We start from the raw sequence: 57,147 nt of genomic DNA, 5'->3' as shown, positions 1-57,147 counted from the left end.
CCAGTGCAACACCGAGCGCTTCCGCCACCGGTTCCGGCACATAAGGATCATAAGCGATCACCCGGAGGCCGAGCGGCTTCACCTTCTCTGCCAATCTTTGCGGAATTTTGCCAAAGCCCACCAGGCCGAGCGTCCGGTTCTGCAGGCGGTAAACAGGCTGGGTCACCTTGAAATCCCACTTTCCTTGTTTCACACATGCGTCGGCCAGAGAGATTTTACGGGCTTTGTCTAAAATGAGGGCCAGCGTATGATCCGACACCTCGTCCACGCAGTAATCCGGCACATTGGCGACGCAAATGCCTCTCTCCGTTGCCGCATCGAGATCAATCGTGTTCACACCGACGCCGTAGCGGACAATCACTCTGCAGCGTTGAAGCTCACGAATCACTTTTCCGCTGATCGGCGCATATTGATTTAAGATCCCGTCGGCCTCCCGGCAAGCCCGAATCACCTCCTCCTCCGTTTTGCATTGGGCAGGAATCAATTCGATCTGTTCATGATCCAGCACTTTTTCTTCATAGCGCAGATCCTGATACTCCCAATCAGAAACGACCACTTTCCATTTGGGCAAATTCTCCACCCCATTCCGTCGTCAACGAGGATTTCTGCATTTGTTTTAGATTGTAAAACCCTGTTCTGATCCTTTCCTAAACAAAAGGGACATGACGCAATTCCTCACAATGTCCCAAAAACCCCTCATTCCCGCCTGGTTTTTACCAATAAAAAATACTTTCACCAAATTATAATATTCTATAAATTCATGTTATTATCTTTTATGATAATTATCAATTAATTATGCGTGTCAACGCTTGCTTTTTCCTGTTGTCTGCTTTCTTTCCCCGGATCAATCGGTTCGATCTTACGGAGGCCAAACAGGTACGTGAGCGCACCGGCCATCGTAGCGGCCCCGGACACGAGCAGTGCAGGGATAAAAGAATGGGTGATCGCAACAATCCATCCCGTAATGACTGGTCCCAAAATTCCTCCGAGATTGGACACGCAGTTTTGCAAGCCGCCAACGACCGATGTCATATTTCTCGGGGCAACATCCCCCGGCAGGGACCAGATGGCACAGGCGGCAAAAACCAGCCCGGCGTAGGAAACGGACAGCAACACAATGCACCAGACGGCGGAATCGACCAATCCGGCAAAAGCGATTGAGGTCGCCAGCAGCATTCCTCCAACGAGGTTGATTTTGCGGGCAACCGTGAGCGATACCCCTTTGGTATAAAGGTAGTCGGAAAACCATCCGCCGACCAGCTCGGCGACTAACCCCGTCAAAGGCGGAATCATCGCCACAAACCCCATCGTCAGCAATTTCATGTGACGCGCTTCGACCAGATACGTCGGAAACCAGGTAATAAAAAAATAGATCGCATAATTGAGCATGAAAAATCCGACGCACATCGCCCAGATATTGCGGTAGCGGAACAGTTGGTACCATTTGAGGGGTTGAACGCGGTCAATCCCTTCCTTTTTCACCTGTCCCTCGCGAATATAGGTGAGTTCCGCTTCGTTCACATACTTGTGCTTTTCCGGATCACGATAGTAAACCCACCAGATCGCCACCCAAACGAGCCCGATCAACCCGGATACAATGAAAGGAACTTCCCAGCCGAATTTGCTGAGCAACCATACAACCACCGGCATGGCCAGCGCCGTCCCCACTTTGGAACCGCTGTCAAAAATGGCCGAAACCCTTGCCCTTTCTTTATCCGGAAACCACTTGGCCGTAACCCCGGCATTACTCGGATAGGCACCGGCTTCACCGATTCCCATCAAAACCCTTGTCGTGATGAGCGACGCTGCGCCGCGTGTCAAAACCGTAGCCGCCGTGGCCAGCGACCACCAGGCAACCGCAACGGCCAGACTGATTCGTTGCCCCACCTTATCGGCAAACCATCCGGCCGGAATTTGAAAAAGTGCGTAAGTCCAAAAAAAGGATGACATGACAAGTCCCATCGTCTCCGCAGAAAGATGAAATTCCTTCATTAAGGTCGGCGCAGCGGCAGAGATATTGGTCCGATCCAAATAATTGATCGCAATCGCAGCCCACATCAGAATGGCTATATTCCAGCGAACCTTCGTCCTCTTCTGATTCTTGATGTTTTTCAAAGGTAAACCTCCTTGCACAAGCAGGGTTTCGGAAAGCGTTTTCCTCCGGGGCGATGTACCGACGCCACCGCGGGCGCCGCCTGACCACCTCCTTTCCTTCCGGAATCAAAATACTGAAAACCTCTATATTTCCTGCTTCATGTAATTGGTGAGCCGGCCCAGTTTGTCAATCTCGATGACCACTTCATCCCCATCTTTTAACCAAACCTGTTTTTCTTTTGGATAACCGAGAATCACTCCCTCTGGCGTACCGGTGAAAATAATGTCCCCCGGGCTCAGCGTCATATGTTGCGAGATATAGCTGACAATTTCGCGGCAGGAAAAAATCATGTCTGAGGTATTGGAGTTTTGACGGAGCTCGCCGTTTACATAAGTGCGAATTCCCAGGTTATCGGGATCTCCCACCTCGTCAGCGGTAACGAGATAGGGGCCGATGGGGCTGAATCCGTCACAACATTTGCCGAGCAGCCATTGATTTGTGCGAAATTGCAGATCGCGTGCCGAGACATCGTTGGCGGTGCAGTAACCGAAAACATAATCGAGTGCCTCCTCTTCGCTGACCCGTTTCGCCGTCTTGCCGATCACGATCGCCAGTTCAGCCTCATAATCCACCTGTTTGGAGTTGTGAGGAATGAGAATTTCATCCCGATCCGCAGCCAAGGTATTGGGGAATTTGTTAAACAAAATCGGCGTCTCCGGGATCGGCGAACCGGTTTCATCAGCATGTTTGCGGTAGTTGAGACCGACGCAAATCATTTTGCCCGGCTTCGGCAGACAAGGCCCCAAAGTTAATTCCTCTTCCTTCAGCCATTTGTCTTCCATTTCGCTTTTGGCCAATCGGTTCAGTTCCGCAAGAATAGCCTGTCCGCCGCTCACGATTTCCTCCACCGAATGCGGAACGGGAACAACGCCTTTATCCGTAACAATTCCGGTACGCAAACCTGTGCTCGTGCGGTATGTCAGCAGTTTCATCGCGCTCTCTCCTTTAGGTTTGTCCTTGAATGGATTCTGTCGGATTACGCCATTTTGCCGAAGACGACGCCGCCATCGACGTAGAGCGGTGAACCCATGATGAACCTCGATTCGTCGGAGGCGAGGAACAGAGCGGCTCTGGCCACATCTTCCGGTCTGCCCAATTCGCTGTTCAGCTGTCGCTTTTTAATTCCCTCCAACGCCTCTTCCGGATTTTCATACGAATGTTTCAAATAATCCTCGACGAACGGGGTGAGAATCGTTCCCGGCAACAGGGCATTGACACGGATCCCGTAAGGAGCGTAGTCGACTTGCATCGATTTGGTCAAAGCGAGAACCGCCCCTTTTGTTGCCGAATAAACCGCCCTTTTCATCAGACCGATCTCCGCGATGCAGGACGACATGTTGATAATGCAACCCTCTTTTCTTTGCATCATGTGCGGAATAACCGACTTGCTCGGCAGAAAAACGCCTTTGAGGTTTACATTGACAACCCGATCCCACATCTCTTCACTGGTCTCATGAACGGCTCCGACACCCGAGATCCCGGCATTGTTAAATAAAACATCGATTTGTCCATAGCGGTCAAGCGCTTTTTCCACCATCGTCTCCACTTCTGCCGCTTTGGTTACATCCGCCTGAAGAAATATCGCTTCCCCTCCCTGCCGCTGAATTTCCTCCACCGTCTTCCGGCCCTGCACGGAAATATCGTTGACAATGACCTTGGCCCCTTCCCCGGCAAACAGAAGCGCAGTCGCTTTGCCGATGCCTGAACCGGAACCGGTGATGAGCACGACCTTTCCTTTTAGCCTCAACTCAGTTTCCTCCTTCAGAAAAAATGAGAAACCGGCATGCAGCGATAACCGCCTGGCCAGACGGATAATTTCCGCCCTGGCCCTCTCCCTTTTTTCCTCCCAGCTCGCCTCACCCATCGCGAAGCTGACGGCTGCCTCGATCCGCCCCAGCTGATTGTAAATCGGGGCCGCAACACAATAAATTCCAATGACGGCTTCCTGCTCATCACAGGCACAGCCATCTTTTTGCACCTGGCGGGTTTGCTTCCACAGCAGCTCTGAATCAATGATCGTATACGGAGTAACCGATTTCAGGCTGGCGGACGGAAACAGACGGCAAAACTGTTCACGGTTCAACCGGGATAACATCGCTTTGCCCAAAGCAGTCGCATGAGCGGGAAAACGCATTCCCGGACTTGTCACCAACTGCACCGGAGAACGCGATTCCTCTTTCGCCAGATACAGAATATGGTCATCATCCAAAACGGCGAGCTGGACCGTTTCTTTGACCCGCTCAACCGCGGCGGCCGCCTCCCGGTAAAAGACTTGCACGAGATCAAATTGCTGAAAATAAGCGGCGGCCAGCGCTCCCAGGGCAGGGCCGAGCGCATACGTCTCCTTTTTGTCTTTTTGTACCCAACCCAGCTGTTCCATCGTTCGGAGAAGCACAAACATCGAACTCTTATTCACGTGAAAACGGTTCGCCAAGTCAATCAGACGGTACTTCGACGGCTCACGGGCAAGCACTTCCAAGACGGCATGTGCCCGTTCAATGGCCGGAACCCGATACTTTGTCATTAGTTCACTCTTCTTCGTAAACAGGATTAATTGATTTATAATCCTTCATCTTAAATTTGTAAACAGTCTTGGTTTATTATATTAAACTATGTTTATATTTCATTATATAGAATATAACAAATATTTTGTACAAATACAATGATGATTCATGAGCATTCATTCACATTAACCATATAATCACTTATCATTTTAAACAAAATGTTCATTAAATAATAAATCTTCATTGATTTATGAAATAGATTCATTATATAGTAATACAAAACGAAAGAATCATGAAATCATCCCTTACCATATGAACAAACTAGGGGAGGCTGAAACGTGAAAAAAGCATGGTTGATCGCATTCATTTTGCTGCTGGGCAGTTCTCTGCTTCTCGGGGGCTGCAACGGCCAACAGGCAGGAACAGACCGGGATGAAGATACGATCAATATCTCGCTGAATGCCGATCCGCCGAAGCTGGACCCGGCCTATTCCAGCGCTTTAGTCGACAGAATGGTGTTTCAAAGCATTTTTGACAAGCTGGTTGATCTGGATCAACACGGAAATATCGTGCCGATGCTGGCAGAAAAGTGGGAAATTTCGCCTGATGACAAAACCTTTATCTTTCATCTGCGAAAGGGAGTCAAATTTCAGGATGGCACGGACTTTAATGCCGAGGCGGTAAAATTCAACTTTGCGCGTTACATGCAACCGGATTCCGTACGCAGAAACGAACTGAAACTGGTCGATCATGTCACCGCACTCGACCCGTATACGGTGAAAGTACAGCTCAAGCAGCCTTTCGCGCCATTTTTGGCAGTGTTGACGGATCGCGCCGGCATGATGGTCTCCCCCGCTGCCGTGCAAAAAGAGGGGAAAAACTTCATGAATCATCCCGTGGGAACCGGCCCGTTTCTCTATAAAAGCCGCATCAAAGGCTCGACCATCGTTTTGGAAAAGAATCCCCATTACTGGCGAAAAGGCCTGCCGAAGGTAAACAGAGTGGTCTACAAGGTGATTGTCGATCCGAATGTCGCCTTGATGAACCTCCGCAGCGGAGATGTGGACATCACCAACAAATTTCCTCCCAGGGAAATCGGCCGGATCATCAACGATGCCCAAGTAAGGGTGATAAATCATGAGTCGGAGGGATATCAGGGATTTCACTTGAACATGGCGAAACCTCCCTTCAATAAAAAGGAACTCCGGCAAGCGGTCGATCTCCTGATAAATCGCGAGGCCATCGCCAAAGTCGTATTCGGGCCCGCCGGTTCTCCCGCCTACTCACCGTTCGTTCCAAGCCACTTTGCCTATAACCCCGATGACCGACCGGAAACGCCCAATGTAAAAAAAGCAAAGGAACTGCTGGAGAAGGCGGGAATGAAAAACGGATTTACCTTTACCTTGAAGATTCCGACCACCCCCGCCGGCCAACAGGTGGGGCAAATGATCCAAAATATGTTGAGACCGGCTGGTATTCATGTCCAGCTGGAAAAGGTGGAATTCGGAACCATGATCGAGCAGGCGGAGACCGGAAATATGCAGGCTGTCGCACTCGGCTGGAGCGGACGCCCCGACCCGGATTTAAATATTTACGATTTCCTCGCTTCAACCGGTTCGCAAAACTATTCGCATTACAGCAATCCGCAAGTGGACAGGCTGCTCAGCGACGCACGCCGTGAGATGGATCAATCAAAGCGGAAAGCGATATATGACCGGATCATGAAAATCGTGCATGAAGATGTTCCCTATGTTTATCTCTACAACGAACATGACGTGTTCGGCCTGTCGAAGAATGTGCAAGGCTTTCAATATATTCCCGACGGTCTGATCCGTACGGCGGAACTCAGCAAAAAATAAAGGAGGAAAAACATGGCCATCATCATCAGGCGCCTGTTGCTCGCCATCCCTGTCGTTTTCCTCGTCACCCTCATGGTCTTCTCCTTGATGCACATGCTCCCCGGTGATCCGGCAACCGTCATTCTCGGCCAGGAAGCCACCCCGGAAGCAGTGGCCGCTCTCCGGGCTGAACTGGGTTTGAACAAGCCCCTCCCGGTTCAGTACTTCGATTGGTTGTCCGGAGTCCTGCACGGCAATCTGGGCAACTCTCTCGTCGACCATACCCCGGTTGCCCAGTTGATCATGGAGCGGTTGCCCGCCACGATCGAACTGACGCTCGGCACCTTTATCGTCGCGACCCTGATCGCCGTTCCGGCCGGAATCCTGTCCGCAGTGCGTCCGCGCAGCCTGACCGATTATTCGGGCACTTTGTTTGCCCTGTGCGGCATGTCGGTTCCCCATTTCTGGCTCGGCATGATGCTGATTATTTTGTTCGCCGTCAAGTTGGGCTGGGTGCCTGCATCCGGTTACGTTCCATTTTTTGATGATCCCCTGGGAAATCTCTCCGCGATGATCCTGCCCATCATCGCCACCGGCCTGCGTGAATCGGCCGTTCTCATGCGGATGATGCGCAGCAGTCTGCTGGAAGCGCTTCAAGCCGACTACATTCGCACCGCTTATGCGAAGGGATTGAAAGAAAGGTTGGTCATTCTCCGCCATGCGCTGAAAAACGCCCTGGTTCCCGTCGTCACGACGAGCGGCTTGGTTGTCGCCGGGCTCCTCGGGGGCCTGGTCATTACGGAATCGATCTTCTCGATCCCCGGCTTCGGCAAGCTGATCGTCGATTCGATATTCAACCGCGATTTTGTCACGGTGCAAGGAGCGGTTCTCGTTTCAGCCTTGCTGATTGTGCTGATCAATCTGTTGGTCGACATTCTCCATTTCATCATCGACCCGCGGATAAAGTCGGGAAAGGAGGTTGGATAAGATGAGCCGGACAGCTGCCGATTCGGTGCCAACACCCGATCAGACCCAAACGCGCCGGGAAAGTCAGTGGGAAGACTTTTTTCGCCGCTTTGCCCGAAACAAACTGGCCGTTGCGGGAGCGGTCATTTTTGTCTTCCTGATCCTTACGGCCGTCTTTGCCCCGTGGATCTCCACCCACGATCCGATTTATGACCAGGATTACTCCGCCATTCTGCAAAGTCCGGGGCACAATCATCTCCTCGGCACGGATGATCTCGGCCGTGACACCTTCTCCAGACTCGTCTACGGGGCCCGCCTTTCGCTGGAAGCCGCCGTTGTCTCCGTGGGAATCGCTCTGGTGATCGGAGTTCCGATCGGTCTGGTATGCGGATATTTCCGCGGTTTTTGGGATGAATGGATTGTCATGCGCATTGTCGATGCAATGCAGGCATTTCCGTCCCTCATCCTCGCCTTGGCCATGGCCGCTGTGCTTGGAGGCGGATTTGGCAATGCCATCATCGCGATCGGGATCGGTTTTATCCCTTCATTTGTCCGCATCACCCGTTCCCAGGTCATGTCCGTGACCAACCAGGAATTCGTCCAGGCCGCCCGGGCCGTCGGGGCAAACGATTGGCGCATCATGTTTCTGCACGTATTGCCCAATTCCCTGGCACCGATTCTGGTACAAACCACTTTGGCAATGGCTTCGGCCATTATCGCGGAAGCAGGTTTGTCCTATCTGGGGCTTGGCGCCAAACCGGAAGAGCCCAGCTGGGGGTCCATGCTCAATGTCGCCCAAGGGTACTTGACGATCGATCCGTTGCTGGCTTTTTGGCCGGGGCTGGCCATTTTCCTGGTGGTGCTCGGCTTCAATCTGCTCGGCGACGGCATCCGCGAAGTATTGGACCCCAAATTGGATCGTTAACGAAAAGCCGGGAGGGATAAGGTTGGCACAGCAAAACGGGGATGAAAATCAGTTTCCTCCGATGAAAATCGACGAGACAGACAGGAAAATCCTGGAGTTATTGCTGCAAAACAGCCGGATTTCCTACACGGATCTGGGAAAACAGATCAATCTTTCCCGCGTGGCTGTTCAGTCCCGCATTCAGGCCTTGATCGAATCCGGGGTAATCGAACGCTTTACCGCGGTAATCAATCCCGTTAAAGTGGGCATCACCGTCTCGGCATTTTTTAATATCGATGTGAAGCCCGATGATCTGGAAAAGGTAGCCGAAGACCTGGCAAAGGAACCAGCTGTCACCAGCCTCTATCATATGACCGGGCCGAGCACACTTCACATGCACGGGATTTTTTCCGATCACCGGGAAATGGAAAAATTTCTGCTGGAAACCTTGTACAAAATGCCCGGAATCTTGCGGGTTGAAACTCAGATGCTGTTAAAACGATACAAAAGCAGGATGGGGATGAAATTGTGAGAGATGAAGATGTCAAGGCCCTCGCTCCCGCCGATACGCAGTCCGGCCCGATCGGAATTTGAAGATCCATCGCTTTTCCCTGCAGCTTCATCGCGCTGTCCCATCCCCTGACATGAGAGGAGAATAAAAATGAATTACGATTCGCTCCACCATCCATATCCGTCACGGCGGTCAACGGTCTATGCCAAAAACGGAATGGTTGCCACATCACAGCCCCTTGCTGCCCAAGCCGGACTCTCGATTCTCAGGCAAGGGGGAAATGCTGTTGATGCGGCCATTGCCACAGCCGCCACCCTCACCGTGGTCGAACCCACATCCAATGGAATCGGCGGAGACGCCTTTGCCCTCGTCTGGACAAAAGGAAAACTTCACGGTTTGAATGCCAGCGGTCCGGCGCCGCAACTCCTTTCGGGCGAAAGACTCAAAAAGGCGGGAATCAAAGAGATTCCGAAATACGGATTTATTCCGGTCACCGTTCCCGGAGCACCAGCCGCCTGGGCGGAACTCTCTGCCAGATTCGGGAAACTCCCCTTTGCCGAAGTGCTGCGTCCGGCCATCGACTATGCCGAAACAGGCTATCCGTTAAGTCCGGTTCTGCAAAGTTACTGGTCTCGCGCCTTCCAAACCTATAAGAAACAACTGAGGGGCGAAGAATTTGCCGCCTGGTTTGATACGTTCGCACCGGAAGGAAGAGCTCCGGAGGTCGGGGAGATCTGGCGCTCTGCCGACCACGCGAAAACACTGCAATCAATCGCCGAATCCAAAGCAGAATCTTTTTATCGCGGCGATCTCGCCGAAAAAATCGACCTCTTTTCCCGACAATACGGCGGCTACCTGCGCGCAGAAGACCTCGCCGCCTACAAACCGGAGTGGGTCGAACCGATCCATGTCCGATATCGCGGCTATGAGGTATGGGAAATTCCGCCCAACGGCCAGGGTCTGGTCACCCTGATCGCTTTGAACATCTTAAAAGGCTTCGACTTTGCGGAGCGGGATACGGTCGACACTTTCCATAAACAGATCGAAGCGCTCAAACTGGCATTTGCCGATGGCAAAAAGTATATCGCCGATCCCCGACATATGCGCGTAAAACTGGAAGAGTTATTATCCGACGCCTATGCCGAAGAACGGCGACGCCTGATCGGCAGGGAAGCATTGCTGCCGGAAGCGGGAAAACCGCACCGGGGTGGAACGGTCTATTTATGTACGGCAGACGGCGAAGGGAACATGGTCTCATTTATCCAGAGCAATTATATGGGATTCGGTTCCGGACTGGTCGTCCCCGGCACCGGAATCGCCCTGCATAACCGCGGCCATAATTTCACCTTGGATGAAACGCATGCCAACTGGTTGCAACCCGGAAAAAAACCTTACCATACGATTATTCCCGGTTTCCTGACAAAAGGAAATAAGCCTGTCGGCCCGTTTGGCGTGATGGGCGGTTTCATGCAACCGCAAGGACATCTGCAAGTAATCATGAATTCCATTGATTTCGGGCTCAATCCTCAGGCCGCCCTGGATGCGCCAAGATGGCAGTGGATCGATGGGAAAACGGTAGAGGTGGAACATTCCACCCCGGCCCATCTGGTCGAAGCTCTGGCCCGGCGCGGTCACGATGTGAGATGGTCGCTGGGCTCCGGCAGTTTTGGACGGGGACAGATCATCTGGCGACAAGAAAACGGCGTGTTGGCAGGAGGAACCGAACCGCGTACCGACGGGCAGATTGCCGCTTGGTAAACCGGTTTCCAGGATATAAAAAAGCTGGTCAACCAATTTTTGTGAAAGGTTGGCCAGCTTTTTCCGGTTTGTCCTATTCATCGTGACAATGCAGAAAAACACGCTGTCCCGGCTGAACGAGCAGCAGAAGAGGCAAATCTTCCGGGAAGACGGAACCGACGACATTGACGCGCGGATCAGCCGGCAGATCACGGAGAACGATCTGGACTTCTCCGCGGTACCGCCCGTACTTGTCGTTATCCATCGTTACCGTTCCCCGGGGACGGGCCGTGGTATTGGCCGGCGGAACGGGACCGGGGCTGCGCGTATCCATCAAGCGCAACACATCACGGGCAAAATCGGGACGCAACTGATATTCCCCGCCGGCGAGGGAGGAAGTCCGAATCCGCAGCGGAATGACCCGGTCAAAAGCATAGGCAACAAGTTGTTCCAGCAAGCCTTCGCCTGCATCGGGATCACCCACATACACCTCGTCAACACCATCGCGAAAAAGCTCCACCGCCGCCACAAACGGGTCGAGCTCCCGATGCTTTTCCAGCGTCGGCAAACCTTCAAACAGCGGTCCGCGTTTCTCACCGCGCCCGGGGACAAAGGCGGCAACCCGGATGCCATACTGCCGGAACCGATCAGTCTGGGCTCGGAAAAATCGCTCATCCAAACCGGTTTCGCGGCGCGGATAAAAATTGTGCCAGGCGATCAGCTGCTCCGATGCGATTCCGGAATCCAAAAGCCGCTGCAGATCGGCTTCAGACAGAGTGCTGGCATTGAGCGCAATCTGAAACCGCTCAGCCAAGCAAACCATCGTTTCATGATCAAAATAATCATCGAGCCGGAGTCCGGTCACACCGAGCTCAGACAGTTCTTCCAGCCGTCCAATGCCCAAATGTTGCGGGGTACTGCGGGAAACGTCGGCATAGACGTCAATGCCCATCTCCTTCGCTGTCTGCAACAACATCTTCGCCCGCCCGGCCAAGTCGCCTGACTCCTCCGGGATGTGGAGAGAAGTGAAAGCGCGTGTCACTCCTTTGGAGTGCGCTTCTTCCAACCGTTTCCCAGCCAGTGGATCATTTAAATAAAACGATACACCGATCATGCAAATTCCCCTGCCATTTCATCTTTGAAACCGAACCAGTACGTGAACAGGAACCCGGCGATGTAGGAAATGACCAGTCCGATCAGATAGAACAAAATCTGATGGGCCACCACCAAAAACGTCAGCGGCAAGCCGGAAACGCCAACGGCAATGGTGGCAACTTTGAAATAAGCTTGGAAGGCCCCGCCGATCCCTGCTCCCAGACATGCCGTCAGAAACGGGCGTCCCAGCGGCAATGTGACTCCGAAGATCAGCGGTTCCCCGATCCCGAGCATCCCCGATGGCAAAGCACCGCCCACGGCTCGTTTCAGACGCGCTTTTTTCGTCTTGAAGTAAATGGCGAAGGCTGCTCCCACCTGCCCGGCTCCGCCCATCGCCAAAATCGGCAACAGCGGGTCGCTTCCGGTCGAATTGATCAATTCCAAATGGATCGGCGTCAAGCCCTGATGCAAACCGGTTACCACCAGCGGCAGGAAAGTAGCGCCCAGCACAAAACCGGCAACCGGACCTCCGATGTTTAACACGGCCAACAATCCTTTGGTGATTCCCTCCGAGATCAAGCCGCCGACCGGCATGAAAACAACATAGGTAATCAGTCCCGTAATCAGAAGAGTGAGGGTCGGCGTCACAATAATATCGAGGGAAGCGGGGACAAAACGACGAATCCGTTTTTCAAGGAAAGCCATAAAGATCGCCGCAAACATGACTCCGATCAAACCGCCGCGTCCGGGAACCAGCGTTTCCCCGAACATGCTGATTTTCGCTATATCCGGGTTGATAACCAAAATACCGGCCAATGCCCCCAGCGCCGGTGATCCGCCAAACTCTTTCGCCGCATTCAATCCTACCAAAATGCCCAGATAAGCGAACAAACCCGAACCGATGACAGTCAGTATCGTGGCGACAGGCGACTTGTCCGATAACCAGCCCGCCTGCACAATGGCTTTGGAAATGCCGGAAATCAAGCCCGAAGCGACAAGTGCCGGAATGAGCGGAATAAAGATGCCGGCGATCCGGCGCAGGAACAATTTAAACGGTGTTGCATTTTTTTCCTTCAGCTCCGCTTTTTTGGCGGCTGCTTTCTTTTGCAGATCAATATCCCTTCCCGCCTCCCGGAGCAATCTGCCAAACTCCGCCGAAACCCGGTTCACCACACCCGGTCCGACAATGATTTGCAAAGTATCGGCCTCAACGACCCCCATCACCCCGTCCAAACTCTTCAAAGCTTCTTTGTCCACAAGTTTCCCGTCTATTGGCTTTACGCGGAGTCGGGTCATGCAATGAGTAAAAGAATCAACATTATCCGGCCCGCCAAACAGCTCCAAAATTTTACGGGCGAGCACTTGATGTTTCTTTTCTTGGGCCATGGTTGGTCCTCCTCTCCTATTGTAAGCGCTTTAATTTCACCGCTTGTTTTTCCCGGTCAGCTTGCGAATCGCTTCCCGGGTCTTGTCAATCGATTTCACTGTTTGCTCATACTGAGCAGTCGCCAGGCAAAAAAACAAAATATCAATCATGTGAAGCTGGGCCAGACGGGAAGAAGCCGCCGCGCTGCGAAAAGGTGCTTCGTTCTGATACGAGGTATGCAGACGGATGTCGGACAAAGAGGACACTGTCGACACGCCGTAATTGGTTAAGCTGATCGTCAGGATGCGCTGTTCTTTGGCCAGTGTCACTATTTTGACCACCTCCGGCGTCTCTCCGGAGAAGGAAATGGCAAACAGCACATCCTGTTCATCCGCATTGGCGAGCAGAGTGGCCACCAGGTGCAGATCGGAAAAGGCTGTCGCCGCCTTGTTGATGCGCAGCAGCTTCTGCTGGGCGTCAGCCGCGATAATCCCTGAAGCCCCCACACCGAAAAAGTGGATGTTTTTCGCCTTCAAGAGCACCTGTACAGCGCGTTCCAGCTCCTCGTAATTGATGATATCGGCAGTATCGCGCAAACTTTGCAGGCTGTTGTTCGTCAATTTTTGCACGATGGAGTACATCGATTCATCAGGATCAATATCCCGATATCCCTGTTCGGGCGACTTCATCAGATCGCCGGCAATCCGCATCTTCAACTCGCCAAAACCTCTCAGCCCCAGCGATTTGCAAAGGCGAATCACCGCGGCGCTGCTCGTGTTTGTTGCTACTCCCAACTGATGGACTGTCTGATTGAGCGCTTCATGGGGATGTTGCAAAATGTATGCGGCGATCTTCCGTTCCGAGGGAGGCAACTGCTCCAGCATGCCGGCAATCATCTTCAATCCGCCTGTCGTCACTGCCTTTTGCCTCCCAGCACAATCGCTTGCCTTACGTAGCCCTGCGCCCTGTGCAGCAGTTCGGTTGCCTCCTCATAGGAAACACCGGCTTCAATCATGACAATCGCCGTTTTGACTTCGTGGTTGGCCTGTTCCAGCGACGCTTTGGCCTCTTCATAGGAAACGCCGGTCACGGTGCAAATGATGCTGATCGCTCTCTCTTTCAGTTTGTAATTGCTGATATTCACGTCCACCATTAAATTTTCGTATACTTTCCCCAGACGGATCATGGCCGTCGTCGAGATCATATTGAGAATCATTTTTTGTGCCGTACCTGCTTTCATCCGGGTCGAACCGGTCAGTACCTCGGGTCCGACGATCACTTCAATGCGATGATCGGCCACTTGGCTGATTCGGGCCTGTTCGTTGCAGGAGAGGGCCACCGTTTTCGCCCCGATGCTGCGTGCATAGCGGAGAGCGCCGATAACATAAGGGGTGCGTCCGCTGGCGGCGATGCCGATCACGGTATCCTTGGACGTAAGACTGATCCTCTGCAAGTCCTGCTCCCCCAATTCTTCTTTGTCCTCAGCTCCTTCCACCGCCTTGACAAAAGCTTTTTCCCCGCCGGCCATCAACCCTTGCACCATTTCCGGCGCCGTACTGAACGTCGGCGGACATTCAACGGCATCAAGCACACCGAGCCGACCGCTGGTTCCGGCACCGACATAGATGAGCCGGCCACCCTGTTTCAACGAATCATAAGCGTATTCAACGGCCACTTCCACATCCGGAAGCACTTCCCGAACAGCCAGGGCCACTTTTTGATCTTCTTCGTTGATCAGCTTCAGGATGTCAATCGTACTCGCCTGATCGATCTGCATGCTGTTTGGGTTTCGCTTTTCGGTTGTAAGTGCGTGTAATCGTTCTTTCATAAACATTAGCCTCCGGTCTCCATAAAAGCTGAATAAGAAATGTATCCGTTTTCATTTTCATTATACCACGTTTGAAACAAAATTTTATTCATAATATGTCATTGTTCGAAATTTTATTTTAAAGATCCCAAACGAGCAAATCAGAAAAATGCAGAACCAAAAAGTGCCGGATTGGCCTGTATAATGCGATTTGACATGGTTCCGGCGACCGGAAAAACAAATCCATGTTTACCTGTATCCAATCCCGGGTAATAAATGAGAGAACAGGTGTTGTTATTGATTCTCCCCTCAACACGGGAAGAAAAAAACCCGCCTGACCGAAGACAAGTGGAACAGAGTGATTTCTTGCGCTCTGTTCCTTTTTTTTTTGGCGGACAGAAAAGGAGGCTGAACATGAAAGAACAAATCCGCGAGATGAACGTCATCAAAGGGATATGCATCCTGGCCGTGGCCGTCATTCATGCAACGGGCACATTTCTCTCATTTTCCGCTGAGCCGGGCAACATTTACTTTTATCTCAATCATTTAAGCCGATTTAGCGTTCCCGTCTTTTTTCTCTCCTCGGGGTTGCTTCTCTTCTACCAATATCACGATCGCGAACCGTTTCCCCTGTGGAATTTCTGGCGAAAGCGAAGTGCGTTCATCCTGTCGCCGTTTCTCATCTGGTCACTGATCTATACCGCCTACCTCTGGTGGGACAACCCCCACAACCTCACAGGCACTGTGACGGACAATCTCATCAAAATCCTGCTGGGCCAGGGATATTACCATCTTTACTTTCTCTTTGTTCTCGTTCAACTTTATTTCCTGTTTCCTCTTCTGTTGAAAGGATTTAAAAAGCTGCCCGATTCATTGATCCTGGTGCTGACCCTGTGGGTCTCCATCCTCGCCTTAAGCTTCAACTGGAATGAATGGACATCGGTCTGGGGCATTTCCGTCGATGAATACAACATTCGCCGTTTCTTTCCCGTTTGGTTGTTCTATTTTGCGTTTGGCGGATGGTTGGGAATGAACTGGCAGAAGGTCCGGAAACAGCTGAACAGCATCTCCTTGTCGGCAATTGCCCTGACTGCCATTCTGCTTGCTTTTCTGATGACCTTGGAAGTCGGATTGGAAAATCGGAGCGGATTTTATTCTCTGGTTACCGTTCCTTATGCGATTACGCTTTTTGTGCTGGTCTACCGGCTTGCCCGGCAGTTTTCTCTCAAAGGAATCTCTCTCATCGGCCGCCACTCGTTCGGCGTCTATCTCATGCATCCGATGGTTCAGGCGCTCTGGGTTAAGTTCCAACTGGTTCCCAAGCCATTCTACGGTTTTCTCTGGCTGCTTGCCGCCATGATCTCCCTTCCGCTGCTAATCACAATGGGGCTGCATCGTTTCCGGCCGGGAGCATATCTGGTCGGAAAATGAACAAGGACTGCTGGCAAAATGGAATGTCAGCAGTCCTTTCATTTACTCCGGGCTCCGGATCCTTATTTGGGCTGCATGCGGATCGCTCCGTCCAAACGGATGGTTTCACCGTTTAACATCGGATTTTCCACGATGGATTGAACCAGCCGCGCATATTCATCCGGCAACCCGAGCCGCGGCGGGAATGGAACCATCTTTCCCAGCGATTCCCGTGCTTCTTGTGGCAGTGACGCAAACAGAGGCGTATCGAACAGTCCAGGGGCAATGGTCATCACCCGGATTCCATACCGGGCCAGTTCCCTGGCAATCGGCAGTGTCATGCCAACAATCCCTCCTTTGGACGCACTGTAGGCCGCCTGCCCGATCTGTCCGTCAAACGCGGCCACGGAAGCTGTATTGACAATCACCCCCCGTTCCCCTCCTTCATTTGGCAAATTGGCTGACATTTTCTCCGCGGCGAGACGGATCACGTTAAACGTGCCAATGAGATTCACCTGGATTGTTTTCACAAAAGAGGAAAGCGCATGCGGCCCTTTTTTCCCCAACACTTTTTCGGCTACGGCCACCCCTGCGCAGTTGACGACGATATCGATTTTGCCGAACCGTTCCTCAATCCGGTTGACCACTTGCCTGACAGATGCTTCATCTGCCACGTCCGCCGTGAGGAAGAAAGCATCATCTCCTAACTCCGCCGCCAATTTTGCCCCCTTCTCCTCTGCGAGATCGACAATAGCCGCTTTTCCTCCTTCCGCCACCAAACGCCGTACCGTCGCCTCTCCCAGACCCGATGCGCCGCCGGTCACCAGGGCGACACAATCTTTGATTTTCATTCCGACTTCCTCCTCCCCGTCCGTTAAACAAGCCGTTCAATAATGGTTGCGTTCGCCATGCCAAGACCTTCACACATGGTCTGTAACCCGTAACGCCCGCCGCGCCGTTCCAGTTCATGCATCATGGTTGTCATCAACCGGGCCCCCGATGCCCCGAGCGGGTGTCCGAGAGCAATCGCTCCCCCGTTGGGATTCAGTTTTTCCGGATCGGCACCGGTTTCCTTCAGCCAGGCAAGCGGAACCGGTGCAAACGCTTCGTTTACTTCAAACACATCGATCTCACTCAGGGTGAGGCCCGCCTTTTCCAATACTTTTTTCGTCGCCGGGATCGGTCCGGTGAGCATCAGCGTCGGGTCCGATCCGACCACAGCGCGTGCCAGAACGCGAAAACGCGGTTTTAACCCGAGTTGTTCGGCTTTGTCACGGGACATGATCAGCAAAGCCGCCGCACCGTCACTGATCTGGCTTGAGTTACCCGCATGAATCAGCCCGTTTTCCTGAAATGAAGGAGAAAGCGCTCTCATCTTTTCCATTGAAGTATCTTCCCGCGGTCCCTCATCCTTGTCTACAATTATCTTTCCTTTGTCTGGCAAAGTAACTTCCAGAGGCAAAATCTCTTGTTGAAAACGCCCGTCCTTCTGCGCCTTCACGGCTTTTTCGTGGCTGTTCAAAGAAAATTCATCCAATTGCGCGCGGCTGAAACCCCATTTTGCGGCAATCCTTTCCGCCGATAATCCCTGGTTGATGATTTCATAGCGGGAAGTGAGCTTCTCGCTGTATTCCGCCCCCTGCATATTGGAAAACATGGGAACGCGTGACATGCTCTCGACCCCTGCCGCCACCACCACATCCATATCCCCGCTCATAATCGCTTGGGCCGCGAAATGAACGGCCTGCTGACTGGAACCGCACTGCCGGTCAATCGTCGTTCCGGGCACTTCCACCGGGTAACCGGCGATCAAGGCAGCGATTCTCCCGATATCGCCCGCCTGTTCCCCCACCTGGGAAACACAGCCCATGATCACGTCTTCCACCATCTCAGGGGAAATGCCGGCTCGCTCGACTACCGCCCTTAACACCATCGCGGCCAGTTCATCGGGGCGGATACCGCTTAAAACCCCGTTTCGGCGCCCAATCGGCGTTCTTACTGCTTCCACGATCACTGCTTCGCGCACATCAATCTCTCCTTCTCCATTTCTCTAAATAATGTTTTCCTCCCGAAAACGCAAGATTTGTTCCTCGTTATACCCCAATTCCTGCAAATACTCTTGGTTATGCTCACCCAAGGAGGGAGCAAAAGAGCGGATCGTCCCCGCCGCTTCCGACAGTTTGATCGGAATCCCCGGAAGCCGGACGTTTCCGACTGAGGGATGTTTCGTGTCCTCGATCATCCGGCGATGGAGCACCTGCGGGTCACGCACCATTTCATCCATATTCAAAACCGGTGAGACACAGGCGTCTTTTCCGGCAAAAACATTCATCCAGTGCGACAGCGTCTGTTTTTTGATCGCGGCGGCAATGATCTTTTTCATCTCCTCCTGTTCCGCTGGCGTTGCCTGTAAACGGGGGATCAGATCTCCCCTGCCGATTCCGTGGCAAAAGGTTTTCCAAAACTTGGGCTCGAGCGCACCCACTGCCAAATACCGATGATCTGCCGTTTCATAAACGCTGTAACAAGCCAGCCCGCCCGACAGGGGCAATTCCCCCCGTACCGGTTCCTTCCCTGTCGCCAGATAATGCGGGAGAATTGTCTGCATCCAGGAAATAACCCCGTCCAACATTGAAATATCCACCAGTTGTCCCCTTCCGGTCTGATCACGGGCACGCAAGGCCAAAAGAATTCCAGCGACCGCCATCATTGCCCCGCCCCCGAGATCGGCAATCTGCACCGCGGGCAGAACCGGTTTTCCTTCTCTTTCACCTTGCAATGCCAACAACCCGGCATAGCTGATGTAATTGAGGTCATGCCCTGCCTGGTCGGCATACGGGCCGTCCTGACCATAACCGGTAATGGCGCAATAGATCAACCCGGGGTTGATTTTTTTCAAGGCATCATATCCAAGCCCCAGTCGCTCCATCGTACCTGGACGGAAGGATTCGATTACAACATCTGCTCGCTGCACCATTTCCCGGAAAATATTCTTGCCTGCCTCTGTCTTCAAATTAAGGGTGACGCTTTTTTTATTGCGGTTGAGAGAGGCGAAGAGCGCACTTTCCCCGTTCCATTCGTTCCCGTACCACCTGGCGTAATCGCCCAGGCCGGGCTCTTCAATCTTGATCACCTCCGCGCCAAAGTCCGCCAAAAGCATGGTACAATACGGCCCTGGCAACAGGCGGGTCAGGTCAAGCACACGCAGAGATGAAAGCGGCAATGGCACTTGCGAATCCCCCTCTTTCGCTTCTCATAAACCGAGGCGTTTGGCGATAATGGTTTTCATGATCTCATTGGTGCCCGCATAGATGGCGGAAACCGGGATATCGCGGTAACGGCGCGCGATCGGATACTCTTCCATGTATCCATACCCGCCATGGAGTTGCAGGCACTCGGCAGCCACTCGCTTGGCCATTTCCGTCTGCCACCATTTGGCCATCGATACCCGGGTCACCAGATCTTCTCCTGCCATGTGTGCGGCAATCAATTGATCGAGAAACGCCCGCCCCACCTCAATCTCTGTCGCCATTTCGGCAATTTTGAACTGTGTGTTTTGAAATTGGCTGACCGGTTGTCCGAACGCCTTGCGCGTTTTTACATAATCAATGGTCATCCTGAGCATCTCTTCCGCCGCCACCTGTGCACAGATCGCTACCACCAGGCGCTCCTGTTGCAGCTTTTCCATCATGTACGCAAATCCTTTTCCTTCTTCCCCCAGCAAATTTGCGGCCGGAACCCGGCATTGATCAAAAATGAGTTCCGCCGTATCCTGACAGTGAAGCCCCATTTTGTTCAGCTTTCTTCCCCTGAAAAATCCCGGAGTACCCCGTTCCACCAAAATGAGGCTGATTCCTGTATGTTTGGGCCTTGCATCGGGATCGGTCTTGACGGCAACGAGAACCAGATCCGCTGAAATTCCGTTGGTGATAAAAGTTTTCTGCCCATTGATCACAAATTCGTCGCCGTCGCGGATCGCGCTCGTCTGAATGTTAGCCAGATCGGAACCCGCTCCCGGCTCGGTCATGGCGATGGCCGTGATAATATCCCCGTTGGCGCATCCCGGCAACCAACGGCGTTTCTGCTCCTCCGTACCGTAGGCAACGATGTAAGGAACGACGATATCATTATGAAGTCCGATCCCGACAAGTCCGGAACCGATGCGTTCCAATTCCTCATTGATCACCACAGAGTAGCCCCAGTCGACTCCCGAACCGCCGTATTGCTCCTCCAGACCCGGACACAGATACCCTTGATTCCCCATTTTTCTCCAGAAAGAGCGGGGAATTTCGCGATTCTTCTCCCACTGATCATAAAAGGGAGCCGCCTCTTTTTGCAGAAATTTGCGCAGGGATTGGCGAAAGAGCTGGTGATCTTCTGTCAGGTACGGATGGTTCATTCCTCTCCCCTCCTTCATTCGGGCTGTTTATTGCCACGATCCACTCCTTAATAGAAACTTCTGAATCTTACCGCTGGCATTGCGCGGAAGTTGTCCGACAAAAACATATCTCCGGGGCCGTTTGTACCGGGCCAGCTTTCCGCTTTCCTGGCAAAAGCGATCCAATTCATCGGCCGTGAGATCCGGATTTTTTTTGACCACATAAGCCACCACCCGCTGCCCCCACTTCTCATCCGCTTCTCCCAGGACAGCCACATCCAGCACCCCGGGGTGTTCATGCAACAAATCCTCCACTTCCCGAGGATAAATATTTTCTGCACCGCTGGTAATCATGTCATCCACCCGGTCGGCGACCCACAGATAGCCGTCTTCATCGACATAACCCAAATCCCCAGAATGGTACCAGCCTTTGTACATCGCTCTGGCTGTAGCCTCTTCCCATTTGTAATACCCCATCATCATGCACGGCCCGCGCATGATAATTTCGCCGACATTTCCAGGTTCCAGCACATCATCCGGTTCTGACGGCGCTCCTTCCCGCACTTGGACCACGCGAATTTCATGGCCGAGGCACGCTTTCCCGGCTGATCCCGCCTTGCTCAGCTGTTCGTCCTCGAATAAAAAGGTGACCGCAGGCCCCATTTCCGTCATGCCATAAGCCTGAATCAGATCAATGCCCAACTTTTCCCGGCAGGAGCGCACCAGTGCCGGAGCCATCGGAGCCCCTCCGTAAAAACCGAGGCGCAGAGATCCCAGACGATTGTAGTCAAATTTCTCCTGCAACAACATATTCCACATGGTCGGAGCAGCAAAAAAGTAGGAAATTTTCTCATCAGCAACAATCTGCCATACTTGTTTTGGAGCAAAATGATGCATGATCACCTGGCTGGCGCCGACCATAACACGGGGCAAAAAGCAACAGTGCAGTTCGGCACAGTGAAACATCGGCGCGACGGTCAATCCACGATCTTTCGCCGTCAGCCGTTTGGCTCCGATCACAATCATACCCTGCTCCACCATAGTCCGGTGGGAGTGCATGACGCCCTTGGGCTTTCCGGTCGTCCCGCTGGTATACATGATCGCGTAGAGATCCTCTTCCGATACATCTGCATCGGGCCGGGTATCGGACGCAGCGAGAACCTGCTGATGATAATCAACCGCATAGTCAGGAGGATCAGAGTCAATAAACCAGAAGGCGGTTCCCGGGTAGCCTTTGTGAACCGCGGCAACGCAGGGCTCAACAGCCTGTTCAAACAACACGATTTTCGGTTCGGCATCCTGTAAAATAAACGCGATTTCCTCAGCAGACAGGCGAAAATTGACCGGATTGAAAACGGCGCCGATCTTGGCACAAGCGAGGAGGGAAGTGGCCAGCTCTTCCGTGTTATAAAGGTACGCAGTAACCCTGTCCCCTTTGCGCACACCGGCTGCCAGAAAAGCATTGGCTGCCCTGTTCACCTCACGGTCCCACTCTCTGTACGTCAAACGCCGTCCCTTCCTGACATCATAAACCGCTTCCTTCTGCGGAAATTTGCTGACTGTTTGCTCAAACATCCGCCCAATGGTAGGATGCATCTGGTTCCCTCCCCCAAATCGGATCGCCTGATCTCTCCTGATTCTTTTTCAAATCACTATTCATTAATTTCTTTATATTATGAAACCATTTCTATGATTATTGTAACAAAAAATGAAAAACTGTGTCGTTAACTTCTGAAAGAAAAAGCCGGGCCCGCAAACCCAGCCCAGCTTGTTTTATCTTTCAAAGGGAATCGGTACTATTCTGCGGCAACCTTTACAACCAGGGAGCCGGAAGCAAAAAGCGGCACCAATCCACAACCTCGGAAGAGTCCAAACTTAACTTTTTACTGTGGAATCCGCAGCGGATTTTGCAACTCTCTTTTTATTTTTTTCGGATCGAGAGACATCGGCTCATCCGGGGTGACGCGGATGATTTCCGGCAGTGTGGTTGGCGGAGCGGCTACTTTCCGCCTCAGCGCATTAACATGAGCTGGAGCATAGATTGCCACTGTGATTCTCCCGTTTTGAGTCTTCGCCGCAATTCTGATTGGAACGTTTAATTGATTTTGAAACTTGAAATCAGGTTCTTTCCAGGAAACAGTGGCATCCCTTCCTTTCGGCACATATGTAACAACATGACTGTGGCTCACCCGTTCAATAATGCGCAACCCGGCAGCATCCGCGGCATTGTACAAAGTGGAAGAGGTTTGGCAGACCCCGCCGCCGATTCCTTCCGTATACTCTCCTTTCACAATCTCCGGGGCAGGCAAATATCCGCGTTGAGGCGTCCGCTTTCCCACCACCTGATTAAAGGAAAACACCTCTCCCACATTCAGCACATGGCCGTTAATCGCCTCGCTTGACAGTTGGATATTGTGGACGCGATTCGTCTTGGTCTGGTCAAAAAAAGTTGCATAGGAAGCGAGCATCTTGTCTCCCGTATTGAGCAAATCAAGCGTTTCCAGCCTCCCGTCCCTTGTCGGAACGCTCACTTCCGTTTGCTTCGGAGGAGCCTGGTTCCCGGTTTGATTTTGCTTCAACGCACAGCCGGATCCCAAAAAAAGCGCACACAGAATAAAAATCGCCCAGCGCTTCATCTTCAACCTCCTTCCTGCTAAAGGTAATTTTCTCCCCATCCATCAAAAAAATGTAAAGAGCCCAGATTCCCGCATGGGGAAAATGGGCTTTGCCGGAAACCGCGATCAATGAAAAAAGGAGCGAAAAAAGCGCACTTGCGGCTCATCGCCTTTGTTTTTCACTTCGGCCAGAGCCGCCCGGTAAAACCGGTATGCGTTCATATGGGGACCACCCGGATTCATGTAGCGTTTCCGAAATTCAACCGAATTGACATCTTCCACCAGCTTCAGCCCGTGTGATTCCAGATAGGCGGGAAGTTCTTCGGGAACCATCCCGAACGTCCACGGCTCATCAATCCATGTCAGCAACCGGTAGATCCGCCGCGTCTCCGGGCTGCTTGCCAATGTGTCAATCGCCTGCTTATGGACGTAGGTAAAAAGGATAAAACTCCCCGGCGCCGCCGTGCTGATAAATCGCAGCGTCAGATCGACCGCTTGTTCAATCAGATAGTTGGTCACCCCTTCCCAAATGAAAAAGGCGGGCCGGGTTAAATCAAATCCCGCCTTCAGCAACGTATCTTCCAATTTTTGAACATTCAGATCCGTCTCTACAAACGTCACTTTCCGCGTCCGGCGCTTGAGCACCCGCTTCAGCTTTTTTTGCTTGACCGACAGGGTTTGCGGTTGGTCCACTTCAAAAACATGCACCCGCTCAATATCCGCAATCCGATAAGCGCGGCTGTCATATCCCGAGCCCAATATGACCACTTGTTCAATTCCTTTTTCCAATGCATTTGTCAGATGATCATCAATCAGCCGGGTGCGGGCCACCCCGGATGCTCTTGCCCCCGGGCCAAAACAATCGACGAGAAAGGGAACCACTTTCCCGAACAACGGTACCCGTGACAGGCAGGAAGCCACCTGCAAGGGAAGGCTTAAAAATCTCACTGCAAACGGGTCTTCAAACAAGCGCCTCTCTTTCGGAAAGGAATACTCCAGCGCCCGAAAAAAAGCGACGAACTCAGCCGTCTTACTCGCCCGGGCGCTTTTTCGCCTCTTATGGCTCATCAGTCCTTTCCACCTCCCATTAAGGAGAATAACCAGGCAATCAATGAGAAGATCATTTTTCATTCATATGTTCTTTTTCTTGCATTATGTTCTCCCGACAATCGGCCGAGGCAAGCAAAAAAAATGGAATGGCATTCTGAACAGATTCGGAACACCATTCCATCACCATCTCTTTTTTAACCATTCACGATCTCTCCGCCATTCACATGGAGAATCTGCCCGGTCATATAAGAAGAATCATCCGATGCCAGAAAAACATAGGCCGGGGCCAGTTCCACCGGTTGTCCGGGTCTTCCCATCGGGGTATCGGTGCCGAACTTGGCCACCTGGTCGGCCGGAAAAGTGGACGGAATCAGCGGCGTCCAGATTGGCCCCGGGGCCACGCCATTGACGCGAATTCCCCTTTTCACCAGGGAGAGCGCCAATGAACGGGTAAATGAGACAATCGCTCCCTTCGTTGCCGAGTAATCGATTAATTGCTCATTTCCCTTGTAAGCAGTCACCGAAGTTGTGTTAATAATGGCGCTTCCTTGCTTTAAATGCGGGGAAGCGGCCTTGACAAAATAAAAAAACGAAAAGAGATTCGTTCGGAACGTTTTTTCCAGCTGAGCCTGAGTAATCTGTTCCACTCCCGACTGCGGTGTCTGCTCAGCAGCATTATTTACCAGAATGTCCAGCCGGCCCAGCTCTCTCACCACTTCGGTGACAACCTGTCCGCAAAACGATTCGTCGCCAATGTCACCGGCAAACGCCAACAATCGCCGGCCCAACCCTTCCACATACCGTTTTGTCTCCGCGGCATCGCTCTCTTCATTCAAATAAACAATCGCCACATCAGCCCCCTCTTTGGCAAAAGCCACGGCGACCGCCCTGCCGATCCCGCTGTCCCCTCCGGTGATCAAAGCCACTTTTCCCGCAAGTTTGCCACACCCGGGGCGGTCGGGCCGATCAAACACCGGCCGCGGATCCATTTCCGCTTCCAGTCCGGGTCGCCTCTCCTGATGCTGCGGCGGAAGAATGGGCTTGGACTTCGTTTGACTTTGTTTGGACAATTTCTTTCCTCCTTCGCTCTTTATATCCTTAGGTTGTCCAAAACGCCACCCTCTTATCTCCCAAGCCAACCCCGCCAATTCGTGCCCCGGTACGCACGGAGGCTGATTTCTTTTTTTATTCTGCAATTGCTTTTGTTTTTAACAGCGGGTGTTCACATCGTTTCCCGCTCCATCCGCGCCAGATGTTGCAACACCGATTCCGGCAATCCATCCACCTGTGTCAAATCTCCCCCCCATAATCGCTCATTGCCCAAAATTCTCCCAACCCGCTCCTTTTGTGAAATATTCCGAACAGAACAGCCAGCGAATTGCGCATGGAAAAAAGCAAGGATTTCCCAGTCATCCCGAACCGTATAATCCTGCCCCGCCAAATTGGTTCCGATATATTCCTCCCCTTCCTTCCGCACTTGAAAGAAACGGATTAAGCCGGCAAGAGCCCGCACAATGCCTTGCGGAAGCCGGCCTTGTTCAGCCAGAAAAGACTGAAGCGAAGGCAAGAGGCGAACCCTGAACTTGCTGACGCTGTTCAGCACTATATCGGAGAGCCGATGTTCGATGCAGGGATTGGCGAAACGTTCAAACACGCTTTTGGCATACTTTTTCATTTTTTGCTGATCCAGCGGAAGTGAAGGGATGATTTCCGTTTCCACCGTCTCCCGGACAAAGCGGCTGAGCTCGGGGTGCTCCATCACTTCCCTTACCATACTGCATCCGTATAACAGGCCAAGCGGCGCCATCAGTGTATGGGCACCGTTCAAAATGCGCACTTTTCGCAATTGAAAAGACCGCAAATCCGCAACCCACTCCACATTCAGCCCGGCCTGTCGCAACGGAAGCCTGCACTCCAGTTCGGGTTCCCCTTCAATCGCCCAAAAATGGTAAGGTTCCGCCGTGTTCAGCAATTCATCGCGATAGCCCCATTCATCAAACCACCGCTCCGCTTCCGTATGGGGATAACCGGTGACAATCCGGTCCACCAGCGAATTTAAAAAGCGATTATGGCAATCGACCCACTGAAGGAAAGCACCGGGCAACCCCCAGTCCCTGGCATGACGTAGCACACACGCTTTCAGCTCATCGCCGTTGCGATCCACCAGTTCACAAGGGAGAAGAATCAGGCCTTTCCCGGGATCACCGGCAAAATGAAGGTAACGCCGGTACAGAAAATGAGTCAACTTTCCGGGAAAAGATTCGGCCGGTTTCTCCGGGTTCCACTCCATCCGTTGATAAACCAGCCCTGCTTCGGTGGTGTTCGACACAACCCATTCCAGTTCCGGCTTTTCGGCGATGGCCAAAAAGCCCGGCCAATCTTCATAAGGGTCAACCAAGGTGGAAAAAACAGCAATCCTCTCCCTCTGCTCCACCCATTCTCCTTTCTCCATTCCCCGGATCACCAGGGTATAAATCCCGTCCTGACGGCATAATTGCTCCAGTTTGTGCCGGCCTGAAGGACGAGGTTGTATGACGGCAATGCTTCCCGAAAAAAGCCCCTGCTTCCGGCAAGAGTGAATCATCCAGTCAAAAAACCCGCGCAAAAAATTCCCTTCGCCGATCTGCAGCACTTTGACCGGGCTTTTTTTCATCTGTTCATACGCTCTTCTTTCTGTATCGGTTAAACACTCTTTGCCCAAAATGGGTTTCACTTTTTCTTCTCCTTTTTTGTCAACGCGGATTGCGTGTCTCCTGTCATCCCGCGATGACGAAAATTCCTGTACAAATATTGTAACAAATCTCCGTTGAATTAAGATTATTCTCTATTTTGCCGGTTGCTGATCCCTGTGAAATATTTCATAATAAAAATATATAGTTTCCAAGGAAAGGAGTATGAAAATGGATTTTTCGAAAATGTTGGAAAAATATCATCAGAACCATCAACATCCTGTGAATAAAATGACGCATGCCATTGGCATTCCTTTGATCATCATCTCGCTTCCCTGCTTTTTCTTCCAATGGAAACTGGCGCTGCTCTTGTTCGTCGTCGGCTGGATTTTTCAATTTGTCGGACACATGTTTGAAGGAAAAAAACCGACTTTCTTTTCCAATCCCGTTTATTTGCTGGTGGGGCCGATCTATTTCCTGCGAAAATTAATAAAAGGCAAGAGGTGAGATAATAACCCTGCCCATATCAACACGGCGGCAGGGTCACTTGGTCATGCTCCCGCTTTTACTTCCAAAAACCCCTTAATTCTTCGCACCGCTTCATCCAGCAATGTTTCCGGCTGAACCAGGCTGATTCGCACATACCCTTCTCCCTGTTTTCCAAAAGTCTCTCCTGGAACCAGAACCACTCCCGTTTCCTCCATTAACTCCTCGCAAAATTCCATGGATGAGACCGCATACGGAATCCGGGCCCAAATAAACATCGTTGCCGGCGGCTGTGAAACCTCCCAGCCAGCTTCTCTCAGCCGCTGCACCAGGAAATCTCTTCTTCGCTGATAAGTGTTCACATGATCCCGAAACAGGATTTCCCCTTGCCGCAAAGCTTTTTCGGCCGCTTTCTGCACAGGAAGGAAAATCCCGTAGTGTGTATGGGACATAAGGCTTGCGAGCGATTCAACCATCTCCTGATTGCCCGCCATATAACCGATGCGGCATCCGGCCATGCTGAATGTTTTCGATAACGAGTTGAATTCAACACCCACCTCTTTTGCCCCGGGCACGGACAGGAAGCTGTGGGCGCGCCGACCATCATAGACCAGCTCGGAATAAGCGAAATCATGGATCACTTTGATATCGTATTTTTTCGCATAAAAAACAACTTCTTCAAAAAAAGACAAAGGAGCCATCTCCGGGATCGGGTTGCCGGGGTAGTTCAGGTATAACAGTTTCGCCCGTTCCAACACTTCGCCGGGGAGAGAGGAAAAATCAACAAGATAACGGTTTTCCTGCTTAAGCGGAAGCCGGATGACCCGTCCCCCGGCCAGCAGAACACCAATCTCATAAATCGGATAGGCAGGGTCCGGAATCAGGGCGAGATCGCCAGGGTTGATACAGGAGAGCGCCAATTGCGAAAGCCCGTCCTGCGTCCCGCTGAGCTGCAATACTTCATGGTTCGGATCAATCGCCACTTTATAGCGCTTGTCGTAAAAGTCAGCAACAGCTTCATTGAAAGACGGCAGGGCCTTCAGGGTATAACCGTAGGCGGACGGATCAGCGGCCCAACCTGACAACGCATCCAAAATCTCCGGATGTGGAGGAAGATCAGGACTGCCAATGCTCAAATCGATGATCGATCTCCCCTGCCGTTTCATCTGTTCTTTATGTTCAGCCAATTTTTTGAAGATTCCCTGCGGCAATGTATGTAAGCGATGTGATTTCATCTCTTTTCCTCCATTCCGATCATTTAATTGTCAATCACAACCCGTTCAATCCAGTTGCCAGTCCCCGCCGGAGAATACCAAATACGGCGACGTTAATCGTTGATAGGAGGCACCAAGCCTCTGTTTGGCGAGACAGATAATCTGCGCGGCATACTCCGCCTGATGAACAACCGTATTGAATACCAGATCCGAAACCGGAATGAGCTTTCCCCGAAATCTGACGGATTGCCCGGCTTTTTCCGGCGGAAGCTGATCCAGGACACGGATCGCATCACTGAAAGAAGATTCCAGCAAGGCCAGTGTTTCCTCTTTCGTCAGCTTCCGCGGCCGGAATTGTTCATGATCCACTTCTTTTCCCATTATCGTCTCATTCAAGAAAAATGCCAGATTCCCTGCCATATGCAGAACAAGCCAAGCGATGCTGTTGCTCTCCCGGTTCGGACACCAATTGATGTCCTCATCATTCAGTCGGGCAATGCACTCTTTTGCCCGCTCCAACGTGCTTTCCAGCTTTTTTTGATACAACCGCAGCGGAGCCATCCATCCGGTTTTCTCCTTTCGCCTCTGCGGAAGAGCAGATCTGACACTTCCCTGTCAAAGTCATCCGCACAAGAGTTCACCAATACCCGGCGAGCTTTCCAGTTGCTTGCCGGGTTGATAAAAATTGACCCCGTCGGAAACTTGCCCGCTGTTTAAAGCAAATCCTTTAATTCTTCGACCACGTTGGGCGGCGTTTGGCCGGTGACAGCGGCAACCAGATTTTTGGCAGCCAACATGGCCATCTTATGTCTCGTTTGCGCTGTTGCTGAACCGATATGCGGGAGTGTGACGACATTGGGCATGCGTAACAGCGGGTTGTCGGCTGGAACCGGTTCCTGGTAAAAAACGTCCAGTCCGGCGGCACGAATCCGTTTATTTTCCAGCGCTTCGATCAATGCGGCTTCATCCACGGTCTTGCCCCGCGAAGTGTTGATAAAAATAGCCGATTCCTTCATTAAGGCAAACTGTTCACGCCCGATCATGTGCTTTGTTTCCGCGGTCAGCGGAACCATCAACACAATAAAATCAGCCTGCTTCAAAAGGGTTTCCAACTCACAGTAGCGGACGCCCAATCTTTCTTCCACATCGGGCTTACGCCTTCGGTTAAAGTAAAGCACATCCATGTTAAACCCGAGCTTTCCGCGTCTGGCAATCGCTTCCCCAATGCGGCCCATCCCGATAATCCCGAGCGTCCGGCCATGAACATCAACGCCGAACAAATGCGTATCGTCCCCATTGGTCCATTTTCCCTCTTTTACAAAGCGATCCAATTCCGGGACGCGCCTGGCCGCCGATAAAATCAGGGCAAATGCCAGATCGGCCACGGTTTCATCCAAGACGTGGGGGGTATGGGTTCCGAGCACATTTCTCCTCTTCATCGCCTCAAGATCAAAATTGTTGTAACCGACGGACATATTGCTGACAACTTTCAGTTTGGGGGCATGCTGAAGCAGCTCATCGTCAATCTTCCCGCCGCTGATGAGCAAACCCTCCGCATCGGCAATTTCCCGGAGCAATTGGCTGCGGGGAATTGGGGTGTCTTTTTCCCATTTCCGGTATGTACAATGTTCGGCAATATATGCTTCAGCCTCTTTCGAAACGCGTCTAGCCAGAAATACATGCGGTTTCATCTTTCTCCCCCTCTTAAGCTCTTTTCTAAGGCCATTATAACTCTATTCTTGTTTTCAATGACATGCGTTCGTCCTGTTTAGTTCCTATTTTAAAACACAGTAATTTGATAGGAAATGACAAAATAATGATTGACTGACGCGAAATATTATAATAAATTTGAGTTAAGGAAATATTGTCCAAGTATAAACCATCGCCAAAGAACATATATATGAGACATTCACCCAAAAGTCGACTAATACACTTGGTATTATAGAAATTAAACATCGCGGCGTGACGGTTTACTGTACCAACTCCGCTTAGAAGGAGACAAGAAAATGAAAGTTTCTACCCGTGGAGAATATGCATTGCGTGCTCTGATCCTTCTGGGGCAGCAATCCGGCGTCATCTCCATCGGTGAAATCGCCGAAAAAACGTTGGTTCCTGTCAATTATCTGGAGCAGATCCTCCTCCAGCTCAAAAACCTCGGTTATGTCAGAAGCAAAAGGGGAATTCGGGGAGGATACGCACTGCGCAAGCCTCCTGACCAAATCGTGATCGGTGAGGTGATCCGACAGCTGGAAGGGCCATTGGCACCGATGGGTTGTGTCAGTGTTACCGCTTATGATCCATGTCCCCTGGAAGAGGGATGTCTGTTAAAACCGCTGTGGACCCTGATCCGCGATACCGTCGCCCGGCTTCTGGAAAATACGACGCTGGAGGATTTGCTGGAAGGCCGCATTCCAAGAGAGGAAAGGAGAGTGAAAAAAGCATGAAGCCAGTTTCGTTCCCGGATGAAAAAATCCACCGCATTTGGGAAGCGTTGAAAGGTCTTCAATACGGCACGGTTCTGATCACCGTTCACGATTCCAATATCGTGCAAATTGAAAGAACCGAAAAACATCGCTTTCCGTCCGAAGCTTCATCCTTGTCCAAAAAACATGCCAGCGCGGCAAATAAAAAATAGGAGAGACCATTCGATGCCGACCGGACCACCGGAGGCCCCGTCCCTCATCATCGAACTGAGGGTTTTGGGGCCTTTTTCATTTTTCGGCGAGATGAGGTGAATACATCATGCGCATCAAACAGACACTGAGGTTCTTTTCCATCGCCCTTCTCATCGTTTTGTTCACTTCGCTGACAATCGGTTGCCAGCCGGCTGATTCCGACGACAGGCAAAACGAAATCCGCATCGGCTATCAGAAGTTCGGCATATTGAGCATTTTGAAAGCCCGCGGAACATTGGAAAAACGTTTGAAATCCCGCGGAATCAAGGTGAAGTGGATTCAGTTTCCGGCCGGTCCGCAGCTGCTGGAAGCCCTGAACGTCGGCAGCATTGATATCGGCGAAACCGGAAATACACCCCCGATTTTCGCGCAAGCAGCGAATGCTCCGCTCGTCTATTTCGCAGCCGGAACGCCGCGGCCCGAAGCGGAGGCGATCATCGTTCCCAAAGATTCCCCGATTCGCGGCATCAGGGACCTGAAAGGGAAAAAAGTGGCACTGAACAAAGGTTCCAACGTCCATTATCTGTTGGTCAGGGCATTGGAAAAAGCGGGACTGACATACAGCGACATCCAACCGGTTTATTTGGCACCGGCCGATGCCAGGGCTGCTTTTGCCGAAAAAAACGTCGATGCCTGGGTTATTTGGGACCCTTATTATGCGGATGCCGAAACCAGTCTGCAAACCAGAACGTTGACGGATGCTCATGGATATACGTCCAACCGCTCTTATTATCTTGCGGCAAAAAACTATGCTGCGCAGCACGGGGACGTGATCGGGATCATTGTCGATGAGCTGAAAAATTCAGCCGATTCGTTTAACCGGAATCCCGATCAAACCGCCCGGCTCTTGGCCAAACAGATCGGGATGGACCTGAAGCCGGTCAACCTGGCGATTCAGCGCGCTGAGTATGGAATCGAACCGATCAATCAATCCATTATCGACGATCAACAGCAGATCGCCAATACTTTTCTGCGCATTGGCCTGATTCCCAAATCGATTCAGGTTCGTGACGTCGTTTGGCGGGAGCAAAAATCATAACTCTTTTTGAGAAAGGATGATAATCATGCAAATATTCTGGTTTATCCCCACACACGGAGACGGTCGGTATCTGGCTACCGCATCAGGCGGACGCGCCATTGGATTTCCGTATCTGAGACAATTGGCCCAAGCGGTTGACCATCTCGGTTACAGCGGAGCATTGCTGCCGACCGGACGGTCTTGCGAGGACGCATGGATTGTCGCCTCCTCTTTATTGTCTGCCACAGAGAGAATGAAATTTCTGGTCGCTGTCCGTCCCGGCCTGATCTCTCCCACGCTTGCCGCGCGAATGGCAGCCACGTTTGACCGCTTATCCGCGGGCCGTCTGCTCATCAATATCGTAACAGGCGGAGATCCAGTCGAATTAGCCGGTGACGGCCTGCATCTGGATCACGATACCCGTTATGAGTTAACGGACGAGTTCCTGACCGTCTGGCGGGAAATCATGCGGGGAGAAGATGTTTACTTCACCGGAAAACATTTGAAAATTTCCGGCGGCAAACGGATTTTTCCGCCTGTGCAAACCCCGTATCCCCCCCTTTACTTCGGAGGGTCTTCACCGGCGGGAATGAAAGTCGCGGCCAAACATACCGATGTTTATCTCACATGGGGTGAGCCCCCGAAACAAGTAGAGGCAAAAATCGGACAAGTGAGGAAACTGGCTGCCAAACAGGGAAGATCATTGCGCTTCGGCATCCGTTTGCATGTGATCGTCCGGGAGACGGAAAAAGAAGCCTGGGCGGCAGCTGAGCGTTTGATCCGCTATGTTGACGACGAGGCGATCGCGAAGTCAAAGCGTATTTTTGCCCGTTATGATTCTGTCGGACAACAACGGATGACCCGGCTTCACAACGGAAAAACAACCGATTTGGAAATCAGCCCCAATTTATGGGCGGGCATCGGACTGGTTCGTGGAGGTGCGGGAACAGCTCTTGTCGGGGATCCACGCACCGTGGCAGAAAGGATGCGGGAATATGCGGACCTGGGGATAGAAACGTTTATCCTGTCTGGCTATCCCCACCTGGAAGAAGCCTATCGGGTCGCCGAATTGCTCTTCCCGGAATTACCTTTAACCAATAATCCGCCTGCTTCTCATCCTCATGTTTACAGTCCCTTTGGCGAAATCGTGGCAAATGACCATTTCCCCCGGGAAAAAGAAGGTGTTGCCCATGAAGCTGAGTAATTTCCGATGGCGAACAAAGATGGATGCCCTTCTGTCCTGGTCTCTCCCGGCCATTTTGGTAATCCTTTGGCAAATCTTCAGCAGCATGGGCTGGATTTCCACGGAAACCCTTCCGGCCCCCGTCACCGTGATCCGGACGGCCATTCACCTGGCCCGTTCGGGAGAATTGATTCATCACATTGATGACAGTGCCGTCCGCGCATTGCTCGGTTTGGCAATCGGCGGAAGCATCGGCCTGGTGTTGGGCTTTTTAAACGGAATTTCTCGATTTGCGGAAAAAATCCTCGATTCCACTGTGCAGATGTTGCGAAATATCCCTCATCTGGCCCTGATCCCGTTGGCCATCATGTGGTTCGGAATCGGTGAAGAATCAAAATTGTTCCTCGTGGCCCTGGGTGTGTTCTTCCCGATCTATTTGAATACTTTTCATGGCATTCGCAGTGTTGATCCCGGACTGCTGGAGATGGGAAAAATTTTCCGCCTGACAAAGAGGGCTCTTTTTTGGCACATTATCCTGCCCAATGCATTGCCATCCATTCTCATCGGATTCCGCTATGCCCTGGGGATTATGTGGCTGACGCTGATCGTAGCGGAAACCATTTCCTCAGACTCGGGAATCGGCTATATGGCGATGAACGCACGGGAGTTTATGCAGATGGATGTGGTGGTTTTAAGCATTTTGCTCTATGCCCTGCTCGGCAAACTGGCTGATCTTGTGGCAAAAGCTTTGGAAAAACGCTGCCTGCGCTGGCGGGTAAACGGTTAGCTTTCTCGCAAAAAATGGGTTGCAGGCAGGAACATGGCATCCCCCGGTCTCTTCGACTGTGCCGCAAGGACATGAATATTTTCTGACATCATCAGGGGGTGTTTCAACTGAACCGCAAAGTTTCAGGAACAACGCTGGACATTCGGGGGTTAAAAAAACAATTTGACAATCGCCTGATCTTGAACAACATCGATCTTCTCGTTCAACGGGGCGAATTTCTCGCTGTCGTCGGCCGTTCCGGCAGCGGGAAAAGCACGCTGCTTCGCCTGATTGCCGGACTGGAAGAACCGAGCGGCGGCGTGATTATGCAGGAAGGAAAAGCCATCTCCGGGCTGAACGACGCCGCCAGAATCATGTTTCAGGAACCCCGCCTCTTGCCGTGGCGAACTGTTTTTGCCAACATTGCGCTCGGCATCCGGGACCAAAACGGCAGAACGGAAAAAACAGCCCGCATCCTGGAGCAGGTCGGTTTGGCCGGTTACGGGAAGCAATGGCCTGGAGTCCTTTCCGGCGGGCAACGTCAACGGGTCGCCCTGGCACGGGCTCTCGCAAGCAATCCCCGCCTTCTTTTGCTCGATGAACCATTGGGCGCTCTGGATGCCCTGACACGGATTGAAATGCAGCGGTTAATTGAAAAGCTTTGGCAAGAACAACGATTCACGGCTCTCCTGGTTACTCACGATGTCGAGGAAGCCGTCATCCTGGCTGACCGGGTCATCATGCTGCGAGACGGGAAAGTGGGAATGGATATCCGTATTCCTCTGCCCAGGCCGCGACAACGGAACAATCCGCTCTTTGCTTCGCTGGTCGGCACCATCCTTGACCAGGTAATGGCCTCAACGGACCGGCAAAAGTCGCAAACCCTGAACTTGGTCACTTCCAAAACGGATAAAGCTTCATCCTAACCCTGCTGTCCGAAAACAGGGTCAGTACCGCCTCCCCATTTTATTTATAGATTTTCATCTCTTGTAACGGCGGAGAATACAAGTGGAAGGTGACAAGCCTCTGCGTGGAAGGATTGCGCATTTTATGAATCTGCCCTTGCGTGGCAAAAAAGAATTGGCCAGGCCCGTAACGGTTTTGCTCATAAGCAAACGGTTCGTCCTCTTTTTCCAGAACGTACAAATGGTTAATCAAATTTCCTTCCACCACCTGACCGCATCCAATGGAGCAACCGTGATTATGGATCGGTGTTTGTTTCATTCCGGGGATATGAATCACAACCGCCTCGACGAAATCCGAACGGTAGACCACATTTCTCCCGTACGGATTCCCGTCGGGGCTGGTCACATAAGGGAGGATTTTTTCACGCGTACACCCGATGGCCTGTACCGCTTCTTTCAGTTCACGGAATCCCGGGTGTTCCACCTTGGACAGTACCTCTTTAATCTGCCTTAAAAAATCCATTTCTCTTCCCTCCATCAAACGGAAATGATCACTTTCTTTACAATATTTACTTAATTAGTCAAGATTTAATGTCTGATTGATCATCTTCAGAATATGCTGTTTTTGACACCTTGGTTCGTTCCATTTTGAAAGGGTGAACGTGATGGGTTACATCAATTTGAAAGAACGATACTTTCTGCTGAGGCATCTGGAAAAAATCAAAATCCATGTGTGTCGTGAGGAACAATCCCTGATCACTTCCATTCTGGGCAAAATCAGATTTCCCGACATTCTCTTCACGCCGGCGGAATATCGCTTCCTCAAAACGGTCATCGTTTCCTGTCTCCATGACGCCATGGATCAGAAAGATGAAATCCAGGTCAACTTTCTCCGTTGCCTCTTCTCAAAAATTGAACAATACGCTTGTCAGGAGGAATGAAAAATGAATCAACAAAACGGCAGAAAAAACCATCCTTATCCGCTCACAGTGAGCCTCAATCCCGAAAATCAGGAAACACCGGTTCATTTTGTGGAAGACTGGATCACTCCGGTGGAATTGATGTATAAACGGAATCACTTTCCTTATCCCTCTGCCGCCGACATTCCCGCCACCCTTCATCTCAACGGGCTGGTCGATCATCCTTTGACGCTGGACTATGAAGATTTGTTGTCATGGCCGTCCAAAACCCTTGTCGTTCCCTTGGAGTGTGCCGGCAACCGGCGAACATCTTACTCACCCAGGGTCTACGGCGTTCAATGGCAGAAGGGGGCCATCAGTCAGGGCCGGTGGAAAGGAGTGCCTCTTGCCTCTCTTCTTAAACGGGCGGGGCTCAAAACGACGGCAACAGAAATCGTCTTTTCGGCCATTGACCAAAGCCCCGACGGAACCTCCTATGCCCGCAGCCTGCCGGTGGAAAAGGCACTGCACTCGGATACCATCATTGCTTATGAATTGAACGGAAAACCCCTTCCCTTCAAACACGGATACCCCTTTCGCTTGATCGTCCCCGGCTGGTATGCCATGGCTTCCGTAAAATGGCTTTCGAAAATAACAGCCATCGACCACCCCTTTCAAGGTTTTTTCCAGACAGAAGATTACGTCTACTACCCCCATGACGATACAGATGAAGGCAAAACCCCGGTCACAACGATGAAAGTGAATTCAATCATTCAGCAGCCGCAAGACTATGATGTAGTGAAAAAGGGAATAAACAAAATCAAAGGATTTGCCTGGACGGGAGAAGGAAGGATTGTAAAGGTGGAGATAAGCACGGACAACGGCCGATCCTGGCACCCGGCAACATTGCACTCAGAACCGCAGCACCCCTACGCTTGGACTTTTTGGGAGTTCTTATGGGAAGCCAAATGTGAAGGAGAATTTACCATCATGTCACGCGCGACTGATTCAGAGGGGCGAACCCAGCCGATGGAACCCGTCTGGAACCGGAAAGGATACGGATACAACGGTATATTTAAAGTCCGCGTCAAGGTTGAGTGAAAAAAATGCCCCTTCGCCAAAACCCCCCTTTTTTCTGCCATTCACCCATCAATTTTTGTATAATTCAGAAACAGTTCCCGTTCACTCTTTCGCAACCCGTAAGATCATGTTAGAATAAAACCTGTTTACTAAATCAAATAGTAGAACTATACATCTGACATAAGGGGAGTTTTTGCGATGAAAGTATACGTGGTTTACGATAGCGAAAGCGGACATACAGAGGTACTGGCCAAGGCGATCGGACAAGGCGCACAGGAAATTGAAGGTGCAGAAGTGTTCGTCAAACATGTGAACGAAGCGGACGTTCGCGATTTGCATGATATCGATGCCCTGATCTGGGGTTGCCCGGGTCACTTTGGCACCATCAGCGCCGGCTTAAAAAGCTGGATCGACAAGCTGGGATACCTGTGGGCAGCCGGAAAACTGGTTGGAAAAGTGGGCGCCGCCTTCTGCACCACGGCCACTTTGCACGGCGGTGCGGAAATGACGCTGTGGAACTTGATCACCCCGATGATGCATAACGGAATGATCATTGTCGGTCTGCCGAGCAACGTGCCGGAAAACGTTTTGCATGGCTCATACTATGGGGTGGCGGTAACCTGTCCGGTGGAAGACAGCGAAGATGCACCAAAAAATATGCCCACCGAATCAGACCAGGCTCTTGGACGTGCATTGGGGCGCCGTGTAGCGGAAGTAGCAAAAAAACTTCACGGTTAATTCATTTGATCCAATAACGTCAGGAGTGAAATCGATGGGATTAGTAATCATCATTCTCTTAATGGTGGTTGGGATTCTCTTTTTGATTATCTTTAACGTAAGAGCTGTCAAAAACAAAGACAAAGACAAAAAAAGAGTGACATCAGCTGAGAATCCCACCCTCCAGTCCAAACCGGACCCGGTTTCCGCAGAAGAACCGGATTCCGCGGCGGCCATGGATCAATCGAAGCCCAAGGTGGAGACAAAAACCAAGGTGGCTCCGAGAACAACCTCTACCAAACAAGAGATTTCCAGGCAGACAGACCAGGAATACCGCGAAGCGCTGCGACGTGGTTTGTCCGCGATGACAAAACCGGAAAAACCAGCAAAAAAAGATCACATCGATGATGATGAGTACCGGAAAATGCTGCGCCAAATGCAGCAAAAAAAATAGAATTTTAAAGTACTCCCCTTAAAGGGCCCGAAATCGTTCTGACATCCCTTTAAGGGGGGTTTTTCCATCACTGACAAAGGAGATCGAAAACATGGAGAACTTCATTTTTATCACTGTTTTTACTGTCCGTGGTGAAACAAAATGAACGGCAAAAAACCGAACCGCCTCCTCTTTCTCATCGCCATCGCATCGGGGACCTTGCTAAATCCGCTTAACTCGTCAATGATTTCCATGGCCCTTCACCGCATTCAGCAGGATTTTCACCTTTCATTTACGACGGTCTCCTGGCTGATCTCCTCCTACTATCTGGCCAGCGCCATCGGTCAGCCCGTTATGGGCAAAGTCGGTGATCAACTGGGCCGCAAGAATATTTTTCTCATCGGTTTGCTTTTGGTCGCCCTGTCGGCTTTGTCAGCTCCGTGGGCCCCGACTTTTCTCATTCTCATCCTGGCCCGGCTGATCCAATCTTTTGGCAGTTGTTCCATTTACCCCTCGGGCATGGGCATGATCCGGGAATATATCACGGAAAAGCAGGCTTCCGCCTTGGCGATCATCTCTTTATTCGCCACCGGAAGCGCCGCCTTCGGTCCCACCATCGGCGGATTTCTCATTGATCTGGGCGATTGGCCGGCGATTTTTACGGTGAACATCCCGGTCATTTTGATCAGTCTCCTGCTGGGCTGGTTCTACCTGCCGCCCGACCGCGACAAGGAGCGGCCCTCCTTCCGGCAAACAGTGAAACAACTGGATCTGCCCGGAATCTTGTTATTTGCGGCCTCCATGGTCTTCTTGCTCTGGTTTTTGCTTTCCTTTAAAACCCAAGCCCATCCGCTGTCCGGAATTCTGGGAATTCTCCTGCTCGCCGGATTCATCTACCGCGAACTTCACGTGGAAAAACCGTTTATACAGCTTCGGCTGTTTAAAACCAACCCCTTGCTGAGCTGGGTTTACCTTCAGTTTATCGTCTTGAACATTTATAACTACTCGATTTTTTTTGGGTTGCCCACCTACTTTCAGGAGGCAATGAACCTGGATGTGAAAACAAGCGGGCTGCTCATGCTGTTCAATGCCGGATTCGGTGCCTTGATTTATCCGGTGATGGGAAAATGGATTGACCGTTCCGGCGTAAAAACCCCTCTGATCATCAGCTCTTTCTTGATGGTTGGCGGAGCTTTGCTGTTAACCTTTGTCTTCGTTCACCTGCCGTTGTATGGGATGGCCTTTGCTTTGGCGATCATGGGCCTCAGTTACGGAATCACGAACGTATGCCTGCAATCTGCCCTGCTGATGGTCGCCCCTCCCTCAATGACCAGTTTGGCGTCCGGACTTTTTCAAACATGCCGCTATATGGGTTGCATCCTGTCGTCGGTTCTGCTGGGACTGGTATTCGGCACGAAAATAAGTCCCGGCCACCTGCAATGGATGGGGTATGCACTCATCGTCTCCTCACTGGCCAGTGTCTGGATGAGCTTAAAATTTAACCCTCGCCAAGATTGACGAGGGTTTCTTTTTTCGCTTTAAGGTGTTGCCCCTTACTGACCCGCTTTTACTGCAAACTTCGCCTGGTGAAACTCAATCACTTTCCCGTGAACCGGGTCATTTCCCTCATATTGAACGGCAGTGACCGTATATGTACCGGGCTTGAGCATGCTCGGGTCTTTTTCCAGAGCCAGTGTTCCCTGGAACATCTTGCCCCCGTGCTCCGTTTGCAACCAGCGCTTATTCACAAAAATAAAAACGTCTTTATCATCAGCAAAGTTTTCAATTGTAAATCCTGTTTGTACGGTCAGATCATCTTCCCCCAGCATCAGAACCGGAATGTCTCCGTCCGCAGCTTCACCGTCCGCTGTTTGGATCGTCAGCTTTCCATCCCCTGTTTCCGAAGCACCGTCCGGAAAGGGGATTTTCATTTCATCCTTTTTGGTTGCCTCCGCGCCGGAAGGAGCTTTCGCTTCATCCTTGATGACCACTTGATTTGTGTTACAAGCAACTATGAAAATAGAGACAATTCCCAGGATCAAAAAGAAAACACCTTTTTTCACCTGTGATCCCCCCTTATGTACATGTTCAGCTCAGGCAGCCCAGACAGCCGTTACCCACTATTATAAATTCCTTGCTCCACTTGACAAAAACCTCAAATCCCGTTTTCCGGTTTAACTTTCCTCCTGAAGTTTGTGAGACATTCCTTGCATATGCACGATTGATGCAACTGCTCCGGAGGAACAAGCCCAAAGATTTCCGGCGGAAAAGTTTCAGCGGTACACCAGCAACTTTCCTGCGGCGGCCGCGAAAGATAACCACACGCGTTGTCCCGGCCGCAGATGGGGCAGTTTCGCGCCTGCCCGTTATTTTCTTCCATTTCTTTCCCCTCCCGATACCATCAATCTGAGTATACCACCGACCGGTAAAATTCAGAAACAGTCTTGTCCATTCTCAACTTGGGTCGCATTTATAACTCTTTCGGGCTATACCGGTCCAAGAGAAAGTTATATAAAATAATCATGATTCATACTATTAAATGATTGGAAGCAGCCATGCTCTCCAACAAGAACAGGAGGTTGAATATTACCGTATGCATTCCATGTCCTCTCAAGCAACCCCGGATGCGCTGCCACTGGCCGTTCACGCCGCTTCCCTTGTTCTGGCGGTGCTCCTGAGCAGCTTGTTGGTCTGTCTGGCCTCAAAAAACAGAGGAAAAATCCCTTGTATGTCAGGCATGATGACGGCGATGACGAACGCCACGATGTCCGGTTTGACGACAGGTACAGTCTTGGGAATCATGCAGATGACCATGTTTGTGCCAACCGCCGTCGCGACGCTTTTCGGTTTGGCTGTTGGTTATTTGACCGGACGACCCTATGGCCTGATCGCTGTCATCGACGGAATGCTGGCGGGAATCATGGGTGGCTTGATGGGGGCGATGCTGGGAGTCATGGTCATGAATGATCATCCGACCGATACTGTTTTGTTGATCGATCTTCTGTTTGTCATTTTAACCGCTTGTTCCGTTAAATTGATCAAAGCGAATCAAGACGTTTAAGCTGATCCGCTCCCTGCAACCGGCCGGGGAGTTTTTTTAATGAATTGACACGGCGAATCGTTTTCTGCCATCCTGAAAACAATACAGAAACGCAGCTGCAGCGGGACAAGGGGCGGATCACCGTGGAGAAACCGATTAAATGCCTGGAATGCTACAAGCAAAGACCGGGCGGTCGTTGTAATTTCTGCCCGGTCAAAAACAAGGATCAATACGAGGAAATCGGAGGAGGATTTTATATAAAAAAACAAGCAGGAGAAAATCGTATACCCAAGGAGGACAAATAGTCCTTCAGAGGCTGCGGCCAACTTAAGCAGAAGGGGATTGGCGTTTTTCCGCAACGACCTGGAAAAAACCAATCCCGCCGGACTCCTGTTTTCGGGCGTGTAATCAAACTGAGAGTCCCCGCTCATCCACCGGCAGCTCAATCATCGGAAATGGTTGGTGGTTTGGCGTAAAAATAGGAGGCCACAACCGCGATCAGCAACCACAACAGAATCAGGCCCAGCACGGCCCAGTTCCCCATGGAGGAGGGCAGGACCCATGCGAGAACGATGATCAGCAGACCGGTGGGAATGCCCAGATTCCCCGCCAGCCGATGCGTACGAAGCCAGCTTCTTTCGCTGGAAAGAGTCCACGCCGTCCGGATGCCAATTCGCCAGTTGGGTTGAAGCCGGGGCAAAACATTTGAATACAGAAGAATCAGAAGGCCGATCATCGCAGGCACGAATTTCAGCGGAATCCCGATGTTTAAGGCACTGGCCAGAGACCAGAGAGCGATCAATCCGAAAAAGACGACGGTAATGCCGCCGATATACCGGTAAGTGGGCCAAAATTCCCGGTAGTTTTTCTTTTTCGGATCGATTCTCCAAAGCACATGCCATAAGAGAATAACCAGCAACATGGCTCCGGGTTGAATGAGAACGGCAACAAGGCGCGGCCTGAATCGATCCGGTTGCCCTGCCAAATTGAAATGCGTCGGAACTTCGGCCGGAAGATGTGGATAAGCCAAAATTGTCAATACCATCACCAAGATCCATGCAGCCCAACCCCACCAAGGAATCGCTTTACTCTTCATCATCGTTTCCACTACCTCCAAAGCGTTCTAAAAGCCACGCAAGCCAATCTTGTAACACGGTCGTGTTCAGCCGGTAGATGATATACGTGCCGTTTCGCTGGTCTGCAACCAGATTGGCATTTTTGAGCACGTTTAAATGACGGCTGATGGTCGGTTGTGCATGCGAAAAATGGGTCGCAATCTCACCGGCTGTTTTGGGCCCTTCCTTCAATAATTCAATGATTTTCCTGCGCGTCGGATCGGCCATCGCTTTAAATACATTTTCATTCATACAAGTTCACCAACCGTTATTGCTTTCTGCTGGCTGTTCATAATATTATTATATAGCCATATAGCTAAATAGTAAATTATACGACGGCCGCATTTTCAAAACACACGACTGTTCATCAATCGTGAAGGTCCACACGAGAACATTCAATTTTCCTGCATAATGAAAAGGCCTCGTCCGACCCCGGACCTCTCGTTACCGATTTTGCATGTGCTCGGCTTCCGCGCGCCTCAAGGGCCTTGGCTGGTGAATATCACAGTGGCAGACACCATTTCGTCCGGCTCTGTACAATCGCTCCCCCTCTGCTGTCCGGTAATCGATCATCCCCTTGTGCCACTTGTGTTTCTGATGCGTCGGGGACACGGCAGCCCAGGAAGCGGATCCGGGCGGTGTGCAGTATCCAGCCAAGGTTTCTTCTGCGATCGTTATCATTTCCGGAAAACATGGATCGGTTCTCCAAGGGGAAGCCAACCGCTAAACTCTGCTCCGGCATCAGCCCGATTTGCGGCCGTGAGATCGCCACCGTGGGCTTTGAAGATGCGTTTGGCGATGGTCAGTCCCATTCCGGTTCCGCCTGTTTCGGCGTTTCTCGATTTTTCCGCCCGGTAGAGGGGTTCAAATACATGCGGCAGATCCTGTTCGGGAATTCCCGGCCCTGTATCGCTGATGGTGAAACATACCTGATTTCCTTTCCTGTACCACTTCACCGTGATTTTCCCGCCCGCCAGTGTATAACGCAAAGCATTGTCGAGGAGATTGCCGACAGCCCGTTCCAGCAAATGCGGATCGCCTTGAACCGGACACGCCGTTTCCTCTCCGCTCTCATCAACGATTTCCACATTCTTGGCCTGGGCGAGCAATCGGTAATGTTCGATCATCTCCTTCATCCACAGTCCAAAATCAAATGGTTCACGTTTATTCACATCCATTTGTTCCATATATTCGGTTTTCGCGTAAACGAAAAGATCAGAGACCAGCCGCTCAATCTGTTCTGATTTCTGCCTGCAGACACTTAAGTACCTGGCCGCTTTTTCCGCCGTTTCCGCTTTCCCCTGCTCAAGCCTGAGCAAATAGCCCCGCAGCACGAATAACGGCGTGCGGAGGTCGTGCGCGATGGCAGTGAGAAAGAAACGGCGCTCTTCTTCCAAGGTTGCCTGGCGCTTGAGCGATTTCCTCAATCCTTCTCCCATCGCCTCAAAAGCAGCCCTTACATCCGCCACTTCGGTTACGCGGGAGGTCGGGATCCGAAAATCCAAATCACCTTCGGCAATCCGTCTGGCTGCGGAACTCATCGCAGCAAGCGGCTTCAGCACATATCGCCCCATCAGCCAGCGGTTGAAGATGATGGCGAGGATCATGGCAATGACCGCCGATAATATGCCATAAATTTGATTATGGTTAAAAACAAACAGCTTGACCGTCCCCCGCATTTTTCCGTCTTCGATGACCATGACCTGTTGGCTGTTAAATTGCTTCGGATTATACGGACCCGTCTGAAAAATCTTCTTTCCCGACGGATCGGTGATGGAAACGGCGATTCCTGAAGCTTTGAACTTGGTTTGAATCGTTTTTTGCCAGTCCGCGTTCCGCCATTTGTCCACACTGCCCGTGATTTCCCGGATCGCCCTGTCCGCCAGCGCCGCTTTCGTCTGCGTCTGGTGGCTGACAATCGGCTGGATGACAAACCCGAGAATCCCATAAAAGAGCCGGGACAAAATGATCACCGACAACAGGCCGGCAAAGATGAATTTGCGAATCCGCATCGTTCTCATTTAATGCGCTCCTTCAAAACGGTATCCTACACCCCATACATTGACAATCAGTCTGGGATGGTTGGGATCGGCTTCGATTTTTTCGCGAATCCTGCCCATATGGACGATCACCGTATGCTTATCACCCACACCATCCCAGAAACGGTCAAGGAGTTGCTCATAGGTAAATACTTGCCGGGGATGTTCCGCAAGTAAGAGCAGCGTTTCAAACTCCTTGGGTGTCAGGGATACCGGATGGCCGTTCACCCGAACTTCATGGGCCCGGACATCAAGCGTGAGGTGGCCAAACCGGCGAACGGCTGCCTGGGGAATCCTCTGTTTGCCATAGCGGCGAAGCACCGCTTTTACCCGCGCCACCACTTCCACCGGCGTGGCGGATTTGACGATATAATCGTCCCCGCCGATTCCCAGTCCCCGGATTTTGTCCACATCTTCACCGCGCGCGCTTAAAAACAGAATCGGAACATCGCTTGTCCGCCGAATCTCCCGGCACAGCTCAAATCCGCTCCGGCCAGGCATCATCACATCCAGAAGCACGCACTCCACGGTTGAATGCCGCAAAATGCGAAGCGCCTCTTCGGCATCGTACGCCTCTTCGACACGAAAACCTTCATCTTCCAAAAAATCCCGCATTAACTCCACAATCGCTTTATCATCATCGACAACCAAAACGGTTTGTTTGCTGTTCATCATAACCCCCCATCGTAACGGAATTGCAGCGAAGCACCTTCATCTTAACACAGCAAACAAGCCAGGATCAGGCGCTCTGCTGAATTATGACCGCTTCGTGATCAGTTTGTGACTTTTCATCCGATTTATCTGTGATCGGTAAAAGGTATCTTATTCACATGACACCCGGCGGACAAAATACCGCAATCCTGAGGAGAAGGTGATTACATGTTTTTAGCTGCAAATCATGATTTTCATTTCTTCCCTTTAATTTTCCCGTTTGGTTTTTTCTGTATCGTGTTTGCAACATTCCTGATCTTCCGCATTATTTCATTCCGCCGTTACGGACGCTGTTACTGTTACAACCGTTTCGACGGCCGGCTTGAGGCGGAGGAGATCCTGAAGCGCCGCTTGATCAACCATGAAATAAGCGAAGAAGAATACTTGAAACTGAAAGAGATTTTGCGTAAGTAAGGTTAAGCCAACGTCCCTGGGTGTATTGGAGATGTTCCCATATGTGTTTTAAGCGGGAATCATCTCTTTTTTCATTTTTTCAGACTGAAATATCAATATTAAAGAAATGGTATGCTTTAAGGGAAAGGCACACACAAAGGCACACATCCCTCGAAAGGTGATGATTTCATGGCACGTGTTTTATTTGTCAACGCAGGAGCAGAAGGACATATCAACCCCACTCTCGGCGTGGTTCGTGAACTCATCCGCCGTGGTGAACAGGTTGTCTATTTTACCACGGAAAACATGCGTGATCGAATTAAAGAGACAGGCGCTTCGGTACGTACGTTTGACACCGAGAAGTTTGTCAAAGCGTTCCTGAAGGGCGGAAGATCCCATCTGCTTTCCAGAGTGAACGGCCTCTTGCGCACAACCGATATCGTGATCCCTGCCGTTTTGGAACAAACAAAGGGAGAGCAATACGATTACATGATTCACGATTCAATGTTCGGGTGTGGCCGTTTACTCGCACAAATACTCAACTTGCCGGCAATCAACTCCTGCACGAGCTTTGCGTTCCAACAGACCACTTTTGACCGTATGCTGGATCACTTTTCACGCCGTCTACCTGCAGAAATCAATGAACGTGTGCAACAAGACTTTCAACAAATGGTCAGTTCCGTGCAAAAGAGATACCGCGTGAAAATCGGCTCTGCTTACGAGGTGTTCTGCAATCCCGCCCCATTGACCATTGTCTACACGACAAAGCAGTTCCAGCCCGAAGGAGAGAGCTTTGACGAAACGTACAAGTTCGTCGGGCCATCCATAGCTCCACGATCGCACGTCCGGTTTGATTTTTCCGAGCTGGACACAAGCAGTCTGATTTACATATCACTTGGCACGGTGATCAATCAAGCAGTGGATTTCTACAAACTCTGCATTCAAGCTTTTGCTGATACGAAACATACGGTCATTTTATCCGTCGGCAGGCAGACGCGAATCGAAGACTTGGGGGAGATTCCCGGGAATTTTGTTGTCCGCAATTACGTACCGCAGTTGGAAATCCTGCAGCGTGCCAAATTGTTCATCACACACGGCGGCATGAACAGCACGTCCGAAGGACTCTACTACGGTGTACCGCTAATTGTGATTCCTCAAAGCGCCGATCAACCTCTGATAGCACAGCGTGTGGCGAATCTGGGTGCGGGGATTCAATTAAAACAGGAAGGGCTGACTCCCGCCGGTCTCAGAAAGGAAGCGGAGCGCATACTTGAGGATTCTTCCTTCCGCAATGTTTGCCGGAAAATCGGAAATTCGTTTCGTGCGGCAGGGGGATACCAACGAGCTGTCGATGAGATCTTTGCATATAAGCGCAGTCTGGGCATCACCGAATAAACCAACATACTCCCCGCGCAGTGAGGGACCGGCCTGACGCACATAAGGCTTTTACCCGATGGATCGTCCAGAGTAAAAGCCTTATGTTCATTTCAGGGCTTTTCTTTGAAAACTGTGATTATGCCGTTTCCTGTAACGAAGACCCGTCAGGCTGAGAACCTTCCGGCCGTTTTTCCGCAATGAACAAAGCCAGGATCAAGGCTGCAACCGCCAGCCAAACCGTGACATAAAAGACATCGCTCATCCCCTGAACCATTGAGTGTATCCGGATTTGTCCCGCTAGATAGCCGATGGCGGATTGCCTGGCTTCGGCCATGGGTTGTCCCATCGTCATAAACAGCTGCTGAATTTGGCTGAAGACCATTTGGCCGGTCGGTGAAAAAACATTGAGCTGATCTGCATTGGCAGCGGCATGAAACGCGATGCGATGAGAATATAACAAAGTTGCCCAGGCGGTGCCAAATGACATCGCAACCTGGCGGATCGTGCTGCTCAATGCCGTCGCCTGATTCACCAGCTCATTTGGAACCGCGTTAAGCCCGGCTGTCGTAATGGGCATCATCACCAGTGAAATGCCCAATCCCCGCAGCACCAGCCATAAAATGATCGTGGAAAACGGGGTATTCACATCCAGCGATGTGGTCAGATACATTGAGAAGGCAGTTACGGCAAACCCGGCAACAGCCAGCCACCTGGCGCCGATCCGGTCATAGAGCCTTCCCGCGATCGGCATCATCAAACCCGTAACCAGCGCCTGCGGCAAAAGCAACAGGCCGGTCTGAACCGCAGACAAACCCATGATATTTTCCAAAAAGATAGGAAAGAGAAACAGAGGCACAAACAAGATGACGCTGGCAATGCTGAGAACAACCTGCGTCAGGGAAAATACACCGTGTTTGACAACCTGTATCCTCAGCATCGGCTCTTTCTTGTTCCATTCAATGAGGATGAAAAAGAGCAAACAGACGGCTCCGAAACCGATAAACGCCATAACTTCCGGATCGGACCAGCCTTTGTCCGCCGCATTTCCGATTCCGTACAGCAGAGTGGAAAAACCGGCTGTTGAAGTGACAAATCAAATTTTTGCTCGGTATAATGCTCCATTTCCCGCATGGCAGCCGCAGCCAGAAACAGAACAACCACACCGATCGGGACATTGATGAAGAAGATCAGGCGCCAATTTAAATACTCCGTGATATAACCGCTTAATGTTGGTCCGATGGCGGGGGGCAAACATGATGGCAATTCCGAATATCCCCATCGCCTGCCCTCTTTTTTCCCGCGGGAACATGCGAAAGATCAGGGCTTGCACGACGGGCATCAAGGCGCCCCCGCCGATGGCCTGAACTATGCGGAACAGAACCATGACCGGGTTGCTCCAGGCCAGCCCGCAGAGAAGAGAACCCAAAGTAAACAGAAACAGGGCAATCATAAAAATCCGTTTATAGCCAAAACGTTCAGTCAAATAACCGGTAATGTGGATGATTGTTCCCACCACCAGCGCATAAGCCGTCACAACCCATTGAATCTCATCGGTGTTCACCCCGAATACCTGCATCATCCTCGGCAACGATACATTGACAATGCTGCTGTCCAATACCGCCATGAAAACGGCGATCAACAGTGTGGCCAAGATCAGGCCGCGATTTTTCATATCCGCGTTATCCAACGAGCTTCCACCTTTCTCCCGGTTATTTATGTATTTTCACCGTTGCATTCAGTCCGGGAACCATTCCTTTTTCCACGGAATCAAAACGGATTTTCACCGGCACTTTTTGTGTCACTTTGGTGTAGTTGCCGCTGGTGTTCTCGGACGGAAACAGGGAAAAGACGGAAACGGTCGCCAGGCCGATTTGCTGGACCTTCCCGCTGAACGTTCGCCCGGGAAACGCATCCAAAGTGATATCGACATCCTGGCCTGTCTTCAGCCCCTTCAACTCCCCTTCTTCAATATTGGCTGTGACAAACAACTGATCAAGCTGAACCGTAATGACCAGCGGCGTACCGGCCGCGACGACTTGCCCCTCTCTTCCATCGCTTTGAATCACCGTTCCATCAGCCGGTGCGGTGACGGGAATGGTCTCTATTACGGAAACTTCTTCGGGCAGATCCGTAATCTCTGTATTTCCCGCAACGATTTCGGCAATCACGTCCCCTTCTTTGACGGTGTCTCCCGTTTTTATATTCCATTTGACAATCTTTCCACTTGCCGGTGCACTGATGGTGCTGAGATCCCCTTGTACTTGGGCATCCTCAGTTATGATGAAATTCATGATGTTCGTCGCATAATACCAAGCGCCAATCCCCAATCCCACAATGATCAGAGCGACAATGACATTGACCGTTACGACCTTTTTCACTGACAGCTTCCCTCCGCAAATATTTTTGTTTACTGTTCACAAAAAATAACAAATAGTAAAAATATTATGACCGGATGTTTCAAACGCGAAAATTTCGACTCCTTATTTATTCACTATCATAGCATATTTGCCCAATGACGCAGGAATGTTATTCACCGGTGTCTTAAGATAAAATTAAATATAAACGGAGAGGAGGAAAATTGGTTGGGCAAAATCAAAATGAAAAGGGTATATGAAACCGCAGCACCGGAAGACGGCTTCCGCATTCTGGTGGATCGTCTGTGGCCGCGCGGCGTGAAAAAAGAGGCGGCGAAGATCGATCTTTGGCTCAAAACGATTGCACCCAGTCCGGAATTGCGGAAATGGTTCGGCCATCAGCCTGAACGTTTTGCTGAATTTCAACATCGTTATCTCGAAGAGCTCAAGTCAAATCCGGAAAAACAAAATGCCGTGAGAACAGTGATCAAAATGTTGGAAAAACAAGATGTCACCCTGGTCTATGCAGCCAAAAACGAGCAGCAAAACCATGCTATTGTGCTGAAAGAGTTTATTCATAATCATTAGGCATCATATCAGAGGAGAACAGAGGAGATTTTTGAGCCCCGGACTCTTGTCGTCTTGCCGGAGAAACGCCGGGTGCGGACGAAACTCCCTGATCCCTCCGGTAAAGCATCTGATACGTATTTTCCCCTCCGTACGGCGCTTATACTTCCCGGCGACGGCAAGAACCGCTCGCTTGCAAAAATCCCTCCATTGAACATACAGGATCGGTTAAATCAACATGCTCGATTTCCCTCAATAAACACATGAAAACCGTTTCAAAAAATGAAGGCATCACACAATCTTATTTCTGCCCACACAGTTTAAAAGAAATTTTTTCCAATAACTTTATAAATAAGTCCTGTTCATCCTCTGTCAAAACACTTAGCATCTGCTTGAACATTTGCTGGCGTTGCCACAAAATTTTCTCCACCAGCGCTTCCCCCTCTTCCGACAATTCCACCCAGACGATGCGCCGGTCGGCCTGATCCCTCTGCCGACGGATCAAGCCTTCTTTTTCCAGCCGGTTGAGGGCCAGCGTGGTTGCACCCGAAGTTAAATTTACTTCACGCGAGAGATCGGCAACCATGCATCTTTGGTTGAGATAGACTGTGCGAAGCAAAATAAATTTTACCGGCGTGATTTTAGGTTGGAATGAATCCTCCTGACCGGCAAACCGACTTCCGACATAACGGCCGATACGTTCGGTAATCTGATCAATTCTTTGGATTTGCGGATCAAACCTCTTTTCCTCATTCCCCATTCAATCACCCCCTTTTGATTATGAGAAAAATTACAGACCGTGTTTGCAAATTTGTTATATTTTTCTCATTCAGCCAATTGCAACTCATACAGATTGGGTTTAATATAACTTTATACCAAAATAACTTTACTGCAAAGTTTTTTTAAGAGGGGGATGCTCAAGGATTTAATCTTGGAGCATAACCTGTTTTTTATTCCCCAATATCTTTATAGCAAAGTTATTAGGTTACAAAATGATGAGGTGATCTATGTGTCGAAAGCGTTATTCATTAATCCTTTGGGCGAAGGACATGTAAATCCGTCCATCGGGCTCGTGCGCGAACTGGTTAACCGCGGTGAAGAAATCATCTACTATGCGAACAGCATGTATAAAGACAAAATTGAAACCACCGGAGCGGAATTTCGCCCTATCTCCGAAAAAGCGGAAACGCTCATGCGCGAATTTTTCAGCCAAGCAAACGACATGATGAAAAATACGGGAAATATGATGGGCCTTCTCGCCAAAAGAATGCCGAAGATGTTCGAAATGATGGAATGGGTCACGGATGACATTTTGAAAGAGATTGAGTCGGAAACTTACGATTACATTATCTATGATGCCAATAGTTTGCCCGGAAAATGGATCTCTGAAATGAAAAAACTTCCTTCTGTTTCGATCTGGACTATTTTTGTCTCTAACCGGGATTCCAATTTCTTTGAAAAAATCATGAAGCAGCGCGGCTCGGAATTTCTGAAAGCAATGGAAGAAATGAAAGAGGAGATGGAAGAGCGCAAATCTCGGCTAGAACAGAAATATTCCATCTCCATTCCCGACTTACGGCAGGCCATGTTGTGCGAAGCCGATCTCAACATCGTTTTCACATCCCAGTATTTCCAGCCGGATTCTGATCGCTTTGGCGACAATTATCTCTTTGTGGGTCCGTCGATTGCTGACCGTAAGGATCAGGGTGACTTTCCGCTCGATGAACTGAAAGACGGCCCGGTCGTGTACATGGCTCTGGGCACGATCGTGAACAATCGTCCGGATTTATATAAGATCTGTATTGAAGCGTTGCAGGATCTCGACGCCAGAGTGGTGCTCAGCATCGGGAAACAGTTGTCCGCTTCGGATCTGGGCCCGATTCCCGACAACTTTATCGTTCGCAACTATGTTCCGCAACTCGATGTACTGCGCCACAGCGATGCTTTTATCACTCACTGCGGCATGAACAGCACAAACGAAGGTTTGTACTTCGGGGTTCCTCTGGTGATGCTGCCGCTGGTGAACGACCAACCCTTCGTGGCAAGCCGGGCCAAAGAATTGGGCGCCGGAGTGGTTCTCGATCATCAAACTTTGGATGCCGAAAAACTGCGGAATGCCGTTGAGGAAGTATTAAAAAATCCTGTCTACAAACGGAACAGCCAGAAAATCAGCAAATCCTTCCGCGAAGCAGGCGGCTACATGAAGGCGGTCGATGAACTGTTAAAATGGGTGAACTCCCACTTGATCAGCCATTAAAAGCGAGCATGTTTAAGCATAGAGAGCCAGGCCAAGGAAGCCCGTCAAACCCGTATACCCTTTTTCCAATCAACCCGTAAATCCCGGACAGATTGAAAGCAAGCGCACCAAATGTTAAAGTCAGCAAGATTTTCGTTGTGATATTAATCGCATTCTCTACCCGGACAAACCTTCAACACACAAAAAGCCCTCTTCTGCAGCGGGATCACGCTTCTGCGAAGAGGGCTTTTTGTCTCCCGACCGGTCTTCGTCCTTCCGATCGTTCAGACCCGGGCCACAGACTGACGTTCGATAATCTCGTGAGGTAAAATCCGTCCCGGCACTTCCGTTTTTGTTTCAATCATTTGCAGTAGCATTTCTGCCGCCTGCTTTCCCATCTCAAACAACGGTTGTGCCACCGTGGTCAAAGGAGGAGTGGTCATTTCCGCAAGCCGCAGATTATCATAGCCGATGACGGAAAGTTGATCCGGCACCTTGATCCCGTGCCGGAAGGCTGCAGACATGGCCCCCACAGCCATCTCATCGCTGGCTGCAAAAACGGCGGTAAACTCAACCTTTGACTGCAGCAATTGTTCCATGGCCATGACCCCGCTGTGAAAACCAAAACTGCCAAACGCAAGGAGATTCTCTTGAAACGGTATTCCATAAGCAGCCAGCGCTTCCTTGTAACCCTCAATCCTCGGTTTCCCGGCAATCGGATCCGTTTGATCCCCGCTGATCATGGCGATTTTTCGATGGCCTCGCTGAATTAAATATCGGGTTGCGTCATAAGCTGCCTGCTTGTCATCCACCTTTACATGGGGAAAGGGATACTTCTCCGAACGGGTGGAAAGCAGAACTACCGGAATCTTCATCGCCGTGAGAACCCGGAAGTATTCCTCCGTCAACACCTCACTCGTAAAAATGATGCCATCCACCTGTTTCTCCCTCAGAACCTGAAGATACTTGACGGTCCGTTTCCCGTTCTTGTCGGTGTTGCAAACCACGACACTGTGATCCCGTTCATGGGCCGTGTATTCAATGCCATGAAGGAGCTGGGAAGAAAACATGCTGGACAACTTGGGAAAAAGAACGCCAATGGTTTGTGTCCGCTTGTTGATCAGCCCGCGGGCGATGGCATTGGGTTGATAACCCATTTCTTTAATGGCTTGTAAAACCTTTTGTTTGGTCTCTTCGGAGTAACCCGACTGGTGGTTGAGCACTCTTGAGACAGTAGCAACAGAAACATTCGCTTTTCTGGCTACATCCTTAATTGTTGGTTTCATCGGCATAACCTTCCAATCTAAATAATGGGAGAAAACGGTTGCATTCAACTAAATATAAGATCTTTTCAAAATAAGCGTCAATCTTTCGAAAGCGTTCCCGCTGTTTGGCTGCCGGTCTTCCTTTCCGGTCACGCTTCCGTTCTTTCCCCGATTGCGCCGAAATTCTTTCCTGCTGTGCTTGCGGACTGCAAACAGATCCCCCAATCAACCATCTTTGCCGATTGGGGGATTTGCAAGCAGAATGCCCCTTGTTACCGTAGGAGGGACAAATCCACTTCAGGCACCAATCCTTCCTTTGCGGCCCGGCTCAACAAGGTGGAAATCGCCCCATATCCTTCTTCTCCAAGGTTGGCCGTAAACTCGTTTACGTAGAGGTTGATATGCGCCTTGGCCACTTCGGGGTCCAACTCTTGCGCATGTTGCATCACGTATTCCTGTGATGCCTCCGGATGCGCCCAGGCATATTCAACAGAAGCTCTCGTCCAATCGGCAATCGCCTTCACATCCAATGAGCGGCGGGCGATGATCGCTCCGAGCGGAATGGGTAATCCGGTGTCTTTCTCCCACCATTCGCCCAGATCAACCAACATCGACAAACCGTAGGAAGGATAGGTAAACCGGGCTTCGTGGATCACCAATCCCGCGTCAACCGCCCCGTCCCGAACCGCCGGCATGATCTCATGAAACGGCATGACAATAATTTCTCCGACACCTCCGGGCACATGTTGGGCAGCCCACAAGCGGAACAGCAAGTATGCTGTCGAGCGTTCACTCGGCACTGCCACCCGCCGGCCGGAAAGCGATTCGGGATTACGAGCATCATTTTTGCCGCCGGTCAAAAGGAGCGGGCCACATCCTTTCCCCAATGCTCCGCCACACGGCAACAGCGCATACTTGGACAACACCCATGGCAAAGCTGCGCACGAAATCTTCAACACTTCCAATCCGTCCGGTCCTGCCGCCAAATTGTTCGTAATATCAATATCCGCATAAGTAACATCCAGTTCCGGTGCACCCGGGATCAATCCGTGCACCCACGCGTGAAATACGAATGTATCATTCGGACATGGAGAAAAAGCAATCCTCATAAGATAACCTCCTGCAATACGGAAATCGTTGCTGCCAGTTTCTCTAACGCTTCATCAATGCGCCACGCTGACCGGTCACGTGGCCCGACAACATTTGAAATGGCCCGAATCTCCAAGACGGGAATACCCCGGTTTCGGGCGGCGGTCGCCACGCCAAAGCCTTCCATGCCCTCAGCGGCCGCACCCGGTACCCGCGCAGCCAATCGGGCCGCAGTCGAAGCCGTCCCAGTCACAGTGGAGACCGTGAGAACCGGACCCGCAGTAACCGGCAAACCAGCCGCACGCACGGCCTCCGTCACCCGAAGCACCAATCCTTTTTCCACCCGGAATCTCGCAGTACCGAAACCCAGCTCGTCCAGGCCGCAAAAACCTTCTTCCGTCTCTGCCCCCAAATCGGCGCAGATGATTTCCTCCGCGACAACGAGCGTACCTACTTCGGCCCGGCCGGCAAAGCCTCCGCCGATTCCTGCGCTTACCACCAAATCATACTCCGTGCGGGCCAATGCCGCCGCCGTGCTTGCCGCAGCAGCCACCGGGCCAACTCCCGCCACCAGGACATCAACATGGCTTGCACCTTTCAGACCGCGCATCACCGCCTCTCTCTCTGCTGAAACGGCTGTCACCACGAGGACGCGTTTGGCCCGACTCTGATTGTTTTTATCAGAAACAGAAGTCCCTTCCTCGTTTCGCTTCATACTGTGATCCCCTTTCTTTTCCGGCCCCGGAAGATGAGAATTAAGCAAGATCGGGAGGGGAGTGATGCCTCCTGCCCCCCGTCAGGAACGTCGGGAAGTTATGGGCACCACGACCCGACCAGCCATATACATAAGAAAAAACACTTGCAACCATGCGAGTCCGGGACTCATTGCCCGGAGCATCGTTTTGCAAGTGCCGACCTTCTATAGTATATCACTCGGCACCGCTGCTTTCCACCATGCCGTTATGCGCAAACAGAAGCTTTGCCCGGCATATTCCTGAAATTCCTGATAAACAAGCGGCAAACCAACCTGTGATCCTCTTTTGGCTGATTTCCAATCGCCATCGCCGCCCGCCGGGTTCTAATCGAAATCGAGATATAGCATGTTGACATGGCCGGTCTGAAATCGATATAATTTCACTGAACGGTCAGTGAATTAAATTGATCAAACGAGGAGGGCATCGCGATGGATCAACGGGATATCCGAAGACTTGTAACAAGTGAGATCACAGGGCTTCATACGAACGAGGAAAAATACAATCCCTATTCCTGGTACAAAGAGATGAGAGCGAAATCACCTGTTTATTTTGATCAAAAACAGGGAGTATGGAATGTCTTCTTATATGAAGATGTAAACCGGGTCATTTCCGACAAGGATGTTTTCTCCAGCAAAAGATTCCAGCAGTCACGTCCTTTTCACAGCATTATTAACACGGATCCCCCGGAACATACCCGGTTGCGCTCTTTGGTAAGCCATGCCTTCACTCCGAAAATGATTGCCGGTTGGGAACCGAGAATCCGAGCGATCGCGACGGAACTTTTGGACAAGGTGAGCGGGCAAACACATATGGATCTCGTCGAGGATTTCTCTTATCCATTACCCGTGATGGTGATCGCTGAATTATTGGGTATTCCCACGAGTGACAGAAAGCAATTTAAAGAATGGTCAGATATTGTTGTATCCGGTCCGTCTTCAACAGCGGACATTCAGGAAACCATAGATCGAAGAGACAAAGCGATTAAGGAATTGATGGAATACTTTTCGCAAATTATCGAGGAAAAAAGGAAAAATTTAAAAGAAGATATGATTTCAACCCTGATCAAAGCGGAAGAAAATGAAGGGAAACTCTCAAGTGAAGAACTGTTTGGCTTTTGCATCACTTTATTGATCGCCGGAAATGAAACGACAACCAATCTGATCAGCAACGCGGTTTATTGTTTTTTGGAAAACCAAACAATTTGGGAAGAGTTGAAAAGAGATCCCGGCCTGATTCCCCATGCCGTTGAAGAAACCTTGCGCTATCGTTCACCGGTGCAGGCTATTCCGCGACGAGCCAAAACAGATGCAGAAATCGGCGGATTCCATATTAAGCCGGGTCAAATAGTATTAGCCTGGATCGGTTCGGCAAACCGGGATGAACAGAAATTCACCGATCCCGATGAATTTCAGCTCAGACGCAATCCCAATCCCCATTTGTCGTTCGGAAAAGGAATCCATTTTTGTCTCGGTGCTCCCCTCGCGAGATTGGAAGCGAAAATCGCTTTGGAGGAGTTCCTCAAACGCTATTCGTCGATTGCCCTGAAAGAGGGATATCAGCTTGATCCAGTCAATAGCAATCTCCTCTATGGTTTAAAAAGTTTGCACATTGCCGTGTCCTGAAGCCGCCGGGTTGCAGCTGTGCAAAAAAGTGTCCAGGATTACTGGACAGAGGTTGTTGACAAAGAAGGTCAACAGCCTTTTTTGTTGAAAAGGTATAAAAAAACATTCCGAAGGAAGGTTTCTATGTTCAGGACGAATTCATCCAGAGAATTTCATCCAGAGATGGTCAACATAGAAGACCTGGTCCCACAAGATCATTTACT

Annotated in this window: 60 protein-coding genes and 2 pseudogenes (1 of these 62 only partly in view); 24 read left to right on the top strand and 38 right to left on the bottom strand. The window is 51.0% G+C overall.

The window, feature by feature from the left end:
• The 5 genes and pseudogenes from I8U17_RS08465 to I8U17_RS08445 all read right to left on the bottom strand — a co-directional run.
• Positions 1-571, bottom strand: the 5' portion of a protein-coding gene (locus I8U17_RS08465) for a C-terminal binding protein (protein WP_033099287.1). Its footprint begins 437 nt before the window's first position; the window shows 571 of its 1,008 coding nt (coding positions 1-571); its start codon is at positions 569-571; its stop codon lies beyond the left edge, outside the window.
• A gap of 218 nt (positions 572-789) precedes the next feature.
• Complete coding sequence (locus I8U17_RS08460; RefSeq protein WP_232330986.1) at positions 790-2,115, bottom strand: MFS transporter; 1,326 nt, start codon at positions 2,113-2,115, stop codon at positions 790-792.
• Between the two features lie 123 nt (positions 2,116-2,238).
• Positions 2,239-3,087 (bottom strand): fumarylacetoacetate hydrolase family protein, encoded by an 849-nt coding sequence (locus I8U17_RS08455; RefSeq protein WP_033099288.1) that lies wholly within the window; start codon positions 3,085-3,087, stop codon positions 2,239-2,241.
• Positions 3,088-3,131: 44 nt separating this feature from the next.
• Positions 3,132-3,902, bottom strand: a complete 771-nt coding sequence (locus tag I8U17_RS08450) for an SDR family NAD(P)-dependent oxidoreductase (RefSeq protein WP_033099289.1) — start codon at positions 3,900-3,902, stop codon at positions 3,132-3,134.
• Between the two features lie 54 nt (positions 3,903-3,956).
• Positions 3,957-4,679: pseudogene (locus I8U17_RS08445) on the bottom strand (IclR family transcriptional regulator); the annotation flags it as partial.
• A 318-nt stretch (positions 4,680-4,997) separates the two neighbouring features.
• Here I8U17_RS08445 and I8U17_RS08440 point away from each other — a divergent pair.
• From I8U17_RS08440 to I8U17_RS08420, 5 genes are all read left to right on the top strand, one after another.
• Positions 4,998-6,518, top strand: a complete 1,521-nt coding sequence (locus I8U17_RS08440) for an ABC transporter substrate-binding protein (RefSeq protein WP_198055074.1) — start codon at positions 4,998-5,000, stop codon at positions 6,516-6,518.
• Positions 6,519-6,530: 12 nt separating this feature from the next.
• Positions 6,531-7,484 (top strand): ABC transporter permease, encoded by a 954-nt coding sequence (locus tag I8U17_RS08435; RefSeq protein WP_033099292.1) that lies wholly within the window; start codon positions 6,531-6,533, stop codon positions 7,482-7,484.
• A gap of 1 nt (position 7,485) precedes the next feature.
• A complete protein-coding gene (locus I8U17_RS08430; RefSeq protein WP_081943643.1) occupies positions 7,486-8,388 on the top strand; it encodes an ABC transporter permease in 903 nt (300 codons plus the stop codon).
• Between the two features lie 22 nt (positions 8,389-8,410).
• Positions 8,411-8,899 carry a chromate efflux transcriptional regulator ChrS gene (gene chrS / locus I8U17_RS08425; RefSeq protein WP_483316476.1) on the top strand — a complete coding sequence of 163 codons (489 nt, stop codon included), beginning with the start codon at positions 8,411-8,413 and terminating at the stop codon, positions 8,897-8,899.
• Between the two features lie 129 nt (positions 8,900-9,028).
• Positions 9,029-10,636 carry a gamma-glutamyltransferase family protein gene (locus I8U17_RS08420; protein WP_198059268.1) on the top strand — a complete coding sequence of 536 codons (1,608 nt, stop codon included), beginning with the start codon at positions 9,029-9,031 and terminating at the stop codon, positions 10,634-10,636.
• A 73-nt stretch (positions 10,637-10,709) separates the two neighbouring features.
• Here the strand turns inward: I8U17_RS08420 and I8U17_RS08415 are convergent, their stop codons facing one another.
• Genes I8U17_RS08415 through murQ form a run of 4 tightly spaced genes read right to left on the bottom strand, consistent with a single transcriptional unit; the run spans position 10,710 to position 14,904 of the window.
• Positions 10,710-11,729 carry a MupG family TIM beta-alpha barrel fold protein gene (locus I8U17_RS08415; RefSeq protein WP_198059267.1) on the bottom strand — a complete coding sequence of 340 codons (1,020 nt, stop codon included), beginning with the start codon at positions 11,727-11,729 and terminating at the stop codon, positions 10,710-10,712.
• Positions 11,726-13,096, bottom strand: a complete 1,371-nt coding sequence (locus tag I8U17_RS08410; RefSeq protein ID WP_033099295.1) for a PTS transporter subunit EIIC — start codon at positions 13,094-13,096, stop codon at positions 11,726-11,728. The genes I8U17_RS08415 and I8U17_RS08410 overlap by 4 nt, the downstream gene beginning before the upstream one ends.
• Positions 13,097-13,132: 36 nt before the next feature.
• Positions 13,133-13,993, bottom strand: coding sequence for a MurR/RpiR family transcriptional regulator (locus I8U17_RS08405; RefSeq protein ID WP_198059266.1), 861 nt, complete (start codon positions 13,991-13,993; stop codon positions 13,133-13,135).
• Entirely contained in the window at positions 13,990-14,904 is a 915-nt protein-coding gene (gene murQ / locus I8U17_RS08400) for an N-acetylmuramic acid 6-phosphate etherase (protein ID WP_033099296.1), read from the bottom strand. The genes I8U17_RS08405 and murQ overlap by 4 nt, the downstream gene beginning before the upstream one ends.
• 393 nt (positions 14,905-15,297) lie before the next feature.
• On the opposite strand from murQ, the gene I8U17_RS08395 reads away from it, so the two are divergent.
• Positions 15,298-16,314, top strand: a complete 1,017-nt coding sequence (locus I8U17_RS08395) for an acyltransferase (RefSeq protein ID WP_198055079.1) — start codon at positions 15,298-15,300, stop codon at positions 16,312-16,314.
• Between the two features lie 62 nt (positions 16,315-16,376).
• Here the strand turns inward: I8U17_RS08395 and I8U17_RS08390 are convergent, their stop codons facing one another.
• The 10 genes from I8U17_RS08390 to I8U17_RS08350 all read right to left on the bottom strand — a co-directional run bounded on the left by I8U17_RS08390 (position 16,377) and on the right by I8U17_RS08350 (position 27,049).
• Positions 16,377-17,144: a 3-hydroxyacyl-CoA dehydrogenase gene (locus I8U17_RS08390; protein WP_033099298.1), complete on the bottom strand. Its 768-nt coding sequence runs from the start codon at positions 17,142-17,144 to the stop codon at positions 16,377-16,379.
• A gap of 23 nt (positions 17,145-17,167) precedes the next feature.
• A complete protein-coding gene (locus I8U17_RS08385; protein ID WP_033099299.1) occupies positions 17,168-18,319 on the bottom strand; it encodes a thiolase family protein in 1,152 nt (383 codons plus the stop codon).
• Positions 18,320-18,343: 24 nt separating this feature from the next.
• Positions 18,344-19,522: a CaiB/BaiF CoA transferase family protein gene (locus I8U17_RS08380; RefSeq protein WP_370589230.1), complete on the bottom strand. Its 1,179-nt coding sequence runs from the start codon at positions 19,520-19,522 to the stop codon at positions 18,344-18,346.
• A gap of 24 nt (positions 19,523-19,546) precedes the next feature.
• Positions 19,547-20,692, bottom strand: coding sequence for an acyl-CoA dehydrogenase family protein (locus I8U17_RS08375; protein WP_198059265.1), 1,146 nt, complete (start codon positions 20,690-20,692; stop codon positions 19,547-19,549).
• A 27-nt stretch (positions 20,693-20,719) separates the two neighbouring features.
• Entirely contained in the window at positions 20,720-22,267 is a 1,548-nt protein-coding gene (locus I8U17_RS08370) for a fatty acid--CoA ligase (RefSeq protein WP_198059264.1), read from the bottom strand.
• 287 nt (positions 22,268-22,554) lie between these two features.
• Positions 22,555-23,307, bottom strand: coding sequence for a VanW family protein (locus I8U17_RS08365; protein WP_232330985.1), 753 nt, complete (start codon positions 23,305-23,307; stop codon positions 22,555-22,557).
• A gap of 105 nt (positions 23,308-23,412) precedes the next feature.
• Positions 23,413-24,354 (bottom strand): class I SAM-dependent methyltransferase, encoded by a 942-nt coding sequence (locus I8U17_RS08360; protein WP_052153875.1) that lies wholly within the window; start codon positions 24,352-24,354, stop codon positions 23,413-23,415.
• 52 nt (positions 24,355-24,406) lie between these two features.
• Positions 24,407-24,538 (bottom strand): hypothetical protein, encoded by a 132-nt coding sequence (locus tag I8U17_RS18570; RefSeq protein WP_255517793.1) that lies wholly within the window; start codon positions 24,536-24,538, stop codon positions 24,407-24,409.
• Complete coding sequence (locus tag I8U17_RS08355) at positions 24,531-25,406, bottom strand: SDR family oxidoreductase (RefSeq protein ID WP_033099303.1); 876 nt, start codon at positions 25,404-25,406, stop codon at positions 24,531-24,533. Before I8U17_RS08355 ends, I8U17_RS18570 begins: the two co-directional genes overlap by 8 nt.
• A gap of 152 nt (positions 25,407-25,558) precedes the next feature.
• Positions 25,559-27,049, bottom strand: coding sequence for a tagaturonate reductase (locus I8U17_RS08350; RefSeq protein WP_198059262.1), 1,491 nt, complete (start codon positions 27,047-27,049; stop codon positions 25,559-25,561).
• A gap of 187 nt (positions 27,050-27,236) precedes the next feature.
• Here I8U17_RS08350 and I8U17_RS08345 point away from each other — a divergent pair, with 187 nt between their 5' ends.
• On the top strand, positions 27,237-27,512 hold the full coding sequence (locus I8U17_RS08345; RefSeq protein WP_033099305.1) for an Mpo1-like protein: 276 nt from the start codon (positions 27,237-27,239) through the stop codon (positions 27,510-27,512).
• A 44-nt stretch (positions 27,513-27,556) separates the two neighbouring features.
• On the opposite strand, the gene I8U17_RS08340 is transcribed toward I8U17_RS08345, so the two are convergent.
• The 3 genes from I8U17_RS08340 to I8U17_RS08330 all read right to left on the bottom strand — a co-directional run bounded on the left by I8U17_RS08340 (position 27,557) and on the right by I8U17_RS08330 (position 30,396).
• The gene (locus tag I8U17_RS08340; RefSeq protein WP_033099306.1) at positions 27,557-28,726 is read right to left on the bottom strand and encodes an aminotransferase class I/II-fold pyridoxal phosphate-dependent enzyme; all 1,170 of its coding nucleotides are present in this window, start codon (positions 28,724-28,726) and stop codon (positions 27,557-27,559) included.
• Between the two features lie 45 nt (positions 28,727-28,771).
• Positions 28,772-29,266: a DUF1572 family protein gene (locus I8U17_RS08335; protein WP_198059261.1), complete on the bottom strand. Its 495-nt coding sequence runs from the start codon at positions 29,264-29,266 to the stop codon at positions 28,772-28,774.
• 152 nt (positions 29,267-29,418) lie between these two features.
• Positions 29,419-30,396 carry a 2-hydroxyacid dehydrogenase gene (locus I8U17_RS08330; protein ID WP_033099308.1) on the bottom strand — a complete coding sequence of 326 codons (978 nt, stop codon included), beginning with the start codon at positions 30,394-30,396 and terminating at the stop codon, positions 29,419-29,421.
• A gap of 315 nt (positions 30,397-30,711) precedes the next feature.
• On the opposite strand from I8U17_RS08330, the gene I8U17_RS08325 reads away from it, so the two are divergent.
• From I8U17_RS08325 to I8U17_RS08300, 6 genes are all read left to right on the top strand, one after another.
• The gene (locus I8U17_RS08325) at positions 30,712-31,149 is read left to right on the top strand and encodes an RrF2 family transcriptional regulator (protein ID WP_198059260.1); all 438 of its coding nucleotides are present in this window, start codon (positions 30,712-30,714) and stop codon (positions 31,147-31,149) included.
• Entirely contained in the window at positions 31,146-31,340 is a 195-nt protein-coding gene (locus I8U17_RS08320; protein ID WP_198055085.1) for a YezD family protein, read from the top strand. Before I8U17_RS08325 ends, I8U17_RS08320 begins: the two co-directional genes overlap by 4 nt.
• A 107-nt stretch (positions 31,341-31,447) precedes the next feature.
• Positions 31,448-32,419 carry a sulfonate ABC transporter substrate-binding protein gene (locus tag I8U17_RS08315; protein WP_033099311.1) on the top strand — a complete coding sequence of 324 codons (972 nt, stop codon included), beginning with the start codon at positions 31,448-31,450 and terminating at the stop codon, positions 32,417-32,419.
• 25 nt (positions 32,420-32,444) lie between these two features.
• Complete coding sequence (gene ssuD / locus I8U17_RS08310) at positions 32,445-33,602, top strand: FMNH2-dependent alkanesulfonate monooxygenase (protein WP_033099312.1); 1,158 nt, start codon at positions 32,445-32,447, stop codon at positions 33,600-33,602.
• Positions 33,589-34,368 (top strand): ABC transporter permease subunit, encoded by a 780-nt coding sequence (locus I8U17_RS08305; protein WP_052153877.1) that lies wholly within the window; start codon positions 33,589-33,591, stop codon positions 34,366-34,368. The genes ssuD and I8U17_RS08305 overlap by 14 nt, the downstream gene beginning before the upstream one ends.
• Before the next feature lie 107 nt (positions 34,369-34,475).
• Positions 34,476-35,273 carry an ABC transporter ATP-binding protein gene (locus I8U17_RS08300; protein WP_052153898.1) on the top strand — a complete coding sequence of 266 codons (798 nt, stop codon included), beginning with the start codon at positions 34,476-34,478 and terminating at the stop codon, positions 35,271-35,273.
• A 40-nt stretch (positions 35,274-35,313) separates the two neighbouring features.
• On the opposite strand, the gene I8U17_RS08295 is transcribed toward I8U17_RS08300, so the two are convergent.
• On the bottom strand, positions 35,314-35,775 hold the full coding sequence (locus tag I8U17_RS08295) for a cysteine dioxygenase (RefSeq protein WP_198055087.1): 462 nt from the start codon (positions 35,773-35,775) through the stop codon (positions 35,314-35,316).
• A gap of 142 nt (positions 35,776-35,917) precedes the next feature.
• Here I8U17_RS08295 and I8U17_RS08290 point away from each other — a divergent pair, with 142 nt between their 5' ends.
• From I8U17_RS08290 to I8U17_RS08270, 5 genes are all read left to right on the top strand, one after another.
• The gene (locus I8U17_RS08290; RefSeq protein ID WP_033099314.1) at positions 35,918-36,193 is read left to right on the top strand and encodes a hypothetical protein; all 276 of its coding nucleotides are present in this window, start codon (positions 35,918-35,920) and stop codon (positions 36,191-36,193) included.
• Between the two features lie 3 nt (positions 36,194-36,196).
• Positions 36,197-37,252 carry a sulfite oxidase gene (locus I8U17_RS08285; RefSeq protein ID WP_033099315.1) on the top strand — a complete coding sequence of 352 codons (1,056 nt, stop codon included), beginning with the start codon at positions 36,197-36,199 and terminating at the stop codon, positions 37,250-37,252.
• Positions 37,253-37,429: 177 nt separating this feature from the next.
• Entirely contained in the window at positions 37,430-37,969 is a 540-nt protein-coding gene (locus I8U17_RS08280) for an NAD(P)H-dependent oxidoreductase (protein ID WP_033099316.1), read from the top strand.
• Positions 37,970-38,003: 34 nt separating this feature from the next.
• Positions 38,004-38,402 carry a hypothetical protein gene (locus tag I8U17_RS08275; protein ID WP_033099317.1) on the top strand — a complete coding sequence of 133 codons (399 nt, stop codon included), beginning with the start codon at positions 38,004-38,006 and terminating at the stop codon, positions 38,400-38,402.
• Positions 38,403-38,543: 141 nt separating this feature from the next.
• Entirely contained in the window at positions 38,544-39,899 is a 1,356-nt protein-coding gene (locus I8U17_RS08270) for an MFS transporter (RefSeq protein WP_033099318.1), read from the top strand.
• Between the two features lie 35 nt (positions 39,900-39,934).
• Here I8U17_RS08270 and I8U17_RS08265 read toward each other — a convergent pair whose 3' ends face one another.
• Both I8U17_RS08265 and I8U17_RS08260 read right to left on the bottom strand, forming a co-directional pair.
• On the bottom strand, positions 39,935-40,444 hold the full coding sequence (locus I8U17_RS08265) for a hypothetical protein (RefSeq protein WP_033099319.1): 510 nt from the start codon (positions 40,442-40,444) through the stop codon (positions 39,935-39,937).
• Between the two features lie 92 nt (positions 40,445-40,536).
• Complete coding sequence (locus I8U17_RS08260) at positions 40,537-40,761, bottom strand: cysteine-rich CWC family protein (protein ID WP_198059259.1); 225 nt, start codon at positions 40,759-40,761, stop codon at positions 40,537-40,539.
• A 213-nt stretch (positions 40,762-40,974) separates the two neighbouring features.
• On the opposite strand from I8U17_RS08260, the gene I8U17_RS08255 reads away from it, so the two are divergent.
• Complete coding sequence (locus I8U17_RS08255) at positions 40,975-41,442, top strand: hypothetical protein (protein ID WP_198055093.1); 468 nt, start codon at positions 40,975-40,977, stop codon at positions 41,440-41,442.
• Between the two features lie 421 nt (positions 41,443-41,863).
• On the opposite strand, the gene I8U17_RS08250 is transcribed toward I8U17_RS08255, so the two are convergent.
• The 5 genes from I8U17_RS08250 to I8U17_RS08230 form a co-directional block, all read right to left on the bottom strand.
• Positions 41,864-42,520 carry an SdpI family protein gene (locus tag I8U17_RS08250; RefSeq protein WP_232330984.1) on the bottom strand — a complete coding sequence of 219 codons (657 nt, stop codon included), beginning with the start codon at positions 42,518-42,520 and terminating at the stop codon, positions 41,864-41,866.
• Positions 42,507-42,788, bottom strand: a complete 282-nt coding sequence (locus I8U17_RS08245; RefSeq protein ID WP_033099321.1) for an autorepressor SdpR family transcription factor — start codon at positions 42,786-42,788, stop codon at positions 42,507-42,509. The genes I8U17_RS08250 and I8U17_RS08245 overlap by 14 nt, the downstream gene beginning before the upstream one ends.
• 192 nt (positions 42,789-42,980) lie before the next feature.
• Positions 42,981-43,217: a hypothetical protein gene (locus I8U17_RS08240; RefSeq protein ID WP_198059258.1), complete on the bottom strand. Its 237-nt coding sequence runs from the start codon at positions 43,215-43,217 to the stop codon at positions 42,981-42,983.
• Positions 43,214-44,557 (bottom strand): sensor histidine kinase, encoded by a 1,344-nt coding sequence (locus tag I8U17_RS08235; protein ID WP_033099323.1) that lies wholly within the window; start codon positions 44,555-44,557, stop codon positions 43,214-43,216. The genes I8U17_RS08240 and I8U17_RS08235 overlap by 4 nt, the downstream gene beginning before the upstream one ends.
• The gene (locus tag I8U17_RS08230) at positions 44,558-45,247 is read right to left on the bottom strand and encodes a response regulator transcription factor (protein WP_033099324.1); all 690 of its coding nucleotides are present in this window, start codon (positions 45,245-45,247) and stop codon (positions 44,558-44,560) included.
• A 207-nt stretch (positions 45,248-45,454) separates the two neighbouring features.
• Here I8U17_RS08230 and I8U17_RS08225 point away from each other — a divergent pair, with 207 nt between their 5' ends.
• Both I8U17_RS08225 and I8U17_RS08220 read left to right on the top strand, forming a co-directional pair.
• A complete protein-coding gene (locus I8U17_RS08225) occupies positions 45,455-45,700 on the top strand; it encodes an SHOCT domain-containing protein (RefSeq protein WP_198055095.1) in 246 nt (81 codons plus the stop codon).
• Between the two features lie 168 nt (positions 45,701-45,868).
• Positions 45,869-47,074, top strand: a complete 1,206-nt coding sequence (locus tag I8U17_RS08220) for a macrolide family glycosyltransferase (protein WP_198055096.1) — start codon at positions 45,869-45,871, stop codon at positions 47,072-47,074.
• A 118-nt stretch (positions 47,075-47,192) separates the two neighbouring features.
• Here I8U17_RS08220 and I8U17_RS08215 read toward each other — a convergent pair whose 3' ends face one another.
• From I8U17_RS08215 to I8U17_RS08205, 4 genes and pseudogenes are all read right to left on the bottom strand, one after another.
• A complete protein-coding gene (locus I8U17_RS08215; RefSeq protein WP_198059257.1) occupies positions 47,193-48,065 on the bottom strand; it encodes an MFS transporter in 873 nt (290 codons plus the stop codon).
• Positions 47,987-48,307, bottom strand: coding sequence for an MFS transporter (locus tag I8U17_RS18770; protein WP_370589229.1), 321 nt, complete (start codon positions 48,305-48,307; stop codon positions 47,987-47,989). Before I8U17_RS18770 ends, I8U17_RS08215 begins: the two co-directional genes overlap by 79 nt.
• 10 nt (positions 48,308-48,317) lie before the next feature.
• A pseudogene (locus I8U17_RS08210) lies at positions 48,318-48,728 on the bottom strand (MFS transporter); the annotation flags it as partial.
• A gap of 37 nt (positions 48,729-48,765) precedes the next feature.
• Positions 48,766-49,434 carry an HlyD family secretion protein gene (locus tag I8U17_RS08205; protein WP_198055097.1) on the bottom strand — a complete coding sequence of 223 codons (669 nt, stop codon included), beginning with the start codon at positions 49,432-49,434 and terminating at the stop codon, positions 48,766-48,768.
• 204 nt (positions 49,435-49,638) lie between these two features.
• Here I8U17_RS08205 and I8U17_RS08200 point away from each other — a divergent pair, with 204 nt between their 5' ends.
• Positions 49,639-49,998 carry a DUF488 domain-containing protein gene (locus tag I8U17_RS08200; protein ID WP_255518256.1) on the top strand — a complete coding sequence of 120 codons (360 nt, stop codon included), beginning with the start codon at positions 49,639-49,641 and terminating at the stop codon, positions 49,996-49,998.
• Positions 49,999-50,278: 280 nt separating this feature from the next.
• On the opposite strand, the gene I8U17_RS08195 is transcribed toward I8U17_RS08200, so the two are convergent.
• Positions 50,279-50,737 (bottom strand): MarR family winged helix-turn-helix transcriptional regulator, encoded by a 459-nt coding sequence (locus tag I8U17_RS08195; protein ID WP_052153880.1) that lies wholly within the window; start codon positions 50,735-50,737, stop codon positions 50,279-50,281.
• Positions 50,738-50,986: 249 nt separating this feature from the next.
• Between I8U17_RS08195 and I8U17_RS08190 the strand changes: the two genes are divergently transcribed.
• Entirely contained in the window at positions 50,987-52,234 is a 1,248-nt protein-coding gene (locus tag I8U17_RS08190) for a macrolide family glycosyltransferase (protein ID WP_198059255.1), read from the top strand.
• A gap of 263 nt (positions 52,235-52,497) precedes the next feature.
• Here the strand turns inward: I8U17_RS08190 and I8U17_RS08185 are convergent, their stop codons facing one another.
• From I8U17_RS08185 to I8U17_RS08175, 3 genes are all read right to left on the bottom strand, one after another.
• On the bottom strand, positions 52,498-53,499 hold the full coding sequence (locus I8U17_RS08185) for a LacI family DNA-binding transcriptional regulator (protein WP_198055099.1): 1,002 nt from the start codon (positions 53,497-53,499) through the stop codon (positions 52,498-52,500).
• 251 nt (positions 53,500-53,750) lie between these two features.
• A complete protein-coding gene (locus I8U17_RS08180) occupies positions 53,751-54,587 on the bottom strand; it encodes a 1,4-dihydroxy-6-naphtoate synthase (RefSeq protein WP_033099329.1) in 837 nt (278 codons plus the stop codon).
• The gene (locus tag I8U17_RS08175; protein WP_052153881.1) at positions 54,584-55,282 is read right to left on the bottom strand and encodes a futalosine hydrolase; all 699 of its coding nucleotides are present in this window, start codon (positions 55,280-55,282) and stop codon (positions 54,584-54,586) included. The genes I8U17_RS08180 and I8U17_RS08175 overlap by 4 nt, the downstream gene beginning before the upstream one ends.
• A 468-nt stretch (positions 55,283-55,750) precedes the next feature.
• Here I8U17_RS08175 and I8U17_RS08170 point away from each other — a divergent pair, with 468 nt between their 5' ends.
• Positions 55,751-56,944: a cytochrome P450 gene (locus I8U17_RS08170; protein ID WP_033099330.1), complete on the top strand. Its 1,194-nt coding sequence runs from the start codon at positions 55,751-55,753 to the stop codon at positions 56,942-56,944.
• The last annotated feature ends 203 nt before the right edge of the window (positions 56,945-57,147 follow it).

The sequence above is a fragment of the Thermoactinomyces sp. CICC 10521 genome (assembly GCF_016055135.1).
In the GTDB taxonomy this organism is placed as follows: domain Bacteria; phylum Bacillota; class Bacilli; order Thermoactinomycetales; family Thermoactinomycetaceae; genus Thermoactinomyces_A; species Thermoactinomyces_A daqus.
Note: the sequence above shows the minus strand (reverse complement) of the source record. Positions and strands in the feature narration are given on the sequence as shown.

Coding starts and splice junctions, on each gene's coding strand:
- I8U17_RS08455 (WP_033099288.1), bottom strand. CDS start 3,087: ATGAAACTGCTGACATACCGCACGAGCACAGGTTTGCGTACCGGAATT.
- I8U17_RS08435 (WP_033099292.1), top strand. CDS start 6,531: ATGGCCATCATCATCAGGCGCCTGTTGCTCGCCATCCCTGTCGTTTTC.
- I8U17_RS08430 (WP_081943643.1), top strand. CDS start 7,486: ATGAGCCGGACAGCTGCCGATTCGGTGCCAACACCCGATCAGACCCAA.
- I8U17_RS08420 (WP_198059268.1), top strand. CDS start 9,029: ATGAATTACGATTCGCTCCACCATCCATATCCGTCACGGCGGTCAACG.
- I8U17_RS08415 (WP_198059267.1), bottom strand. CDS start 11,729: ATGATCGGTGTATCGTTTTATTTAAATGATCCACTGGCTGGGAAACGG.
- I8U17_RS08410 (WP_033099295.1), bottom strand. CDS start 13,096: ATGGCCCAAGAAAAGAAACATCAAGTGCTCGCCCGTAAAATTTTGGAG.
- murQ (WP_033099296.1), bottom strand. CDS start 14,904: ATGAAAGAACGATTACACGCACTTACAACCGAAAAGCGAAACCCAAAC.
- I8U17_RS08395 (WP_198055079.1), top strand. CDS start 15,298: ATGAAAGAACAAATCCGCGAGATGAACGTCATCAAAGGGATATGCATC.
- I8U17_RS08390 (WP_033099298.1), bottom strand. CDS start 17,144: ATGAAAATCAAAGATTGTGTCGCCCTGGTGACCGGCGGCGCATCGGGT.
- I8U17_RS08375 (WP_198059265.1), bottom strand. CDS start 20,692: ATGAACCATCCGTACCTGACAGAAGATCACCAGCTCTTTCGCCAATCC.
- I8U17_RS08370 (WP_198059264.1), bottom strand. CDS start 22,267: ATGCATCCTACCATTGGGCGGATGTTTGAGCAAACAGTCAGCAAATTT.
- I8U17_RS08365 (WP_232330985.1), bottom strand. CDS start 23,307: ATGAAGCGCTGGGCGATTTTTATTCTGTGTGCGCTTTTTTTGGGATCC.
- I8U17_RS08360 (WP_052153875.1), bottom strand. CDS start 24,354: ATGAGCCATAAGAGGCGAAAAAGCGCCCGGGCGAGTAAGACGGCTGAG.
- I8U17_RS18570 (WP_255517793.1), bottom strand. CDS start 24,538: ATGGTTAAAAAAGAGATGGTGATGGAATGGTGTTCCGAATCTGTTCAG.
- I8U17_RS08345 (WP_033099305.1), top strand. CDS start 27,237: ATGGATTTTTCGAAAATGTTGGAAAAATATCATCAGAACCATCAACAT.
- I8U17_RS08340 (WP_033099306.1), bottom strand. CDS start 28,726: ATGAAATCACATCGCTTACATACATTGCCGCAGGGAATCTTCAAAAAA.
- I8U17_RS08335 (WP_198059261.1), bottom strand. CDS start 29,266: ATGGCTCCGCTGCGGTTGTATCAAAAAAAGCTGGAAAGCACGTTGGAG.
- I8U17_RS08330 (WP_033099308.1), bottom strand. CDS start 30,396: ATGAAACCGCATGTATTTCTGGCTAGACGCGTTTCGAAAGAGGCTGAA.
- I8U17_RS08325 (WP_198059260.1), top strand. CDS start 30,712: ATGAAAGTTTCTACCCGTGGAGAATATGCATTGCGTGCTCTGATCCTT.
- I8U17_RS08320 (WP_198055085.1), top strand. CDS start 31,146: ATGAAGCCAGTTTCGTTCCCGGATGAAAAAATCCACCGCATTTGGGAA.
- I8U17_RS08315 (WP_033099311.1), top strand. CDS start 31,448: ATGCGCATCAAACAGACACTGAGGTTCTTTTCCATCGCCCTTCTCATC.
- ssuD (WP_033099312.1), top strand. CDS start 32,445: ATGCAAATATTCTGGTTTATCCCCACACACGGAGACGGTCGGTATCTG.
- I8U17_RS08305 (WP_052153877.1), top strand. CDS start 33,589: ATGAAGCTGAGTAATTTCCGATGGCGAACAAAGATGGATGCCCTTCTG.
- I8U17_RS08295 (WP_198055087.1), bottom strand. CDS start 35,775: ATGGATTTTTTAAGGCAGATTAAAGAGGTACTGTCCAAGGTGGAACAC.
- I8U17_RS08290 (WP_033099314.1), top strand. CDS start 35,918: ATGGGTTACATCAATTTGAAAGAACGATACTTTCTGCTGAGGCATCTG.
- I8U17_RS08285 (WP_033099315.1), top strand. CDS start 36,197: ATGAATCAACAAAACGGCAGAAAAAACCATCCTTATCCGCTCACAGTG.
- I8U17_RS08280 (WP_033099316.1), top strand. CDS start 37,430: ATGAAAGTATACGTGGTTTACGATAGCGAAAGCGGACATACAGAGGTA.
- I8U17_RS08275 (WP_033099317.1), top strand. CDS start 38,004: ATGGGATTAGTAATCATCATTCTCTTAATGGTGGTTGGGATTCTCTTT.
- I8U17_RS08270 (WP_033099318.1), top strand. CDS start 38,544: ATGAACGGCAAAAAACCGAACCGCCTCCTCTTTCTCATCGCCATCGCA.
- I8U17_RS08260 (WP_198059259.1), bottom strand. CDS start 40,761: ATGGAAGAAAATAACGGGCAGGCGCGAAACTGCCCCATCTGCGGCCGG.
- I8U17_RS08255 (WP_198055093.1), top strand. CDS start 40,975: ATGCATTCCATGTCCTCTCAAGCAACCCCGGATGCGCTGCCACTGGCC.
- I8U17_RS08250 (WP_232330984.1), bottom strand. CDS start 42,520: ATGATGAAGAGTAAAGCGATTCCTTGGTGGGGTTGGGCTGCATGGATC.
- I8U17_RS08245 (WP_033099321.1), bottom strand. CDS start 42,788: ATGAATGAAAATGTATTTAAAGCGATGGCCGATCCGACGCGCAGGAAA.
- I8U17_RS08240 (WP_198059258.1), bottom strand. CDS start 43,217: ATGATAACGATCGCAGAAGAAACCTTGGCTGGATACTGCACACCGCCC.
- I8U17_RS08235 (WP_033099323.1), bottom strand. CDS start 44,557: ATGAGAACGATGCGGATTCGCAAATTCATCTTTGCCGGCCTGTTGTCG.
- I8U17_RS08230 (WP_033099324.1), bottom strand. CDS start 45,247: ATGAACAGCAAACAAACCGTTTTGGTTGTCGATGATGATAAAGCGATT.
- I8U17_RS08225 (WP_198055095.1), top strand. CDS start 45,455: ATGTTTTTAGCTGCAAATCATGATTTTCATTTCTTCCCTTTAATTTTC.
- I8U17_RS08220 (WP_198055096.1), top strand. CDS start 45,869: ATGGCACGTGTTTTATTTGTCAACGCAGGAGCAGAAGGACATATCAAC.
- I8U17_RS08215 (WP_198059257.1), bottom strand. CDS start 48,065: ATGGCGTTTATCGGTTTCGGAGCCGTCTGTTTGCTCTTTTTCATCCTC.
- I8U17_RS08195 (WP_052153880.1), bottom strand. CDS start 50,737: ATGGGGAATGAGGAAAAGAGGTTTGATCCGCAAATCCAAAGAATTGAT.
- I8U17_RS08185 (WP_198055099.1), bottom strand. CDS start 53,499: ATGAAACCAACAATTAAGGATGTAGCCAGAAAAGCGAATGTTTCTGTT.
- I8U17_RS08180 (WP_033099329.1), bottom strand. CDS start 54,587: ATGAGGATTGCTTTTTCTCCATGTCCGAATGATACATTCGTATTTCAC.
- I8U17_RS08175 (WP_052153881.1), bottom strand. CDS start 55,282: ATGAAGCGAAACGAGGAAGGGACTTCTGTTTCTGATAAAAACAATCAG.
- I8U17_RS08170 (WP_033099330.1), top strand. CDS start 55,751: ATGGATCAACGGGATATCCGAAGACTTGTAACAAGTGAGATCACAGGG.